Here is a 55,573-nt window from a genome sequence, read left to right as displayed (position 1 = left end):
CCGGTTCCGAGGGCGCACTGGACCATGACGCTGTCGCTCCAGCGCCCGTACTTGTAGCCCACTGCCGGCAGCAGCCCGACGCGGACGAAGCCGCAGGCCTCGTGCAGGCGCAAGGACGCCTCGTTCTGCGCGTCGATGTAGCCGATCATCTGGCGGTAGCCTCCCGCCGCGCAGGCCTCGATCAGCGCCGGCAGCAGGCGCCGGCCGATGCCGGCATGCAGGTGCTCGTGGTGGACGTAGATCGAGTGCTTCAGGGTGTAGCGGTAGGCCGGGCGCTTGCGGAAGGGCACCGCGTAGGCGTAGCCCGCCACGATCCCGTCGCGGTCGGCCACGAGGTGCGGCAGGCGCTTCTTGCGCATGGCCTTGCGCCGCTTCTTGAGATCGTCGGGGTGGAGCGGATCCTCCTCGAAATCCCCGACATCGCCGACGCCGCGCCGGATGTGGTGGGCATAGATGTCCACCATGTCCGGCACGTCGGCATCCGACGAGGGCCGGATGACGAGATCGGGATCGCTCTCGGATGAGCCCACCATCAGCGGCTCTCGCGCATGACGCGGGGCTCCCGCATGACATACGTGTAGAACCGGATCGTCCCGTCCGGATCGACATCGCGGAACACGCCCTGGATCTCGGCCTCGAAGCCCGGGAATAGGTTCGCGGAGCGCTCGAACATCTTGAAGTAGTCCAGCATGGGTTTGGCCCGCTCGTCCAATCGCTCGCCCGGAAGCACCGTGCCGATGCCCGGCGGGTAGACCAGAAGCAAGGTCGTCGCCACGCGGCCCTCGGCCTCCGCGATCGGCACGTAATCGACGTTGTTGCGGGTGAGCTGCTGCACCGCCTCCTTGGGCGTCATCACCATCTCGGGCAGGTGTCCCGGCTCGAACTGCTTGCGCTGGAGCGTGCTGGTGCCGGCCTCGCGGTGGAAGGCGTGGAAATCGGCACAGAGGTCGCGCAGGCGCACGCCCTTGTAGCGGTTGGGCCGGCGCCGCACGAATTCGGGCATGGCCTCCTCGAGCGGCACGTTCTCGTCGTGCAGGCGCTTGAAGGCAACGAGGCCGGAGATCAGCGTGCCAGCCTTGGACGACTCGACGCCCGGCGTCAGCAGGAAGAGGAGCGAGTTGAGGTCGTTCTTCTCCGGCACGATGCGGTTTTCGCGAAGGTACTGCGCCACGATGGGCGCCGGCACGCCGTGCTCGGCATACGCGCCGGTGTGCCGGTTGAAGCCCGGCGTTAGCACCGTGAGCTTGTTGGGGTCGGTCATGGCGTAGTCGGGCGCCACGTGCGTGAAGCCGTGCCAGTCGGCCCCCGGCGTTAGCTCCCAGTATTTCGGATTGCTGGCGAGTTCGTCGGTGGAGAGGCTCTCCCACGGCACCTTGCCGTCGGGTCCCTTGACCGTGTCCGGCACGAAGGGGTCGAAGAACCAGCGCCGCAGGGGATCGCCCTCCTTCTCCTCGAACTCGCGGCGGATGGCGCGGACCTTCTTGCGCCACTCGATGCCGAGGCGGATCGTGTCGTCCCACAGGACGACGCCGGAGCGGCCCTTCATCATCTGCGCGCCGACGTCGAGGGAGGCGAACAGGGGGTAGAACGGCGAGGTCGAGGCGTGGACGAGGAAGGTCTCGTTGAAGCGCCGGTGCTCGATGCGCCGGGTCTGTCCCCGGATGTGGCTGTCCTTGGTGTGGATCTGCGAGGCCTGGGAGAAGCTCGCCAGTTGCTTGTGGGTCGACTGGGTGGCGATGATGCCCGGCGAGGTCTCGTCGAGCCCCTTGAGCCCCATGGCGAAGCGGCCGGCGAAGAGCGGGTGGAACTTCATGAAGCCCGCCCAGGCCTCGTCGAAGAGGATGTAGTCGCAGAGATGCCCGATCTTATCGAGGATCATCTGGGCGTTGTAGATCGTGCCGTCGTAGGTGCACTGCTCGACCACCGCGACGCGGAACGGGCGCTCGCGCCGCCAGGCCTCCGTGTCGGTGATCAGCGGGTTGTCGCGAATCTTCTGGCGGATGACGGTCTCGTCGAGGGCCTCGTGGTACATCGGCCCGATCAGCCCGTAGGCGTTGCGGTCGGTCTCCAGGAAGACGGGGATCGCGCCGCCGAGGAACAGCGCGCCGTGATGCGCGGCCTTGTGGTTGTTGCGGTCGAACAGCACGAGGTCGCCCTCCGCCACCAGGGCCGAGAGCACGATCTTGTTGGAGGCCGAGGTGCCGTTGAGGACGAAGTAGGTCTTCTCCGCCCCGAAGATGACGGCCGCCTCCTTCTGCGCCTTGAGCGCCGGGCCCTCGTGGACGAGGAGGTCGCCGAGATCGAGCACCGAGTTGTCGAGATCGTCGCGGAACACCGCCTCGCCCAGGTGCTCGACGAAGATCCGCCCGATCGGCGAGCGGTTGTAGAAGATGCCGCCGTTGTGGCCCGGGCAGGTCCAGAGCTGGTTGCCCTGCTCGGCATAGTCGACCAGCGCGCCGAAGAACGGCGTCTTCAGGGTCTCGGCGTACTGCTTCACGCGGCTCACCAGGCCGCGGGCGATGTAGTCCGGGGTCTCCTCGGCGAGGAAGATGTAGCCGTCGATGAAGTCCAGCACCTCGACGGGAATGTCCTCGAGGCGCTTGCGGCGGACCATGATGACGATGGGCATTTCCAGCCCGCGCTTGCGCATCAGGTTGATCAGCGCCGCCGCCTTGCCGTCGAGGCCGCGCTTGCCCCAGTCCACCACCATGCAGCCGATGGCCGAATCGGTCTGGACCGCGATGGCCGCGTCCTCGACGCGCCGGGCCCGCACCACCTCGAAGCCGAGCTTCTCCACGGAGCCGATGATCTGCTGGACGCGCACGCCCTCGAGATCGTCCGGGTCGAAGTTCGGCGCGCACATCAGGACGGTGAAGCGGCGAAAGAAGTCCATGCGGAAAAGGCTCCCAGGGGCGTTTGGCGCACCGTTCGCGACGGGACGTGACGCTTCGATGACGATCTTGCGGCAGTCGCGGTGTTTTCAGGCTCCGCGCGGCCCGACGGAGAGCCGGCTTACGATCAGGCGCGCCGTTTGACGAGCCCAAGGCGGCGGATCACGCCGTAGACCGCCAGCGCCGCGGCGCCGCAGATCGCCAGGGCGAGGAGCGAGCCGTTCTCGAATTCGCCGAGGAACAGCCCCTTGGTGTTCATGCCGAACACGCCGGTCACCAGGGTCGGGGGCAGGAACAGGGCGGTGAGGATCGACAGGGTGAAGAGCTGGCGATTGGTCTCGGCCGCCGTGCGCCCGGCGATCTCGTCCTGCAGCAGGCGCGAGCGCTCGGACAGGACCAGCCCCGCTCCAGCAGGCGCCCGCGCCCCGCGGCGTCGAACACCATCGCGAAGAGCAGGCACGGGAGGGCGGTGGTGTCGGTGAGAAGGCGCTGCATGCGGGCGGCCCTGTTGCCGGCAAACCGCCGACGGTCGCGGTGCTGGATCGCAAGTCTGGGCGACAGTGTCGTGACGGTTGCGGTTAACAGGCAGGGCAGCCCGACGGAGAGACGGCCACCCCTCTCGTCGTCCCGACGAAGCGTGGCAGGGGGATGTGCGCCTGCGCGGATGAACCGCTTCGGATGTGTCGCGGTGGATGCCTCCCCTTCGCAGGCGACAAGCGTCCCGGCATCGGGCTTGCTCCACCCCGTCGAAACGGTGGGGCGGCATGGTCGAGAAACTCATTCACGCGGGCGCGAGCCTCGCCCTGCTGCTGGCCGTCGCCGTGCTGTTCTCCACCAACAGGCGGGCGATATCGCCCCGGGTGGTGCTCTCGGCCCTGGCGCTGCAGGTGGCGCTGGGGGCCCTGGTGCTGTTCATTCCGGCGGGCCGGGTGGGCCTCGCCGCGGCGGCGTCCTTCGTCCAGACCGTGCTGAACTACGGCGACCGGGGCACCGCGTTCTTGTTCGGCGGCCTCGTCGAACCGCGGATGTTCGAACTGTTCGGGGGCAGCGGCTTCATCCTCGCCCTGCGCATCCTGCCGCAGATCCTCTACGTCTCGGCGCTGATCGCGGTGCTCTATCATTTCGGCGTGATGCAGGCGGCCGCGCGCGGCATCGGCGCGGTGCTGCAGCGAGTGATCGGCACCTCGCGGATCGAGACCTTCTCGGCGGTGATCACCATCGCCATCGGCCAGAGCGAGATCGCCATCGCGCTGCGTCCGTTCCTGGGGGCGCTGACCTCGGCCGAACTCTTCGCCGTGATGTCGAGCGGGGCCGCCTCCACGGCGGGCACGATTCTGGCCGGCTACGCGGCGCTCGGCGTGCCGATGGAGTATCTGCTGGCCGCCAGCGCCATGGCGGTGCCGGGCGGGCTCCTCTTCGCCAAGATCCTGGTGCCGACGACGGAGCCGAGCCGGGTCACCTCCACGCGGGTCACCTTCGGCGAGACGCGGGCGGTCAACGTGATCGAGGCGGCGGCCGACGGCACCCAGAAGGGGCTGGCCGTGGCGGTCTCGGTGGGGGCGATGCTGATCGCGTTCACGGGGCTGATCGCCCTGCTGAACGGCTTCATGGGCTGGGCCGGAGGCCTCGCGGGCTATCCTACCTTAAGCCTCGAGGGCATCCTCGGGACGGTGTTCGCGCCCCTGGCCTGGCTGATGGGCGTGCCCTGGGAGCAGGCCGGCCTCGTCGGCGGGGCGCTCGGTCAGAAGATCGCCTTCAACGAGTTCCTGGCCTACGCGCAGCTCTCGCCGGTCCTGAAGGGCGGCAGCCTCGATCCGCGCACGACCGCGATCCTGTGCTTCGCGCTCTGCGGCTTCGCCAACCTGACCTCGGTGGCGATCCAGCTCGCGAGTCTCGCCAGCCTCGCGCCGGAGCGCAGGGCGGAGATCGCCCGGTTCGGCCTGCGCGCGATCCTGGCCGGCACCCTGTCCAACCTGACGAGCGCGACGCTCGCCGGGTTGTTCATCGGAGCCTGACGGCTGTGCCGGCCGGGACGGGGACGCGGAGGCTCATGCGGCGGCGAGCTTCGCCGCCTTGACCTTCGCGGGGCCGGCCTTGGTGGCGGCCGTGAGCGGCAGTTCGATGTCGATGTCGAGGGTCGACATGTCCTGGCCGCGGTCGAGGCGGATCTGGACCTTGTCGCTGTTGACCTCGACGTGCTTGGCGATGACCGCGAGGATCTCCTCGCGCAGCACCATCACGAGATCGGAGCCGCCGACCCCCGCCCGTTCATGGGCGAGGATGAGCTGCAGGCGGTCGCGGGCGACCGGCGCCGAACCGCGCCGGTTGAACATGTTGAGGAGGCTCATGCTGCCCTCCGGGTGAAGAGTTTGTCGAGGAAGGACTTCTTGTCGGTGGGGACCGACATCGGGACCGCGTCGCCGTTGAGGCGGCGCACGGCGTCGGTGTAGGCGCGGGCCGGGGCACAGAGCGGGTTGTTCAGGGTCACCGGGCAACCGACATTGGAGGCGCGCAGGACCTCCATGCTCTCCGGGATGATCGCGAGCAGTGGGATCGAGAGGATCTCGAGCACGTCCTCGATCTTCAGCATGTCGCCGCGATCGGCCCGGGCAGGGTCGTAGCGGGTGAGGATGAGGTGCTTCTCCATCGTCTCGCCGCGCTCGGCCTTGAGCGTCTTGGAGTCGAGGAGCCCGATGATGCGGTCGGAGTCGCGCACCGAGGAGACCTCGGGGTTGGTCACCACCACGGCGACGTCGGCGTGGCGCATGGCCAGCGTGGCGCCGCGCTCGATGCCGGCCGGCGAGTCACAGATCACCCAGTCGAACTTCTCGCGCAGCTCGTCCATGACGCGGGCGACGCCCTCGTCGGTGAGCGCATCCTTGTCGCGGGTCTGCGAGGCGGGCAGCAGGTGGAGCTTCTCCAGCCGCTTGTCGCGGATGAGGGCCTGGTTGAGCTTGGCGTCGCCGTTGACCACGTTGATGAGATCGTAGACGACCCGCCGCTCGGCGCCCATCACGAGGTCGAGGTTGCGCAGGCCGACGTCGAAGTCGACCACCGCCACGCTCTTGCCGGCCTGCGCGAGCGCCGCGCCGAGGGCCGCCGTCGTCGTCGTCTTGCCGACGCCGCCCTTGCCTGATGTCACGACCAGAATTTTGGCCATATGAGCTGTCTCCTCAATCCAAGGATGCGAATTTGATGGCGCCGCCATCGAGCCAGATTTGCACGGCCTTGCCGCGCAGGTGGTTGCCCATCTCCTCGGCCGTGCGGACGAGGCGGTCGATGCCGAGAAGCTCGGGCTCGAACTTGCGGCAGCAGATGCGGGCGCGGGGATTGCGGGCGGCGCCGGCGATGGCCCGGCCGCGCAGCGCGCCGTAGACGTGGATGGAGCCGCCGGCGAGGATCTCCGCGCCGGAGGAGACCGACCCCATGACGGTGACGTCGCCGGTGGGGTGGACGATGGATTGCCCGGACCGGACCGAGCCCTCGATGGTGAGGGAGGTCGTGGCCGGCTCGGGCGGTGCCGGCGGCACCTCGGGCTCCGGCTCCGGCTGGGCCGGGATCTCGATCGTGTCCGAGGGGCGTCCCCGAACGAGGAGCGGCGGGCGCCCCGGTCCGAGGAGCGACACGTCCGTGCCCTCGATGCCGAGGATGCGGATCCGCCGGCTGCCGAGTTCGGCGAGCAGGCTGTCGAGGTCCGGCGCGGCGGGCGCCAGCCCCGCCACGTCGAGGATCAGGGCGCGCCCGTCGAACAGGGTCGGCGAGCGCTTGAGCGCCTCGTCCAGATCGGCGAACCAATCGGGAAGCGGTGTCTCCGGGGCCAGCACCAAGGACTTGAAGGCGCGGCCGCGAAGCTGAACGGGTCTGCGGGGAGGGCTTGTGTCAGTCACGGGCTCTCGCGATTCCTTACCAGACCATTGATGCCCGGTATGGTTACCGCTTCGTTAACAACCCGTGTTCAAAGGATTAAAGGCGCGCATTTTCCTCTGATCCGGTGATCCAGGGATGCGATGGCCCCGAAAACGAATTCGGCCCCGGAGGGGACGTGCGCGGCCTCGGGCCTGTCGCACGCCCCGTCCGGGGCCGTGTCCGTTCTCGAAAGGGTCGCCTGCGCGACGCCCGCCGTCACCGCGTGGTGGGCAGGAGCCAGTTCGGCAACCACATGGCGATGCCGGGCACGAGGCAGAGGATCAGGATCGCCACCGCCATCAGGATCACGAAGGGCAGCGTGCCCCAGATGATGTCCTTGAGCGGGATGTCGGGGGCGATGTTCTTGATGACGAAGATGTTGAGGCCCACCGGCGGGTGGATCAGGCCCATCTCCATGGTGATGGTCATCACGACGCCGAACCAGACGAGGTCGAACCCGGCGGCCTTGAGCGGCGGCAGGATGATCGGCGCCGTCATCAGGATGATCGAGACCGGCGGCAGGAAGAAGCCGAGCAGGATCACGAGGCCGAGGATCGTCACCAGCAGCACCCAGGGCGAGAGCTGCATCGCCACGATCGCGGCCGCCGCCGATTGCGAGATGTGCAGGTAGCTCATCACGTAGGCGTAGAGGAGCGACATGCCGATGATCAGCATCAGCATGGTCGATTCCCGCAGGGTCGCGGTGAGGATCGGGCTGACGTCGCGGGGGCGCCAGACACCGTAGATCACCGCGATCAGGCCGAGCGCCAGCAGGCCGCCGAGGCCCGCCGTCTCCGACGGGGTGGCGTAGCCGCCGTAGAGCGCCACCATCACGCCGGTGAGCAGGATCACGAAGGGCAGCACCCGCGGCAGCGTCGAGAAGCGCTGGCGCATGCTGTAGGTGTCCTCCGTGAGGATCGCCGAAGCGGTCCCGTTCCGCTCGTAGGCGACCTTCGCGGCGGCGTACTCGGCGCGGAAGCGGTAGACCGACCAGGCGGCGAACAGGCCGACGAGGAGCAGGCCCGGCCCGATGCCGGCGAGGAACAGGCGCCCCAGGGACTGCTCGGCCGCCACCGCGTAGAGGATCATGGTGATCGAGGGCGGCAGCAGGATGCCGAGCGTCCCGCCCGCCGCGATGATGCCGGCGGCGAAGCCCGGCGAGTAACCGCGCTTGCGCATCTCCGGGATGCCGGCCGAGCCGATGGCCGAGCAGGTGGCGGGCGAGGACCCCGCCATGGCGGCGAAGAGCGCGCAGGCGAACACGTTGGCGATGCCGAGGCCGCCGGGGATGCGATGCATCCAGGCGTGCATGGCCGAATAGAGGTCCTGGCCGGCCTTGGACCGCCCGATCGCCGCGCCCTTCAGGATGAAGAGCGGGATCGACAGCAGGGTGATCGAGGCCATTTCCTCGTAGACGTTCTGCGCCACCGTATCGAGGGAGGCGCCCGGCATGAAGAAGTACATGAAGGCGAGCGCCACGAAGCCCAGGGCGAAGGCGATGGGAATGCCGGCGAGCATCGCGCTCAGCGTGGCGCCCGCATAGAGGAAGCCGATGGCCGCGACGCTCATGGATGCCTCCGGGTGACCTTCGTGTCCGGTACGGTGTTGGCGAGGGGATCGCCGAGGGGCCGGGTGCCGTCCGGCGTCAGGCCAGGGCGCCCCTGGGTGTCGCGGTTGAGATCGGCGCCGAGGCCGATCTTCGGGTTCGCCCAGCCGGCCTTCTCGGCGCCGTAGAGGACCTCCTCAGCGATCTGCAGGGCGAACTGGACGCCGAGCAGGGTCATGCCGGCGGCCATGAGGACGTAAGGAATCCAGAGTGGCGGCCCCCAGCTCGACTGCGAGACCTGGCCGTCGACCCAGGCCTCGTGGAGCAGGGTCCAGCTCTTCCAGGCGAAGAACACCACGAAGACGAAGCTGATCACGTCCGCCATCAGCAGTCGGGCGCGGTTGACCCGCGCCGACAGCAGGCCGGTCAGCGCCTCGATGGCGACGTGGCCGCGCTTGGCCTGCACGGCGGCGGCCGAGAAGAAGGTGGCGCCGACGATGAGGAACACCGCCATCTCGTCCTGCCAGTCGGTGGGCTCGTGCAGGACGTAGCGAATGACGACGCTGTAGCTGAGCACGAGGCAGGCGCAGACCAGGGCGAGGCCGCCCAGCAGCATGATGACGTGATTGACGCCCTTCAGGGAGCGGTCGATGGTGCCGAGGAGCCCCGGAACCCGGGGCTCCGTTGCGGTGTGCGTCTCGGCGGCGGCGGATGCCGCGTCGAAGGCGTGGCTCACGAGACCTGCTCCGCCAGCTTGAGAAGTTCGGCGCAGCCGGCCGACTTTCCGGCGAAGTCCTTCCACGCCGTGTCCCGCGCGATGTCGCGCCACTGGCCCAGGGTCTTCTCGTCGAGGTTCTGCACCTTGGCACCGGCCTTGGCGAAGATCTCCTCGACCTTGGTGTCGTCCGCCTTGGCGCCGGCCTGCCCGAACGGCTCGAGCTCGGCGCCGATGGTCATGATCAGGTCCTGCTGGTCCTTGGGCAGCCGATCGAAGGCGAGCTTTGACATCATGAGCGGCTCCAGCATGAACCAGTAGGAGCGCTCACGGCCCGAGGTCAGGGCCTTGCCGAGTTCCTCCAGGCGGAACGAGATCAGACTGGTGGAGGAGGTGATGACCGCGTCGCAGGCCCCCGTCTGCATGGCGGCGTAGGACTCGCTCGACGGGATCGACAGGGTGGCCGCCCCGGCCTGCTTCATCATCAGGTCCATCTCGCGCGAGCCGCCCCGGACCTTCAGGCCCTTGGCGTCCGCCGGCGCGTAGAGGGGACGCTCGCGGCTGGCGACGCCGCCCGCCTGCCAGACCCAGGAGACGAGGATGATGCCCTTCGATTCCAGGATCTCGGTGAGCTTGCGGCCGACCGGCGCCTTCTTCCAGGCGATGGCCTGCTCGTAGGAGCTCACCAGCGCCGGCATCAGGCCGATATTCAGCTCCGGCACCTCGCCGCCGGCATAGGGCGAGGGATAGAGCGACAGGTCGAGGGCGCCCTTGCGCATGGCGGCGAACTGGGCGTTCGTCTTCATCAGGGACGAGCCGGGATAGACCTGCACCTCGAGGGCGCCCTTCGAGCGCTCGGCCAGCGCCAACGCGAACTTGCGGCACATGCGGTCGCGGAAATCGCCCTCGTCGATCGTGCCGCCGGGGAACTGGTGCGACAGCTTCAGGGTGGTGGCCGCCCGGGCGCGCGAGCCCAGGGACAGGATGGCGGGGGCGGCGAGGCCACCGGCGACGAGGGCACGGCGTGTCAGCATCATGGCGTGTCTCTCCCTGGGCCGGCGCCCGGCCGCTTCGTTTTGCGGCGCAGCATTTATACTGCGCCGCGACTTATTTATACATGAAACGACGTCTTGTATATTTTGTCAACGCGATCGAATAATGATGGACGCCTGATTTTTGCGAGTCGGCGGGATTAAAACGGGCCGGGACCTCAGCGCATGAACCAGTCGGGCCGCCTCCGGCAGACCATCGAGACCGAGATCGTGGATGGGCGCCTCGCCATCGGCGCCCGGCTGGACGAGATGGAGCTCGCCGAGCGCTTCGGGGTCTCGCGCACGCCGATCCGCGAGGCGCTGCTGCAGCTGGCGGTGACCGGCCTCGTGGAGATCAAGCCGCGGCGCGGCGCCATCGTCAGCGCGCCCGATCCGCAGCTCCTCATCGCGATGTTCGAGACGATGGCGGAGATCGAGGCCTCGTGCGGACGGCTGGCGGCGCGCCGCCTCGTGCCGGACGACGAGGCGGCCCTCAAGGCGGCCCTGGCCGCCTGCGCCGCCTCGGCGGCCGCCGGAGATCCGGAGACCTATTACGCGGAGAACTACATCTTCCACACGGTGATCTACCGGGCCTGCCGGAACGGCTTCCTGGAGGAGCAGGCGCGCCAGCTGCACCGCCGGCTCGCGCCCTTCCGGCGCCTTCAGCTGCGCGCCCGCAACCGTCTCGGCCAGTCGCTGGCCGAGCACGAGGCCATCGTCGCCGCCATCGTGTCCGGCGACGAGGTCGGCGCCTCCGAACGGCTGCGCGCCCATGTCATCGTCCAGGGCGACCGCTTCTCGGACCTCGTGGCCGGCCTGCGCTCGATCAATGCCGCGGCATGACGGTCCGGAGGGCGGGCCACCAAGGTCGTCACGAGCATTAGCAGCGCAACCTTTGATTGCATGCCGCCGGCGAGAAAGTCAATCTTAAGGGAGATCGACTAATCGAGAGAGGAACCTCTTCGACACGCGGTCCTCTCCATGCGCTTCTCCCTCAAGTCGACCTTGATCGGCCTTTTCGGCTTGCTGGCCATCATCACCGCCGCACAGGGTCTGCTGTCCCTGTCGAAGATGGATGCCATTGGCGACCGCATGACGGTGCTGTCCGACAACGCCCTTCCATCGGTCGACGCCGCCCATGCCATGAATGCCCTAGTGATGCGGATCCGGCTCTGGCAGTTCCGCTACGTCGTGGCGGACACCGCCGAGGAGCGCACCAACAGCGTCGCCCAGGCGGCGACGCTGGCCAAGGAGCTCGAGGCCCGGCGCGTCGCCTACAAGGCCCTGGTGAATTCCCCTGAGGAGAGCGCCCTCTACGACGAGGTCGGCGCCAAGCTTTCCCAGATGGGCCAGGACTGGACCCGGCTCCAGGCGATCGACCCGGCCCGGCGCGACGAGGTGCTGACCCTGTTCCGCGGCTCGATGAACGCCAACTACCTCGCCACCAGCGCCACCATGCGCAAGCTCGTGACCCTCAACGGCGAGGCCGGCGAGGCCGCCAAGACGGCGGCGCGCGGCGAGCACGCCAGCGCGGTGCGGACCACTCAGGTCATGCTCGGCCTCTCCGTCCTGATGGCGCTGGCCGCCATGGCCTACACGATCCGCGGCATCACCCGGCCGCTGGGCGCGATGACGGCGGCCATGCGCCGCGTGGCGGACGGCGACGCGGAGACCGAGATCCCGAGCGTCGGGCGCCAGGACGAGATCGGCGCCATGGCCGACACCCTGGAGACCTTCCGCGCCAACCTGCTGCGCAGCCGCGCCCTGGAGGAGGAGACCCGCCTCGCCCGCGCCGGCGCGGAGGCGCAGCGCAGGGCCGCGATGCGCGAGATGGCCGACGGGTTCGAGGGCGCCGTCGGCGGCATCCTCGGCCGGGTGACCGCGGCGGCGGGCCAGCTGCGCAGCACGGCCCAGAGCATGGCGACCACCGCATCCGAGACGGCGCAGCAGTCGAGCACCGTCGCGGCGGCGGCCGACCAGGCGGCCTCCAACGTCGGCATGGTGGCGGCGGCGGCCGAGGAACTCGGCGCCTCGGTCCAGGAGATCGGCCGGCAGGTCGACGGCTCGACCCAGCTCGCCCAGCGGGCGGTGGACGAGGCCGCCCAGACCGCGTCGCAGGTCCAGGAACTCAGCAGCGCGGCCGCGCGGATCGGCGACGTCGTCGCCATGATCGCCAGCATCGCCGGCCAGACCAACCTGCTGGCGCTCAACGCCACCATCGAGGCGGCCCGGGCCGGCGAGGCCGGGCGCGGCTTCGCCGTGGTCGCCGCCGAGGTGAAGGAACTCGCCAACCAGACCGCCCGCGCCACCGAGGAGATCAGCGGCCAGATCGGGCGCATCCAGGGCTCCACCGGTCAGGCCGTTACCGCGATCGAGAGCATCAGCGGGCGCATCCGCGAGATCAGCAACGTGGCGACGTCCATCGCGGCGGCCGTCGAGGAGCAGGGCGCGGCCACCCAGGAGATCGTCCGCAACGTCAGCGAGGCGGCCACCGGCACCGGCGAGGTCACGGCCAACATCACCGGCGTCGCCGGCGCGGCCGAGGAGACCGGTGCGGCCGCCTCCCAGGTTCTGGCCTCGGCCTCCGAGCTCTCGCGTGAATCCGAGCACCTCACCCAGGAACTGGCACGGTTCCTCGGCACCGTCCGCGCCGCCTGAACCGATGTCGTCGTCACCGTCCGGAAAAGCGAAAGTCTTCGCATATCCGTTTTACCGACGATGATTTGAATTGCCAAATCTCCCTCGCGGGTCGGATCGACCGGATCTCGCGAGGGAGGCATCCATGCTGACAACCGGACAAATTCCCGGTGCGGCTCTGGCCGCGTGTCCTGTCCTGCCCACGGCCACGCGCGCCGACACGGCCGCTCCGGCGGGACGCAGGACGTTCTTCTCGAGCCTGACAGCCAAGGGCGTCGACGATCGCAGGATCACGGTCCAGTCCGCGGGGGACAAGGGCGACGTCCTCGTGCTGTCCGGGCGCTGGGCGATGACCGGCCCCGGCGAGGGTGGGGCCCGGAAGACGTTCGAGGGCAACTGGGTCAACGGGATGGAGCGCGGCCCCGAGGGCTCGCGCACCGTGCTGCACACCTGGAACTCGCTCGACCCGCTGCGCGGCGCAGGACCAGGCCTTCCTCCCGGCCCGTCCGTCAGGCCGGGCTCGGCTGGGACCGAAGGCGGCTCAGGCCGCCGAGACCGGGGCCTCGCCGGTGGCGGTGCCGAAATTCTCGGCGATCACCGGAGTCCGGGCCCGGATATGGGCGCGCATGAGCAGGGCCAGCGCCTCGCCGTCGCGGGCCCGCAGCAGGGTGATCATCCGCTCGTGCTCGGTCACCGACTGGGCCCATTGCTCCGGGGTCTGGTGCACGGCGTAGCGCGAGCGCTGGATCCGGCCCGAGAGACTGTCGTAGATGCCCCCGAGCGTCGCATTGCGGCTCGCCCGCATGATGGCCTCGTGGATCTCGCGGTTGAGGGCGAAGTAGACCCCCTCCTCGCCCGCCCGCCAGGCGGCGACCATGGCCTCGTGGTCGCGCGAGATCCGGTCGATCTCGGCCTCGGTGATGATGCGGCAGGCGAGGTCCGCGGCGGTCGCCTCGAGGCCGGCGATGACCTCGATCATCTCCTCGATCTCGGATTGCGACAGGCTGGCGACCCGGGCGCCCCGGTTCGGCAGCAATTCCAGCAGGCCCTCGGTGGCGAGGATCTTGATCGCTTCGCGCAGGGGCGTGCGGGAGATGCCGAAGCGCTCGGTCAGCTCGCTTTCGTTGATCCGCGCACGCGGTTCGAGCTCACCGGAGCGGATGAGGTCGCGCATCCGGTCGACCACTTCGTCGTGCAGATAGCGCCGGTTGATGCCGAGGCCCGTCTCGATCTTGTTCATGGGTCCGCGACGTCTGCAGCAGGAAGGAAAAATACTCCCCTTTGGTAATCCCTCGACTGGGACCTGTCGAGAGAGGCCGGAACTATACCCCGGTTCTGCGCACAGGCCTCCGGCCAGATCCGCCCGATCGCCCAGATCCGCGCGAAGTCCTCAAGACGACGGATGAGGGCTACGCTCCGGTGCCGCCCGCGCGCCGGCGACAGCGGCCTCCGCTCGGAGCCGGCGGACATTCCGTCAGCGGATCTCCTCGTGCCAGGTCCGGCCGTCGCGCTCGATCAGCGCGATGGCGGCGGTGGGCCCCCAGCTGCCGGCCGCGTAGGGACGCGGCGGCTCGGGCCGGTCGGCCCAGGCCTTGAGCAGGGAATCGGCCCAGGCCCAGGCGACCTCGACCTCGTCGCGGCGCATGAACAGGGTGGCGTTGCCGCGCACCACGTCCATGAGCAGGCGCTCGTAGGCGTCGGGGTAGCGCTGCTTGAAGGTCTCCTCGAAGGAGATGTCGAGGTTGGTCGGGCGCAGGCGCATGCCGCCGGGCCCCGGGTCCTTGGTCATGACCTCGAGCTTGATGCCCTCCTCCGGCTGGAGCCGGATGACGAGGCGGTTGGGCTCGCGCCCGAAGGATTCGGCCGGGAAGATCGAGAACGGCGAGGCGCGGAACTGCACCACGATCTCGGAGAGCTTCTGGGGCAGGCGCTTGCCGGTACGCAGGTAGAACGGCACCCCGGCCCAGCGCCAGGACTGCACTTCGAGCTTCAGGGCGACGAAGGTCTCGGTCCGGCTGTCGACGTCGCCGCCGAGGTCGGTGCGGTAGCCGTCCACCGGCTTGCCGCCGACGGCGCCGGCCGCGTACTGGCCGCGCACCGTCACGGTCTGCACGTCGTGCGGCGTGATCGGCTTCAGGGCACGCAGGACCTTCAGCTTCTCGTCGCGCACCGAGTTGGCGTCCAGCGAGAGCGGGCTCTCCATCGCCATCAGGCAGAGGAGCTGCAGCATGTGGTTCTGCACCATGTCGCGCAGGGCGCCCGAGGTGTCGTAGTAGCCCGCACGCCCCTCGACCCCGACGGTCTCGCCCACGGTGATCTGGACGTGGTCGATGACGTCGGCCGTCCAGAGCCGCTCGAAGATCGTGTTGGCGAAGCGCAGGGCGAGGAGATTCTGGACCGTCTCCTTGCCGAGATAATGGTCGATGCGGAAGATCTGCTCCTCGGGAAAGACCGTGCCGACGGCGTCGTTGATGGCCCGGGCCGATTTCAGGTCCTTGCCGATGGGCTTCTCCAGCACGACGCGGGACTTCTCGCCGATCAGGCCGTGCTTCGACAGGTTCTGGCAGATCGAGCCGTAGAGGTCGGGCGAGGTGGCGAGATAGTAGGGCCGCACCTGGTCCGGGCGCTCCGCGAGCTTGGCGGCGAGATCCTCCCAGCCCTCGTCGCCGGCCCCGTCCACCGCGACGTAGTCGAGATGGTCGAGGAAGGCGGCGAGCCTGTCCTCGCTGATGTCGCCGGCCGGCACGAAGCGCTTGATCGCGTCACGGGCGCGCTCGCGGAAGGCCTCGGCGCTCATCTCCGAGCGCGAGGCGCCGATGATCCGGCTCGTGCCCGGGATCTGTCCGTCCTTGAAGCGGTAGTACAGGGCCGGCAGCAGCTTGCGCGTCGTCAGGTCGCCGGTGGCGCCGAAGACGACGCAGTCGAAGGAGGCGACGGGGATGATGGTGGCCAAGGGCGGCTCCCGTTCGGTTTGCAAGTCGGTCTGCCCGCGGTTGCGCGGCACGGGCCGGTCGCGAAGAATCGTCCCCGCTGTGTCGGCTTCCCCGAAGCGCTATGCAAGGCGTCCGCCACCGGCTCGGCGTGCGCGACGGCACCGCTCCCGGGCGGGGATCACGACCCGGCGAACCGCTTGAACGCCTCGGCATGGTCGGGATGCCAGCGTGACAGCGCGGGGCGGTTCTCGATGATGTCGCCGGCGGCCCAGGCGATGCGCTTCTCGTCCTGGGCCCGGGTGGTCTCGTTGTCGGGACACAGGATATAGAACTCGCCCCGCGCCAGCCCGGCCATCAGGAAATCCACCGTCTCGTCCGGGGTCCAGGCGCCGGCCGGCTTCTCGGCGACGCCGCGGGCCCGCGTGAGGCCGGTATAGACGAAGCCCGGAATCAGCAGGTGGGCGCTGACGCGGGCGCTCTCGCGTCCGCGCAGGTCGTGGGCCAGGGCCTCGGTCACGACCTTCACCCCCGCCTTCGAGACGTTGTAGGGCGTGTTGCCCGGCGGCGTGGTGATGCCCTGCTTCGAGCCCGTGACCACGATGGCGCCGGGCTGAGACCCCGCGATCATCGCCGGGGCGAAGGCCTGGATGCCGTTGATGACGCCCCAGAGGTTGGTGTCGAGGATGCGGTGCCAGGTCTCGGCATCGGAGAACAGCCGGCCTCCGGCCTCGATCCCGGCATTCAGCATGACCACGGCCGGCGCGCCCTCCGCGCAGGCCGCCGCGCTCAGGGCCGCGAAGGCCTCCGGCCGCGCCACGTCCGTGGCCATCGCGTGGACGGAGTCCGGGGTCCCGCTCCGCGCGACCTCGGCCTGCGCGGCCTCCAGCGCATCCCCGGGCAGGTCGGCGAGCCAGACCCGCATCCCGGCCGCCGCGAAGCGCCGGGCGGCCGCGAGGCCGATGCCGCTGGCCGCACCGGTGACGATGGCGGTCCGTCCCGCCTGGATTGCCGGATGGTTGGTCATGGCTGCTCCTGCTCTGCCGTTTCGCGGCGGGAGTTAGGGCGCGCGCCGGCGCCCGTCACGGCGCGACAGGAGATTGGTAACCCTCTGTGCGCATGGTCGGGGCGACATGCCATTCGAAAGGTTCGCGATGCTTTCGCGCCACAGGACCGTCGCCCTCCGCCCGCACCGCCTCCGCGCGGGCCTGCCCCCCCTGGCCCTGCTCCTGGCCCTGGGCGGAGCCGCGACGGCACAGGTCTCCGGCGCGCCGGACGCGCCCGCCTCCGCGAAACCGCCCAAGGTCGAGAGCCTCACCACCACCACCGCTCCGGCGACCCCCGCCGTGCAGGCGATCGCCCCGAGCGCGGCCGATGCAGGCCCCCTCCCCGCCGCCCCGGCCAAGAAGTCGCGCGAGTTGCCGCCGCTGGTGGTGGCCCGGGTCTCCGCCGATCCGGTGCCGACCTTGAGCCCCTCGACCTTCCTCGACACCCTGCGGATGGCCGACCGCTACCAGGCCATGGTGGATGCCGGGGGCTGGGCCGCCCTGCCGGCCGATCTCGTGGTCAAGCCCGGCGCCGGCCACCCATCCATCCCGGCCCTCCGCAAGCACCTCGCCCTCGTCGGGGACCTGGCTGCCGACACGCCGATGAGCGACCAGCTCGACGCCCCCCTGGTGGCCGCGGTGAAGGCGTTCCAGGCCCGGCACGGCCTGCCCGAGACCGGACTGATCGGGCGCCAGACGGTGGCGGCGCTCAACGTGCCGGCCGCCACCCGCCAGCGTCAGCTGGCGGCCTCGGCCGCCCGCCAGATCGGCTCGAACTTCGCCTATGGCGACCGCTACGTGGTGGTGAACATCCCCTCGGCCACGGTGGAGGCGGTGGACCACGGCGTGGTGGTGCGCCGCTACGTGGCGGTGGTCGGCAAGCCCGACAAGGCGACGCCGCGGATCGAGGCGCGCATCACCGACGTGAACCTCAACCCGACCTGGACCCTGCCGGTCTCCATCATCAAGAAGGAGATCATCCCCAAGATGCGCAAGGACCCCGGCTACCTCGCCCGGGAGCGCATCCGCATCCTCGGCCCCGGCGGGGTCGAGGTCGATCCCACCGCGATCGACTGGTCGAGCGAGAAGGCCGCCAACTACACCCTGCGGCAGGATTCCGGCCTGGAGAATTCCCTGGGCCAGGTGCGCATCGACATGCCGAACAAGCAGGCCGTCTACATGCACGACACGCCGTCGAAGTCGCTGTTCGCCCGCGAGGTGCGGTTCCACTCGCATGGCTGCGTGCGCGTCGCGCAGGTGAAGGAACTGGCCGGCTGGCTGCTCGAGGGCACGCCCGGCCCCAACGGCCCCGGCTCGACCTGGGGTCCGATCGAGATCGAGACCAGCATCGCCACCAACGAGCGCCTCGACATCAAGCTGCCCAAGCAGATCCCGGTGACCTTCGTGTATCTCACCGGCTACGCCACCCCGGACGGCCGCGCCCATTTTCGTGATGACATCTACGGCATCGACAGCCCGGCGGTGCCGATGCCGGACGTGGCGGCGACGGGCGCGATCGCGCCGCCGACCGTCCCGAAATCGGCCACCGTGCCCTCGACGGCCAAGGCGTCCACCTCCGGGTCCACCCGGGCTCCCGGCGACAAGCCGTTCCCCGACAAGGCGGTTCAGGCTGCGCCGGTCCCACCCAAGCCGGTGCCGAAGGTGGCCGCGGACAAGGCGGCTTTCCTCGGCACCGCCCCGGCGCAGAGCACCAGCAGGACAGCCGCGCCCAGGCGGGCGGGGGTCGGCGCCGCGAAGGCGGTCAGCGATCCGGTCCCGCCGCGATCGATCCCCAGCCGCGCGGAGCTTCCACCCACGGATTGAGCCCGCGCCGGCCGGCACCCGGCGGTTCGGACAGGGTTTCTCTCCGAGGCGGGCGGCCGCATGCCCCCGGTCCGCCCCCCCGGTGACCCATCGGCTCCCATCCGTTCGGACCCGCTCGCGGGAGCGACTCCCAGTTGACAAACCACGGCCTCACCTAAGATTGTTACGTTATAACATATCGAAGGAGTTCCGTTGATGCCGCGTTCCGACTCGCGCCTGCCCGTCACGGTCCTGTCCGGCTTCCTCGGCGCCGGCAAGACCACGTTGCTCAACCACGTTCTGAACAACCGCGAGCAGCGGCGCGTCGCCGTGATCGTCAACGACATGAGCGAGGTGAACATCGACGCGGATCTGGTGCGGGGCGGCGAGGCCAACCTGTCGCGGACCGACGAGCGCCTGGTGGAGATGACCAACGGCTGCATCTGCTGCACCCTGCGGGACGATCTCCTGGCCGAGGTGCGGACGCTCGCCGAGGCGGGCCGGTTCGACTACCTGCTGATCGAGGGGACCGGCATCGCCGAGCCGCTGCCCATCGCCGCGACCTTCTCGTTCCGCGATGCCGAGGGACGGGCCCTCGCCGACGTGGCACGCCTCGACACCATGGTGACCGTGGTGGACGCGGCGAACCTGCTCAAGGACTTTGGCTCGGCGGATTTTCTCAGCCATCGCGGGCAGAAAACGGGCGAGGGCGATACCCGGACCCTGGTCGATCTCCTGGTGGAGCAGATGGAGTTCGCCGACGTGGTGGTGATCAACAAGGCCGCGGACGTCTCTCCGGACCAGCTCGCCCTGGTGCGCTCCGTGGTGCGGGGCCTCAACGGCGATGCGCGGATCGTCGAGGCCTCCCACGGCCGCATCCCCCTGGCGACGGTCCTGGACACCGGACTCTTCGACGCGGATAAGGCCCAGGAACATCCGCTCTGGTTCAAGGAACTCTACGGCGCCGCGGAGCACGTCCCGGAAACCGAGGAATACGGGATCGGCACGTTCGTCTACCGGGCCCGGCGTCCGTTCGACCCGACCCGGTTCAACGCCTTCGTCGGCGCGACTTGGCCCGGGCTGATCCGCGCCAAGGGCCATTTCTGGCTCGCCTCGCGACCGGACTGGGTGGGCGAGTTCTCCCTGGCCGGAGCCGTGGCACGGGTCTCCGCCATGGGCTTCTGGTGGCAGGCCGTACCGCGCCCGCGCTGGCCGGACGCCCCGGAGTTCCGCGCGCGCCTCGACGCGGTCTGGAGCGAGACCTGGGGGGACCGGCGCCAGGAACTGGTCTTCATCGGGACGGGCCTGGACGAAGCGGCCATCCGGGCCGCCCTCGACGCCTGCCTGATCGACACGGGGCCGGACCGGGGCGCCTTCGATGCCGCCCCCTATCGCGGGCTGCCCGATCCGTTCCCGGTCTGGCGGCGGGGCGCCTGAGCGACGGCCCCCCTGTCCGGCCGCCCCCGATGGGGCGACCGGACAGGTCGGTGATCAGGAATCGAGACCGCCGTCCTCGTCGATGTCGACCAGGAACACGATGTCGGCATCCTCCTCGTCCTCGTCATCCGCCTCGTCGTCGTTCGAGGCCTCGGCGTGGCGGGCATCCGGCTCGTAGGGCTCGTCCTCCTCGGAATCGTCCTCCGCGAGGGCGTCCTCGAAGATCTCGATCTCCTCTTCGGTGGCAGCCCGGACCTTGAGCGGAGAGGTGCCGTTCCACAGCACCTTGCCGTCGCTCTTCATGGTCTGGATGTCGTCCTTGAAGCCATCGCAGGTGAAGAGGTCGTTGGCGACCTCCTCGGAGCCGTTGATGACCGCGATGGCCACGCCATCGATCTCGAGTGTGAACATCGCGAATCCTTGTTGTCTGCGGCCTCGGGGCCGCCGTCCGTGTAGGGGCGAACGGAGCGCAGGCCAAGGCCCGGGACGGAGTGGGTCGGTTCGCGGGAGCTGGTCGGCCCTCAGGCTCCGCCGCTCGCCCGGGCGATCGCCCGCTTGACCACGCCCTGCACGTCGGGATTCGACAGGAACAGGTCGTGGTTGATGAGGCCGCCGCCGTAATCGGAGGCGTCGGCCACGCGCACGCCGAGGGCCTCCAGGCGCTCGCGGTCCGCGGCGCCGGCCCGCACGATGCCGCCCGCAATGGCGCCGGAGAGCTCGAGGGCGCGGTCGTTCGTCGACGAGATCACCGTGATCTTGTGCACGTCCGGCCCCATGCGCTCCACCGCGCTGGTGAAGAGGTCGATGTCGATGTCGGGCGCGGCGAGGACCACCGCGCCGATGCGCGCCATGGCGGCCTCGCCGGCCTCGGCCCGCAGCATGCGCAGGGTCTCGAGCGTCAGCAGGGTGCCCATGGAATGGGCGACGATGTTGATGCGCCCGCCCGAGGGCGAGTTCGCCAGGGCCTTCAGCAGGTCCTCGAAGCCGTCGCGCGACCACAGGGCGCTCTCGCGGTCGTAGCCGTAATCGAAGGTGGCGGCGGCCGAGGGCCAGGTGAACAGAGCCGAGGCGCCACGGAAGCGGATGCCGTCGGAGAGCTTGGCCGCGCTCAGGGCCGCCGACTGGAAGCTCTCGCGGTAGCCGTGGACGTAGATCAGCACGTCGCGTCCCAGGGCCGCCTGGGCGAAGGCGCCGGCCGCGCCCGGGCCGGTCTCGACCTGCGGCACCGCCGTCACGGCCCAGTCGCCCGTCACCACGGAGGAGACCTTGCCGATCAGCGAGCGGTCGGGCGCCGACAGGCGGACCTCGGCGAAGCTGAGGCCGCGGCCACGCTCGGAGGTGAAGTAGGGGCTCTTCGGCGGCATGCCGACGGGCTTGCGCGTGGTGGCCACGAGCAGGACCGGGCTGACGTCGAGGGCCGATTGGCGCTCCGGCGCGCCGCCGCCCACCGCGTCGGTGACGAGGCCGTCGGCGACGCAGCCGGCCAGCCCAGGCGTCAGGCCGGCCACCCCCGAGAGGGCGGCGAAGCGCAGCAGCGCGCGACGGGTGGGAGGCAGAGGTCGGGTCATGGCTCGGTTCTTGGGTCGGATCATGTCGTGCAAGGCGGCCCTGAACGTGACGGCCCCGGGACGGGCGCAGCGCGTCAGTACCCTGTCGATCAGGATCGTGACCATGGCGGGGCGGAAGCGTGACCGTGGCGATGTGGATTGCGGGCAGAGGCGCCTCTGTGGCCCCTGGCCCACAGGCCGGGGGCCCCCGGATCACGCCGGTTTGCAGGGGGGAGCGCCGCCGTGCGGGCTCGTCCCCCTCGACGAAACCCGGCCGGACCGGCAAAGAAGGCAACCATGGCCGCCTCCCCCGCTCCCGCCCTCGACATCGATGCCCTGCGCGAGCGGCTGCTCGCCGGAGACCGCGCCGCGCTGGCGCGGGCGATCACGCTGGCCGAATCGAAGCGGCCCGATCATCGGGCGGCGGCGCGGGGGCTCATCGACGCGGTGCTGCCCCACACCGGCACGGCGATCCGCGTCGGCATCACCGGCGTGCCCGGCGTCGGCAAGTCGACCACCATCGACGCGCTCGGCGCCAACCTGACGGCGGCCGGTCACAAGGTGGCGGTGCTGGCGGTCGACCCCTCCTCCACCCGCACCGGCGGCTCGATCCTCGGCGACAAGACCCGGATGGCGCGCCTCGCCCTCGACCCCAACGCCTTCATCCGCCCCTCGCCCTCCTCCGGCACCCTCGGCGGCGTCGCGGCCAAGACCCGCGAGACCATGCTGCTCTGCGAGGCGGCGGGCTTCGACGTCATCCTCGTCGAGACCGTCGGCGTCGGCCAATCCGAGACGGCGGTGGCGGACCTGACCGACTTCTTCCTCGTGCTGATGCTGCCGGGGGCCGGCGACGAGCTCCAGGGCATCAAGAAGGGCATCCTCGAACTCGCCGACATGATCGCGGTGAACAAGGCCGACGACGGCGAGGGCGAGCGCCGGGCCAGCGCGGCCGCTTCGGAATACCGCGCCGCCCTGCACATCCTCTCGGCGCCGAGTTCGACCTGGACGCCGCCGGTGGTCACGATCTCGGGCCTGAACAACAAGGGCCTCGACGGCCTGTGGGAGCGAATCGTCGATCACCGCAACAAGCTCACCGTCACGGGCGAGATCGCCACGAAGCGCCGGGCCCAGGACGTGAAGTGGATGTGGGCCCTCGTGCACGAGCGCCTGCACCAGCGCCTCGTCGGCTCGGCCGACGTGCGCCGCCAGACGGCCGAGGCCGAGGGCGCGGTCGGCCGCGGGGAATCCTCGCCCGCCGCCGGGGCGGAGGCCATCGCCACCTTGATCGGCCTCTGACCGCGTGGCGGGGCCGCTGCTGATCACCGGCTTCGGTCCGTTTCCCGGCGTGCCGCGCAATCCGAGCGCGGCCCTGGCCCGGCGCATCGGGGCCCTCGCAGGCCCGAAGCTCGGCGGCAGGCCGGTGCGGGTGCTGATCCTGCGCACCACCTACGCGGCGATTCCCGAGATGCTGGAGCCGGCCCTGGCGGAGGCGCCGGCCGCGATCCTGATGCTCGGCGTGGCGACCCGCGCCGGGCGGGTCCGGGTCGAGGTCCAGGGCCGCAACCGCACGAGCCGGCTCTTCCCCGATGCCGCCGGCCGGATCGCGTCGCGGCTGACCCTCGAGCCGGACGGGCCGCCCGCGCGCCGCACTCCCGCGGCGACCTCCGCGCTCGCGACGCTGCGCAGAGCGGGAATCACCGCGATCCCCTCGCGGGATGCCGGACGCTATCTCTGCAACGCCAGCTATTTCCGCGCCCTGCGCACCGGCTCCCCGGCTCTGTTCGTGCACATCCCGCTTCCGCCCCGAACCCGGCGGCCCGCGACGGCGCCCGCGCGACCCAAGCGCCAGACGCCCGAGGAGCACCTCGCCCGGGCCTGCACGGAGGTTGCGCGCCGGCTCGTGCTGCGCGGCCGGACCGGCGGCTGAGCCGCAGCGCGGCCCGGTCCTTTGCCGGCACCGGAAGAATTTCACCCCCGGCATGGGTCCCCTTCGCGCCGTCGGGCGTTCTGTGCAGGTCGGATGCGGGCGTCCCCGACCCCGGACGGACGACCCGCATCATCCGCGTTCAGGAGAGAGACCATGGTCGATACGGATCGCATCGTCGGCGCCGCCAAGGAATTCGGCGGCAAGGTTCAGGGCGCTGCAGGAGACCTCGCCGGCTCTTCCCGCACGTCGGCCGAGGGCCGCTACCGCGAGGCCGAGGGTCGCGCGCAGGACATCTACGGGCAGGCCAAGGACACCCTGCGCGATGTCGCCGACAATGTTTCCGATTACGCCGAGGACGCCTACGAGCGGGGCGGCAGCTACCTGCGCGACGGCGGCCGGGTGGTCGGCCACCGCGTCGAGGAGAACCCGTTCATCGCCCTCGTGATCGCCGGCGCCGTCGGCTACGGCCTCGCCCTGCTGCTGCACGGCCGCCGCTGAGTCGACCGGCTGCCCCCCGCCGCAATCGGCGCGAGGGGGCAGCCCGCGCGGGATCGCGCTACTGCGCGGTCCAGCCGCCATCCATGGCCATATTGGCGCCGGTGATCTGGCTCGCCGCGTCCGAGGCCAGGAACACCGCCAGCGCCGCCACCTGATCGATGGTGACGAATTCCTTCGTGGGCTGCGCCTTGAGCAGCACCTCGTTGATGACCTCGTCCTCGGTCATCCCCCGGGCCTTCATGGTGTCGGGGATCTGGCTCTCGACCAACGGCGTCCAGACGTAGCCCGGCGAGATGCAGTTCACCGTGATGCCGTGCGTCGCGAGTTCCAGGGCCGCGGCCTTGGACAGGCCGACGAGGCCGTGCTTGGCCGCCACGTAGGCCGACTTGAAGGGCGAGGCCACCATCGAGTGCGCCGAGGCCGTGTTGATGATGCGCCCCCAGCCGCGCCGCTTCATGCCGGGGATCGCCACCCGCATGGTGTAGAAGGCCGAGGACAGGTTCAGGCCGATGATCTGCTCCCACTTCTCCGGCGGGAAGTCCTCGATCGGCGAGACGAATTGAACGCCGGCATTGTTCACCAGCACGTCGACGGAACCGTAGGTCTCCTCCGCGAGACGGATCAGCCCCTCGATCTCGCCGGGCTTGGTCAGGTCGGCCGGCGAGTGGCTGGCCTTCACGCCGTATTCGGCTTCGATCCCGGCCCGCGTCGCCTCGATCTCCTCGGGCTTGCCGAAGCCGTTGAGGACGATGTTGGCCCCCTCCTTGGCAAAAGCGAGCGCACAGGCGAGCCCGATGCCGCTGGTGGAGCCCGTGACGACGGCGGTCTTGGATGTCAGGATCATGGAAGCCTCCTCGAGGTCTGGGCGATCAGGCCGGGATCATCGTCCAGCATGCGCCCTCGGGGCAATGGAAAGGCGTCGCCCATCGCCGACCGCCCATGATGGGCCGGGCGTTCGACCCGCCCCGATCGCCCGATCGTGCAGCACCTGTCCGAGGCCGACGCGCCCCGCCCGCGCCGCGGGCTCCCGGATACGAAGGCCGCCACCATGACCGAAGGTCAAGGTTCCCGCCATCCGCCGTCCCTGACGAAGCCCGCGCGATGTCAGGGCGGGGCGTTCGGGAGGCGGGATGGTTGACAGGCGGGTCTCCTTCGCCAACACCCCCCGCCCAGTCGCGGCTTTTTCCGCACGCCCTCCGCCGCGATCGTCCCTGACCCGGCCGCCCCGCGCGCGATGGCGACGAACAAGGATCCCTGACCCATGTCGGTGACGCGCTCCTATCTCGATTTCGAGAAGCCGGTGGCCGAGCTCGAATCCAAGCTCGAGGAGCTGAAGACCATGGCCGCCCGCGACGGCGCGGTCTCGATCAGCGAGGAGGTCGGGCGCCTGGAGGCCAAGGCCGCCGCCGCCCTGTCGGACATCTATGCCGGCCTGACGCCGTGGCAGAAGACCCAGGTCGCCCGGCATCCGCAGCGTCCGCACTTCATCGACTATTGCGCCGGCCTGATCACCGATTTCACCCCCCTGGCCGGCGACCGCGCCTTCGGCGAGGACCAGGCCATCGTCGGCGGCTTCGGGCGCTTCCGCGGCCGGCCGGTCTGCGTCCTGGGCCAGGAGAAAGGGTCCACCACGGAGACCCGCCTGCGGCACAATTTCGGGATGGCCAAGCCCGAGGGCTACCGCAAGGCCGTGCGCCTGATGAAGCTCGCCGACCGCTTCGGCCTGCCGGTGCTCGCCTTCGTCGACACCGCCGGCGCCTTCCCGGGCATCGAGGCCGAGGAGCGCGGGCAGGCCGAGGCCATCGCCCGCTCGACGGAGGCCTGCCTCGCCCTCGGCGTGCCGAACGTCGCCGTGGTCATCGGCGAGGGCGGCTCGGGCGGCGCCATCGCGCTCGCCACCGCCAACCGGGTCCTGATGCTGGAGCACGCCATCTACGGCGTGATCTCGCCGGAGGGCGCGGCCTCGATCCTCTGGCGCGACCAGGGCCGGGCCGCGGACGCGGCGACCGCCATGAAGATCACCGCCCAGGACCTGCTGCGCCTCGGCATCATCGACGGCATCGTGCCCGAAGCCACCGGTGGCGCCCATCGCGGGCGCGAGGCCGCCATCGCGGCGACGGGCGCCGCGATCGAGGCGGCCCTGATCGAGTTCCAGGGCCTGGGACCCGACGAGATTCGGGACCGGCGCGCCGCGAAGTTCCTGGACATCGGCCGCAAGCTCTGAAACCGCGACACTCCGTCGCGGATAGCCGCTGGAACCAACGGGCATCAGGCCCGTCGGCTCCTGCCAAGGTTTCGCCACACCTCGCCCGAAGGCGTCGCGGGTGAAAGACCTGCCAAATCAATCCTCTCCCCACCGGCGCATCGGACGCGGCACCGATTGCGGCGAGATCGGGTCGGCGGTCCGCCGATCTCCGCAATCCACACCCCGCCCGGGCCGCCGGCTCCGTCGCCTTGCGGTAACAACCGGGTAAGTTTAACGACGCTAAGGGGTTGGGGAGTGGCATTCCAGGGCGCGAGCCCGGGATTGCATGACTGAGGATAGGTTTCCCCATGGCTATGCGCCCGCTCGTGGCCGCCGGTTTCGCTCTGCTCGCCCTGTCGCTCGGCGCCTGCCAGGACGGTTCGACGGGCGGTGGCGTCCCCCTGCGCGCCCTGGCCCCGGTGCCCCCGAAGACCCTGGCGCTGATGGCCCAGAAGGGCATGTCGCAGAGCGACCCCATCCTGATCCGCGCCTACAAGCGGGAAGCCGAGATGGAGGTGTGGAAGCGCGGCACCAACGGCCAGTACGCCCTCCTGAAGACCTTCCCGATCTGCCGCTGGTCGGGCCAGCTCGGTCCGAAGACCAAGCAGGGCGACCGCCAGGCGCCGGAGGGCTTCTACACCGTCACGCCGGGTCAGATGAACCCGAACTCGTCCTACTACCTCTCCTTCGACACTGGGTATCCGAACGCCTACGACCGGGCGAACGGGCGCACCGGCAACTACATCATGGTGCACGGCACCTGCTCGTCGTCGGGCTGCTTTGCCATGACGGACGAGTCGATGGGCGAGATCTACGCCCTGGCGCGCGATTCCTTCGCGGGCGGCCAGCGCGCGTTCCAGTTCCAGTCCTATCCGTTCCGGATGACGGCGGCCAACGTCGCCAAGTTCCGCAACGACCCGAACGCCCCGTTCTGGAAGAACCTCAAGGAGGGTTCGGATTATTTCGAGGCCCTGCGCGAGGAGCCGCGCGTCGGCCTGTGCGGAACGAAGTACGTCTTCGGCGGCGCCGACGCGGCGGCGGGTTCCTGCACGCCGAAGGTCGAGCCCCTGGTGGCGGAGAAGCGCGAGCGCGACAACCGCGAGATCGCCGAGCTGATCGCCAAGGGCACGCCGGCGACCCGCCTCGTCTACGACGACGGCAGCCAGAACCCGGTGTTCCGCGGCCAGCAGCCGCCCGCCAGCACCCTGACCTTCGCGAGCCTCGGCAAGACCGCGCCCGAGCCGGAGCTGCCCTTCGATCCGAAGGATTACGCCCAGCACCGGCTCGGCGACGTCAGCCGCCCCGAGAGCCTGGCCGCCGGCGAGCGCGAGATCGAGGTCGATGCCAAGGGCCGCCCGGTGATGATGGCCGCCGCCGCTCCGATCCCCACCAAGGCCGCCGCCGCGAACCTCGCCCGCAAGGGCGCCGGCCCGGCGCCCAAACCCGAACCGGTGGTGGCCGAGCCGGCGGTCCAGCCGGCCAAGCCCGCCCGCGTCATGGTGGCCGACGCCGAGGGCGATCCGGCCGCCTACAAGAAGGTGCTCGGCAACCTGTTCAGCAACGGCGCCCCCGCGACCCCGGCCACCGACGCCGCCACGGTCCCGGTCGTGGCAGCGGTCGCGGCCGAGCCGGAGCCCGTCGCGGCCAAACCCACCATCTCGGCCAAGCCCGCCGCGAAGCATGTCCTGGCCAAGACGCTCCATGCGGCCGCGGCGCCGGCCAAGACCGGTAAGGCCGACGAGGAGAAGGCCGGCCGGCCGGTCCAGAAGGCGGCCGCGGCCGCCTCGCCGAAGACCACCGGCTCCACCACACCCAAGAACTGACGGCCGGGTCCGGCTCAGCGCGTGCCGAGCAGCATCACGCCGAAGCCGAGGAAGATCCCGCCGGTGATCCGGTCGAAGGCGCGCCGGAGCGCCGGGCGGGTCAGGGAAGCGGCGAGCCGACGGCCGCCGAGGGCGTAGACCGCGTACCAGAACAGTTCCGCCCCCGCGAAGGTGACGACCAGGATCGCGAATTGCGGGGTCTGCGGCCGCGTCGGCTCGACGAATTGCGGCAGGAAGGCGCTGGCGAACAGGAGGAGCTTCGGGTTGCTCAGGCCGATCAGCAGCCCGTCGCGATAGAGCCGCGCCAGTCCGAGGGGTGCCGGCGCCCCCTCCGCGCCGGGCATGCCCAGCGCCCCGTCCTGCCCGCGCCAGGCCCGGATGCCGAGGACGACGAGGTAGGCGACACCGGCATAGCGCAGCCCGTCGAACAGGATGGGCGAAGCCAGGAGGACGGCGCTCAGGCCGGCCGCGGAGGCAACCAGCACCAGGATCACCGCGCTCAGGCAGCCGGCCATGGCCGCGAGGCTGCGACGCCAACCGACACGGACGCTGCGCGCCAGGATGTGCAGCATGTTGGGGCCGGGCGTGCCGGACAGGAGGAAGACGGCGCTGAGGAACAGCCACCAGGTCTGGAAGGTCACGGGGCAGGCACTCCTGGCGCGTCGCGCGCGACGGCACAGATCCCCTTAGCAGAGGGTCGCCGCTGGCAGCGCCCGGCCCGGACGCGGGCCAGCCCGGCGCCCAACGAAAAAGGGCCCCGCGAGGGACCCTTCTCCAGACCGGTCAGATCGGGCGACCGATCACATCCGGTGCATCATCCGGCGATCCATACGACGGTGCATCATGCGGCGCTCCATGTGACGGCGCATCATCCGGCGCTCCATGCGACGGTGCATCATGCGACGCTCCATCCGGCGCTCCATGCGCATCTGCACGGTGGACACGGTCTCAGGGGCGGTCACGCCCATGGGAGCGCCCGGAGCGGCCGAGGCGGAGGTGGCGAGGCTGGCACCGCCGAGCGAGGCGAGCACGGCGAAGGCTAGGGTCAGTTTCCTCACGTGAAGACTCCCATTCTCTTAAATCCGAGCGCGGCACCCGGTTGGTTCTCTCGCACCGGCGGCCGAGAAACGCGTGTCGCGCACCGGAGTGAGCGGCGAGCCCCGTTCCGGCCCGCCGCAGATAACACCCGAGTCAGAGATTCGTTTCCTCGAAAGCCCGCACCCACTCAGCACAAATTCCCGAGCGGACGATGTCGTCGAGGGTAAATTCCACCACCGGGATCGGCATCATCCGGCTCTTGATCAGGTGGATCACGGTGCGCAGGCCCGAGGTCTCGCGCAGGTCGGTCTGGGAGACGTCGCCGTTGATGATCACCTGGCAATCGTCGCCGATGCGGGTGAGGAACATCTTGATCTCGGCGGTGGTGGTGTTCTGCGCCTCGTCGAGGATCACGAGGCAGTTCTTGAAGGTGCGCCCGCGCATCACCTCGAAGGGCACGACCTCGATGTCGCCGGTCTTCACCGCGATCTCGAAGGCGGCCTCGCCCATGCGCTCCTTCATGGTCTCGGTCAGCGGCGCGACCCAGGGGGCGATCTTCTCTTCGAGCGTTCCGGGGAAGAAGCCGAGGGAGCGGCCCGAGGGCACGTTCGGCCGGGTGATGATCACCTTGGCGATGCGGCGCTGGCGGAGCTGGTCGGCGGCGCGGGTGCCCGCGATGAAGGTCTTGCCGGTGCCGGCCGGGCCGAGCACGATGACCTGCTTGTGAAGGGCGAGGGCGTCGAGATACTGCGCCTGCCGGTCGGTGAGGGGCTGGATCGGACTTAAGTTACGTTCTTCGTCGAAGCGGGTTTTGTGCAGCCGGACCGGACGGTCCTCAACGAGTTCAAGTCGTGCGCGACGTCTCTTCATCGATCAACACTCCAACCGGACTTGCCAACCTGGATTTAATCTGAGCCTGACTTGCTGAACTGGCTTCGCATCATTCCTTGACCGTTCCCGTTTCGGCGATCCTTTCCACCTCGCCCGCTTCACAGCCAATCCGGAGACCGCCCTCAAGTTCCGGGCGGCTCCATCAAGCCTGTGGATTTCCGATGCGGCTCCCATGACCGCAGGACTTCGCGTTGCACGCACCATGCCGCGGCGGGCGCGACAGGGGCGTGACAGCAACTATTCTTGCGAATGATGTACAAAGTCTGCGCTGATGCTGCACTGCGGGAGCAAATCGGCCGCCGCGGCCGATTGCCTGGTCCTGTGTCCGAAAAGACGCAGTCCGCATCGGCGCGACGCCCTCCGCAGCCCCCGGCGTCCCGCGATCAGGCCGCCTGGATGAAGCTGTCGAGGACCATCTTCCGGCCGGCCTTGTCGAAATCAACGGTCAGCTTGTTGCCGTCCACACCCGCGACCGTTCCGGGGCCGAACTTGGTGTGGAACACCCGCATGTCGACGCTGAAGGCCGAGGGCGCGCCGGTGGACTTGGCGATGAGCTCGCCCTCGATCTGGCGCGGGCCGCCGCGGCCGGCCGCCGGGCGGTTGCCCACCCCGTAGCCGTTGGCGTTGCCCGATTGCGCCGTGTTGGCCTGGGCCCGCTGCCAGCCCGGCGTGCCGTAGGAGGAGCCGAAGGGCGTCGGATTGCGGTCGAAGCGCGAGGCTCCGGCCGAGAAGTGGGCGGGGGCGTCGAGCACGTCGACGCTGTCCTCGGGCAGCTCGTCGATGAAGCGGCTCGGCACCGTGGAGGACCACAGGCCGTGGATGCGCCGGTTGACGGCGAAGGACAGCTTGGCGCGCTTGCGGGCGCGGGTCAGGCCCACATGGGCGAGGCGGCGCTCCTCCTCCAGGCCGGCGCGGCCGCTCTCGTCCAGCGCCCGCTGGTTGGGGAACAGCCCGTCCTCCCAGCCCGGCAGGAAGACGGTGTCGAATTCCAGGCCCTTGGCGGCGTGGAGGGTCATCAGCGAGACCCGATCGGCGCCCTCCTGCTCGCTGGCCTCCATGACGAGGGAGACGTGCTCGAGGAAGGCGGCGAGATCCGGGAATTCCTCCATGGAGCGCACGAACTCCTTGAGGTTCTCCAGGCGCCCGGCGGCGTCGGCCGATTTCTCCTTCTGCCACATCTCGGTGTAGCCGGATTCCTCCAGGATGGTCTGCGCCACCTCGGAATGGGGCTGCGTGCCGACGAGGCGCGACCACCGCGAAAAGCTCTCGACCAGGGCCCGGACGCCGGAGCGGGCGCGGGGCTTCAGCTCGTCGGTCTCCACGACCAGGCGGGCGGCCTGGAGCAGGGGCACCCGCTCGGCCCTTGCATAGGCGTGCAGCGCCTGCAGGGTGGCGTCGCCGAGGCCTCGCTTGGGCGTATTGAAGATGCGCTCGAAGGCGAGGTCGTCGGAGGGGTTGGCGGTGACGCGCAGATAGGCGAGCGCGTCGCGGATCTCCGCCCGCTCGTAGAAGCGCGGGCCGCCGATGACCCGGTAGGGCAGGCCGAGCTGGACGAAGCGGTCCTCAATCTCGCGCATCTGCGCCGAGATCCGCACCAGCACGGCGATCTCGGAGAGCGGGTGCTGCTTGGCCTGCAGGCTCTCGATCGCCTCCGCGACCTGGCGCGCCTCCTCCTCCGAATCCCAGGCGCCCGACACGGTCACCTTCTCGCCGGCCACGTCCTCGGTGCGCAGGGTCTTGCCGAGGCGGCCCTCGTTCTTGGCGATGAGGCCGGAGGCGGCGGCGAGGATATGGCCGGTGGAGCGGTAGTTGCGCTCCAAGCGGACCACCACGGCGCCGGGGAAATCGTGCTCGAAGCGCAGGATGTTGTCGACCTCGGCGCCGCGCCAGCCATAGATCGACTGGTCGTCGTCGCCCACGCAGGCCACGTTGCGGTGGCCCTGCGCCAGCAGGCGCAGCCAGAGGTACTGGGCGACGTTGGTGTCCTGGTACTCGTCCACGAGGATGTAGCGGAAGCGCTGCTGGTAGTTCTCCAGCACGTCCGGGTTCTCGCGCCAGAGCTTGAGGCAGAGCAGCAGCAGGTCGCCGAAATCGGCGGCGTTCAGCGTCAGGAGCCGGGCCTGGTAGGCGGAATAGAGCGCGCCGCCCTTGCCGAAGGCGAAGGCCTGGGCTTCCCCCGGCGGCACCTGCTCGGGCGTCAGGCCGCGGTTCTTCCAGCCGTCGATGGCCGAGGACAGGGCCCGGGCCGGCCAGCGCTTCTCGTCGATGTTCTGGTCGACGATGACCTGCTTCATCAAGCGGAGTTGGTCGTCCATGCCCAGGATCGTGAAATCGGAGCGCAGGCCCACCAGCTCGGCATGCCGGCGCAGGATCTTGGTGCCGATGGAATGGAAGGTGCCGAGCCAGGGCATGCCCTCGCCGGCCGGCCCGATGAGCCCGCCGATGCGGTGCTTCATCTCGCGGGCGGCCTTGTTGGTGAAGGTCACCGAGAGGATGTCGAAGGGCCGCGCCTTGCCGGTGGCGATGAGGTGGGCGATTCGCGTCGTCAGCACCCGGGTCTTGCCGGTGCCGGCCCCGGCCAGGACGAGCACCGGCCCGTCCGTCGCCTCGACGGCGCGGCGCTGCTCGTCGTTCAGCCCCTCCAGGTAGGGACTGCCCTGCGGCCGCAGGTAGGCCATGGCACGGGCGGCGATGGAGGTCGGGGCGGCGTCGGAGGCGGATGCGCCGGCCGCGTCGAAGCGTTGGGTCATCGCGCATCCCTGGACCAAAACGCGAACGGCGTCGAGAGTCGCGCGTGTTACGAGGCAGGCCCGGCCCCCTCTCGGATGATTTCAGAGGTTTCGTTTCGGAAGCACCGCGTCTCTCGGAGGGGCTCGGATCGACGATCAAATTCATCCGAAAATCGGATGAGGAATTGCCGAGAGCCATGCCCCGGACTATAGCTCGATCGGACGGGCGAGGCGCGGCGATGGGCAAGCTCTATCAGTCGGGCAGCGTCATCCTTCGGGTCTATGCCAACGATCATCTGCCGCCGCATTTCCACATTCTGACACCGGATCACGAGGCTCTCGTGGAGATCGCCACCCTGCGACTGCTGGCCGGCTCCCTACCCGGCAAGAGCGAGCGCGAAGCCCTGGCCTGGGCCGCCGCGAACCGCGACGCCGTCGCGGCCGAATGGAATCGGACCAACGCCCGCTTCCCGATTGCCTGAGGAGGTTGCCGTGACCGATCCCCTGCCCCGCATCTCCACCGTCATCGCCACGGGTCCCACCAGCCTCGGCGTGATGTGGTGCGACGACCGTTCCGATCGCGTGGACCTCGCCGGATGGATCGCCACCGGCGGGGAGATCCTGTCGCCTCTGAGCGATTACGCCCTGTTCGCCACGGTCCGGCTAGGGGATCACGGGACCTGCGTGGAATGGGGCGGCGAGGACGGCGACCTCGCCATCGATGCCCATCATCTCAGGCTGATCGCGGATGAGCAGCGGCGGTTCGGCGGCGCAGAGGTCGCTGCCTGGCAGGCGGCCGCCGGACTGTCGAACCAGGAATCCGCGGATTTCCTCGGCCTCTCGCTGAGCACGTGGAACGCCTACAAGGCGGGCATCAGCGCGGTGCCGACTCCCGTGGCGATGGCGTGTCGGGCGGCCCTGCGCGACCCGATCCTGCTCCATGCCCACTATCGGCCGCGCAAACGGGGCCGCCCGCGCCGCGTGGGCGCCCCCAGCGCAGCGTAGGGTTGCGCGGTCCGCCAGGCAGAGACCGCGACACACTGAGACTCCGGCGGCCGAGAACGGAAGAGGACTGAAACCCGCAACCGCGCGTCGCTGCCGACGATCGATGCGGCAGTCTCACGCAGCGTCGCAGAACCTTCGGAACCGGGACCCCGCCTTCCCGCGGACGAGTCGTCTCACCAGATCAAGACATCACGGTCCACCAGACAAGGACGACGCCATGCGCAGCTCTGCAGCCCTCCTCCTCGCCGGCCTCGCGGTTCTCGCCGCCGGTCCGGCCCTCGCCCAGGTCTCCTCCCGCGGCGTCGACAGCCTCAACGACACGAACGAGCGCCTCTCCACCCGCAGCGAACTGCGCGGCATCGAGCAGCGCCAGCAGTTCGACACCAACCAGACGCGGATGCAGATCCAGCGCAGTGACCTGTTCCGGCCGAGTGCGCCCGCCGCCCCGATCGTGGTTCCGGGCCGCCGCTGAGGCCGAACGGCCGGGCCGGGCGCACCGTGCAGGCCCTGGCGCGCACCGGCCTTCCCTGTGCTATGTGCGCCGGCGGGGCAGGTCCCGGCCCGGGTGACGAGGCGGAACAGAGACGGTGCGTGACATCCTGACCGCGCTGGCGGGCGCCGTCATCCTGCTCCTCGTCGCGGCCCTCGCCGTTCCGCCCTTCGTGGCCTGGGAGGGCTATCGTGGCACGCTCGACCGCACGATCGCGCGCTCCCTCGGAATCGCGGCGCAGACCGAGGGACGCATCGGCCTCCGTCTCCTGCCCTCGCCGCGCCTGAAGCTCGACCGCCTGCGCCTGGGCCCGGGCACCGGCGCTGCGCCGGGGGCCGCCCTCGACCAGCCCCAGCTCGACCTGCAGTGGATCAAGGCCGAGATCGCCCTGGCGCCGCTCCTGAAGGGCGAGATCCGCTTCACCGAGACGCGGGTCGGCCGGGCTGAGGTCAAGCTTCCCGTCACCGACGGCGAGGCGATCCTGCTGCCCGCCCGCGGCCTCTCGGCCGCCCTGCGGCGCGACCTCGCCATCGAGGACCTGTCGATCCGGCAGTTCGTACTGACGACCCAGGTGCCGGCGACGGGTCGGACCGAGCAGTTCTACGCCGAGGCCCTGCAGATCTCGGCGCCCGCCCTCGCCGGCCCCTGGCGGGCCGAGGGGACGAGCCGGGGCGTACCCTTCCGCGTCTCCACGGGCGAGATCGACCCCGACGGCGTTAGCGTGAAGATCGCGGGCGGCGGCGACACGCAGCCCCGTTTCGAGGCCGACGCCCGCATCGGCCTCTCCCCCGCGGGCACCGGCACGGGCGGGCGGCGCCTGGTGGCGGCGGTGGCCGAGGGCAGCGCCCGGATCGTCGTCGGGCCGCCGGTCCAGGCGGCGGGCGCCTATCTCCCCTTCTCCCTCGCCGGCAAGTTCAAGGGCCGCGGCCTGACGGCCCGGTTCACCGACGTCGCCCTGGAGATCGATCCCGGCGGGCAGGCCCTGCGGCTCGGCGGCACGGGCCAGATCGACCTCAAGCAATGGCGCGGGGCCCTCGCCCTCTCCGCCCGGCGCCTCGACCTCGACGCCTTCCTGACCTCGGCGGCCGGGCAGGCGCTGATCGCCCGCGGCGTGCCGGCCACCGGCGGTCGCAACGGGCTCGGGCTGCCGATCATGGTCGACCTCGACCTCACGGTGGACAGCGTGGTCCTCGGCCTCGACGAATGGTCGGGCCTCGGCGCCAGCGGCACCCTCGACCGCACGGGCGGCGTGGTCCTGCGCCGCCTCGACGCGACCGCCCCGGGCGCCGCGGCCCTCGGCGCCAGCGGCGAGATCGACACCGAGGCGGGCGCGCGCTTCACCGGGCACCTGTCCCTGGACACGCCGGCCTCCGACGGGTTCGGCCGCTATCTGCGCCGCCTCGGGCTCGAGGGACCGGCCGTGGCGGTGATGGACGGGCGCCCGGTGCAGCTGACCACCGACCTGTCGGTGGCGGCAGGCACGGTCTCCCTGCGCAACCTGCGCCTCGGCCTGGGCGAGGCCCGCATCACCGGCAACGCCCGCTACACGGCGGCGGAGGGCACGGAGCGGGGACGCTTCGACGCGCAGCTCGCCGCACAGGGCCTCGACATCGCCGCCCTGCCGGTGCTGAGCGGCACCCTCGCCGATCTGCGGGGCCACGATGTCGGGATCACCCTCCAGGCCCGGGAGGTGCGCTACGGCCCCGCCGGAGCCCAGTCGGGCAACGGCACGATCGCCGCGAGCATCCAGTCGGACGGGCCGAGCCTCGTGGTCGACAGCCTCGACATCACCGATCTCGCCGGAGCCAATGCCAAGCTCTCGGGCCGGATCAACCCGGACGGCACGGGGCGGATCGCCGGCCAGGTCTCGGCGGCGGTCGCCGCCCCCCTGTTCGCCCTGCTCGACCGGGTCTGGGTGGCGGAGGCCCGCCGGGTCCCGGCCTTCCTCCGGGCCGGCGCCCTCGACCTCGCCGTCAGCCTGGAGCGGGATGCGGGCGCCGCCGACACGCTGCGGGTCGGCGCCCGGGGCAATGCCGCCGGCGGCACCCTCGATCTCGACCTTCTGAGCCGGGCGGGCCGCATCGACACCCTCGATCTGACCATCGCGACGGCGAACGCGGCCCCCTGGTTCGGACGCACGGACATCCCGGCCCTGCGCCGGCCCGGCCGCCTGCGCATCACGGGGGCGCCCGCCCCGGCCGACGGTCCCGGACAGTCCCCCGGCCTCGCCCTGCGCCTGAGCGGGACGATCGCCGACATCTCCGTCGCCACGGTGCAGCCGGTCGTCCTCGACGCCGCCGACCCCCTGCCCCGGGCAGGCGAGCTGCAGGTCGGCCTGCCCGACCTGGCGCCGCTCCTCACCCTGGCCGGCAGCGCCACGGCGATCCCCGGCCCCCTGCCGGCCGAGCTCGGCCTGCGTCTGTCGCGCACCGGAGCCGAGGCGCGCCTCGGCCTCGTCGGCCGAATCTCCGGCCAGCCCGTCTCGGCGGACCTGACCGCCGGACCCGATGGCGCGATCGGCGGCAGCGCGACCCTGACCCGGCTGTCCCTGCCGCTGCTCGCCGGCGCCGCGATCCTGCCGACCGAGGCCCCGCGCGGACCCGGACAGAGCCCCGCGAGCGCCCGCTTCGCGCCGGTTCCGACGGGGCGTCCGCCGGTCTCCCTCAGCCTCCGGGTCGACAGTCTCGACCTCGGACGCGGACTCACCGCCACCGGCGCGACCCTCGGTGTCGCCCTCGACGGCGAGACCCTGACCCTGCGTGACCTCGACGCGACCCTCGCCGGTGGACGCGTCGCGGGACGCGCGACCTCGACACGTCAGGGCGGCGCCGCCGCGCTCTCCGGCGAGGGCCAGATCACCGATGCGGAGATCCCCGGTCTGGTCGGGGTCGGACCGGTCGCGGGTCGGGTGACGGCCCAGCTGCGCTTCGGCAGCTCGGGCGAGAGCCTCACCGGAGTGATGAACAATCTCGGCGGCAGCGGCACGCTCACGCTCGCCGGCCTCAGCCTGCCGGGCGCCGATCCCTCCGGTCTCGACCGGGCGCTCGGACGGGCTCTGGCGGAAGACGATCCCCTGCGCGAAGGCCGGCTGCAGGCCCTCGTCGTCGAGGAACTCGGCGCAGGACCGCTGACCGTGGCGGGGCCGGTCACGGCCCCCGCCAGCCTCGTCGGCGGCAGCCTGCGCGCCGGTCCGCTGACGCTCGCCCTCGGCGCCGCGCGCTGGAGCGGCACCCTCGGCATCGACCTGCGGGACGCGCGACTCGATGCGCGCGGAACGCTCGTCGCCGGCCAGGCGCCCAAGGGCTGGAGCGGGGCGAACCCGTCGATCCAGCTCGGCTTCGCCGGTCCGATCCGCAATCCCGAGCGCAGCGTCGATGCCGGACCGGTGACCAACGGGCTGGCCGCCCTGGTGCTTCAGCGCGAACTGGAGAAGATCGAGCTGTTCGAGGCCGATCAGAGCGAACGCCTGCGCCGCCGCGCCCGCATCGAGATGGACAAGGCCCGCGTGCTCGCCATCAAGGCCGCGGCGGACAAGCTGGCGGCCGAGGAAGCGGCGCGCCAAGCACGCCTGCGGGCGCAGCAGGCGGCCGACGAAGCCGCCCGTGAGGCGCAGGCGCGCGAAACCGAGGCTGCGCGTCGCCCGCAGGCTCCGGAGGCCAATCCTCCGCAGCCCGAAGCGGCACCGCAGCCTTGATGCGGCTCCTCAGGCCTTGCCGACGGCCAGCAGGGCGAAGGCCTGGATCAGACCGACCTCCTCCAGGCGGTCGAAGCGACCGGCGGCGCCGCCGTGGCCGGCCTCCATGTTGATGCGCAGGAGGATCGGACCGCCCCCCGTCATGGTCGCCCGCAGGCGCGCGACCCACTTCGCGGGCTCCCAATAGGTGACGCGGGGGTCGGTCAGCCCGCCGAGCGCCAGGATCGCCGGGTAGGCCTTGGCCGCCACGTTGTCGTAGGGGGAGTAGGCCAGAATGGTCTCGAAGGCCGTGACGCTCTCGCCCGGGTTCCCCCATTCCGGCCATTCCGGCGGCGTCAGAGGCAGTTCGCCGTCGAGCATGGTGTTCAGCACGTCGACGAAGGGTACGTCGGCGACGATGCCCGCGAACAGCTCCGGCGCGAGGTTGGCCACCGCCCCCATCAGCATCCCGCCGGCGGAGCCGCCATGGGCCACGATCCGGCCCTGTGCCGTATAGTTCGCATCGATCAGCGCCCGGGCGCAGGCGACGAAATCCGAGAAGGTGTTGGGCTTCTTCTCGCGCTTGCCGTCGAGATACCAGCGCCAGCCCTTTTCGGTCCCGCCGCGGACATGCGCGATGGCGTAGACGAAGCCGCGATCGACCAGCGAGAGAAGGTTGGTGCGGAAGGCCGCCGGCATCAGCGTGCCGTAGGAGCCGTAGCCGTAGAGCAGCAGCGGCGCCGATCCGTCGAGGGCGCAGTCGCGCCGGTGCAGCAGCGAGATCGGTACGGTCTCGCCGTCCGGTGCCGTGGCGAACAGGCGCCGGGTGACGTAATCCTCCGGGTTGTGTCCGCTCGGGACGGTCTGGCGCTTGCGTAGCTGCCGGGCCCGGGTGACGCAGTCGTAATCGTAGGTCTCCGCGGGCGTCGTCATCGACGAGTAGGTGAAGCGGATCACCGCCGTCTCGAATTCATGTCCGGGCTGCAGGCCAAGGGAATAGGCCTCCTCGGCGAAGGCGACCACGTGCTCGTTGCCCTTGGTGTCGCGCACGACGAGACGCGGGCGGGCGTTCTCGATTTCCAGACGCACGAGATGATCGGCGATCACGTGCTGGTGGCGGATCATCACACCGGGGCGGTGGGCGATCACGTCGGTCCAGTTCTCGCGGCCGGGCGCCTCGACCCGGGCGGTGACGATCTTGAAGTCCTCGGCGCCGTCGGCATTGGTGAGGATGAAGAGGTGGTTCGCCCAGTTCTCGACCGAGTAGATCAGCAGCGGCTCACGCGGCTGCACCACGGTCAGGGCGCCCTCCCCCGTCCGACGGTCGAGGAAATGAACCTCGGACGTCTCATGATCGCTGGCGGTGACCGCCAGGAAATCGCCCGATTGGGTCTCCTCGATATGGACGAAGAAACCGGAATCGGCCTCTTCATAGACGAGGGTGTCGGCATCCTGCGCGGTGCCGATGCGATGGCGCATCACCCGCGCGGGGCGGTGGTTGTCGTCGACCGCGACGTAGAAGAACGCGCGACCGTCGGCGGTCCAGACCACCTCTCCGGTCGTCGCCTCGACGCGGTCCGGCAGATCCGCGCCGCTCTCGAGATCTCGGATCCGGATGCCGTGCAGTTCCGAACCCTTGGTATCGGCACTCCAGGCGAGCAATCGGTGATCGTCGGAATGGACTGCCGCCGCGATTTCGAAGAAAGCGAGGCCCTCGCCCTCGCGGTCGCCGTCGATGAGGATGACCTCTCCCTCTTCGGGGCCGCCATCGGCTGCGGTCTCGGCTCCCTGCCCGGGGATCACAACGACGGTGCGGGGCCGCCGGCAAACGAGCGGATGCTGTCCGCCCTCACGATGCCGGGTGTAGTAGGCGAAGGGCCCGTCCGGCTCGGGCACGCTGCTGTCGTCCTCGCGGATGCGAGCACGCATCTCGGCGACGAGGGTCTTGCGCAGCGTCGCCGTGCTCGCCAACGCGGCTTCCGAATAGGCGTTCTCGCTTGCCAGATGGTCCCGGATATCGGCGGGAAGGGTGCTCGGGTCCTTGAGGACGTCCCGCCAATTTTCGGCTTTCAGCCAAGCATAGTCGTCACGGATCACCCGGCCATGAACTTCGTAGGTGTGCGGACGCACTTCCGTGACGGGAGCGGCGGCTGAAACCGAGATGTTGGTTGACTGGGAGGCCATCGCAAAAAATCCTGGCGCGGAGTCGAGACACGGGGCGGTGTCGCTCCATGTTGTCGTGCCATGTGGCGCGGACGCGATCGGCAAGCAAGCGTTCGACGGTCGAAGGAGCGACCCGACCTTTGCCACCGGCGCCTGCGGCAATCCGTCTGGGAGATCAACGCGGAATCGTGCTCGGCCGGCTGAACGTGAAATTCCCCGAAATCGGCATGGTTGAACTATTATTCTCACCGGTTGCTTGATATTGTCGAAGTGCGCACGCACGTCTTGCGAGGTTGCGCAGAATAGAATACGAAGACAGCATAGCGGGCGAAGTTGCTGCGCATTCTATAGCGCGCACGGATCAGACGGTGACGCTGGGGAGTCGATCCGCGGAACGAGCCATCACCGACGCCAAGGCGGTCGGACTGCTGGGTACCTTATCAGTGCATCGCGTCAGGAGAGTTCTTCCGATTATGAACGATATCGAAAACTCCGCGGATTTTGTCGAGCTGACTGTCGACATCGTATCGGCTTATGTGAGCAATAACCCGGTGCCTCCCGGCGAATTGGCCCAGTTGATCACGCGCATCCATGGGGCTCTGACGCAGATCGCCAGCGGACAAATCGAATCCAAGGCGTCTGCCGCGCCGCTTCAGCCCGCGATTTCCGTCAAGAAGTCGGTGACGGCCGATCACATCGTCTGCCTGGAAGACGGGCGGACCTTCAAATCGTTGAAGCGTCATCTGCGCGCCAAGTACGACATGAGCCCCGAGCAGTACCGCGCCAAGTGGGGGCTGCCGCCGGACTACCCCATGGTCGCCCCGAACTACGCCAAGGCACGCTCCGACCTCGCGAAGGCGATCGGTCTCGGACAGACCCGCAACGGGAACTACGACGAGGCGGCCTGATCCGGCCCCGCTCCGGAGATCCTGCTTTCTCCGGAGCCAGTCTCGGCGTTCGAAGACGCCACGGTCGCATCGTGGCCGGCGTCTCTCGCACGCGACCCGCCGCCGGCGAAAAAGCCGTCAAGACTTGAACTAGGATATTTTTCCCGTACCATCTAGCAACGGTGGCCGCCGCCCTTGTCCCGAGTACTGGAACAAACCATGAACATTGATCGGACTTTTCCGTCGATCGTCGCTGTTGGCCCGGTTCGGGCGCCTCGCACCGGCGCAGCACAGGTCCCAGTCCCGCGCCTCGGCACCGGGACGATGAATCCCGAATCTCGGCGGATGCTCAATGCCCTGGCGCAGGAGGGCGCCTACGCCCTCCCCGATCCCACCGAGAGCGAAGGCTGGATCGTTCGCGAGGGAGGCGCCGGCATTTCCCTCGGGGGCGGCCGCTTCGGGCAAGGTGCGGGCGCCGAGCTTCTGGCGCAGGATCTGGCGGAGCGCGGTTCGGGACGCAGGGCCCGATTGACGATCAGCCCGGCGGGGCGGGCCAGGATCCGGCGGGAGCTCGCCGGCGCGCAGACACCCTACCTCGCCCAGCATCTCGATCTCGTCGGCACCGCAGGCGAACCGGACCGACCGGCCCGCGACGCCTCCGAGAGTCCTCTGGCCTGGATGGCACGGCGTCGGGGTCGCGACGGCACGCCCCTCATCGATACGGCCTGCTTCGAAGCGGGCGAACGCTTGCGCCGCGATCTCACCGGAGCGGCGCTCCTGCCGCGGATGGGCCAGGATTGGAGCGGTGTGAAGGTCGATGGATCGGGACCGCGCGATCCTGCCGCCGGCTCCGACGCGATGCTGGCTGCGCGCCAGCGGGTCCGTTCGGCCCTCGATGCCGTCGGCAACGACCTGTCGGGCCTGCTGATCGACCTGTGCGGCTTCCTCAAGGGCCTCGAGCGGATCGAGGCGGAGCGGCGCTGGCCGGCGCGCTCGGCCAAGGTGGTGGTGCGCATCGCCCTGGCGCGGCTGGCCGAACATTACGGGCTGGAACGCGAAGCGGTCGGACCAGACCGGAGCCGTCCGCGCCTGTGGCGGGCGGCCTCCGACCCGGCGGCGCAGCAGGGCTGATGCTGGCCGCTCAGGCGGCTGTCAGGCGGATCGCATCCCGGTGGATGCGCTCCGCCATGGCACGGACGCCGTTGGAGCGCTTCGAGGTGAGGTGGGCCCCGAGACCGATCTCCTTGAAGGTCTGGAAGACGTCGACCTTGGCGATGTCCTCCGGCGCTTTGCCCTCGTGGAGGGCCATGACGAGGGCGATCAGCCCCTTGGTGATCACCGAGTCGCTGGTTCCGCGCAGATGGAGACGGGGCGGCGTCCCGGAGCGGTCGACGTGGGATTCGACCCAGACCTGGCTCTCGCAGCCGTGGACCCGATTCTCCTCGGTCAACAATTCTTCCGGAAACGGCGGCAAGGCGCGCCCGAGTTCGATCAGGTACTCGTAGCGATCCGGCCCCTCGTCGAGGATGCTGAAATTGTCGATGATCGTCTCGATGTCTGGCAGCATGGTCGGGGAAACGGCTCCTGTGCGGCGGCACCCCTGCGCATATAGTCCATGCCTGCGCCAATGCGATCCTCAGGCCGACTGCGCCAGCACCTCGGGCAGTTGCAGTTCCAGGGGCTCGGCGGGGGTGCCGATCCCCCTCACGGCGATCTCGGCCTGAGAGGCGTAGGCGGCGATCAGGCGGGGGCCGAGATTGGGAACTTCGAGCTTGCCGGGAGCGGCGCCCTCTCCCGCTCCGGAAACGATGCTGAGGCGCACGGGCCCACCGGCCGCCGCGTCGATCTGGATCGCGATGGTGCAGGCGACCGTCTCGGCGGTGGTGTCGAGGCATTCCGACACCACCTCGGCGACGATCATCCCGAGGGCGTTGGCGGTGCGCGGCTCGACCAGGCTGGTGCCGTGTCCGCCGACGGTGACGCCGATGCGCCCGGCCCGGCGCAGCTGACCGAGACCCGAGGCGAGCCGGTGCAGATAGTCGCGCAGGTCGATGGAGGCGATGTGGGGTGCTTCGTGCAGATGCTGCTGCACCAGCGCGATGGCGCGCACCCGCTGGCCCAGCGCCTCGAAGCTGCCCCGGCAGGGCGGCGGTGCGGCGCGGCCGTAGAGCCCGATCAGGCTGACCATGACCTGGAGGTTGTTGCGCACCCGATGGTAGACCTCGGCGAGAAGCGCCTCCTTCTCGACCAGGGCGCGCTCGGAATGCTCCTCGGCATGCTTGCGGTCCGTGATGTCGAAGCAGGTGCCGAGGAATCCGACGAAATCGCCGTTCTCGCGCAAGGGCTTGGCGGTATCAAGGAGCCAGCGGTAGGCCCCGTCGTGGCGCCGCAGACGGAACTCGGAGGTGAACGGTTCCTGCGCGGCGAAGGCCTTGGCCACGATGGCGGCATGGCGCTCCAGGTCGTCGGGATGCAGGCCCCGACGCCAGCCGTGACCAAGCTCCTCCTCGACCGAACGGCCCGTGAAGGCGAGCCAGGATTCGTTGTGGTGAACGGCGGCGCCCTGGGGATCAGCCCGCCACATCATCAGGGGCACGAAATCCGCAAAACGCCGGAACTCGCCGCAACCCATAACACTCACCGATGCCGCCTCGGTCGACGGTGTGTCCGCGGCCATGATGTTTCGATCCACCCGTTCCAAGCACCGGCCCCGCCAGAGCCAGCGCCGGTCAACGTGCCGGGCATGGGCCCGTTCCGATCCTACGTTGTGATGAGGGCCTTATCCTCAGGTGTCTGGGATGTGGCGGGACGGCACGGCCGTCAGAGCATGCTCGGCAGGATCCGGTCGGGTGGGCGATGCCCGTCCATGAAGGTCTTGATGTTGATGATCACCTTCTCGCCCATGTCGACGCGGCTCTCGTGGGTGGCCGAGCCCATGTGCGGCAGGAGCACGACCTTGCCGGCGCGGGCGAGCTTGACGAGGCGGGGGCTCACCGCGGGCTCCTGCTCGAACACGTCGAGGCCGGCGCCGGAGATGTCGCCGGCCTCCAGCAGGCGGGCCAGCGCGGTCTCGTCGATGACCTCGCCGCGGGCGGTGTTCACCACCACGGCCTCGGGCTTCAGGAGCTTGAGGCGGCGGGCGGAGAGCAGGTGGTAGGTGGCCGGGGTATGCGGGCAGTTCACGGAGACGATGTCGACGCGCGCGAGCATCTGGTCGAGGGATTCCCAATAGGTCGCGTCGAGGTCGCGCTCGATCTGGGCGGGCACGCGCCGGCGGTTGTGATAATGGATCTGGAGACCGAAGGCCTTGGCCCGGCGGGCCAGGGCCTGGCCGATCCGGCCCATGCCGACGATGCCGAGGCGCTTGCCGGTGATCCGGCGGCCGAGCATCCAGGTCGGCGACCAGCCGGTGGTCCAGGCGTCGTCCGGGATGATCCGGGCGCCCTCGGTGACCCGGCGGGCGACGGCGAGGATCAGCGCCATGGTCATGTCGGCGGTGTCCTCGGTGAGGACGCCGGGGGTGTTGGTGACGGTGATGCCGCGCTCCAGGGCCGCGGCCACGTCGATGTGATCGACGCCATTGCCGAAATTGGCGATCAGCCGCAGGTTCGGGCCGGCCTGGGCGAGGAGGCCCGAATCGATCTCGTCGGTCACGGTCGGGACCAGCACGTCGGCCTCGCGCAGGGCCGCCATCAGGGCGTCGGGCGCCATCGGGGCATCGTCGGTGTTGAGCCGGATCTCGAAGAGCTCGCGCATCCGCGTCTCGACGACCTCGGGCAGACGCCGCGTGACGACCACCAGCGGCTTGCGCTTCAACGACGACATGCACCCTCCCCGCGAACGGCGTCGACCGGTCCGCATCCGACCCGGCCGGTCTCCGGCGCGATCTCCGATGCGGGGGCGGCGCCGCAGGCTTACCGTGCGTTAACCACGCACCGGTCAAGACATTCGAGACGACCGGGCCGGCGGCCGGAAGGCCGCGACCCCAGGGTCCTGTCGACCCTCAGGCCTCTCTACCAGAGAGGCCGCGGAACACAATGCACGCCGGGGCCGGCCGTCACCCTGCGGCTTGCTCCGGACAGCGTGAAGGATCACCGGACGATGCGCGCGCCTGCCCTGCTCCTCACCCTCGCGACCCTCCTGTCGGCCGGCGCCGCCGCGGCCGCCCCGGCGCCGGGGGCCGGGCCCGACGTCGCCCTGGGTCCGGTCACGAAGCTGCCGCTGCCGCGCTACGCCAGCCTGAAGACCGACCGCGTCAACCTGCGCGAGGGCCCCTCGAAGGACCACCGCACCCTCTGGGTGTTCCAGCGGGCCGGCCTGCCCGTCGAGATCGTGGCCGAGTTCGAGACCTGGCGCCGCATCCGCGATTCGGAGGGCACCGAGGGCTGGGTGCTGCACTCGCTGCTCTCGGGCCGGCGCACCTCCGTCGTCACCGCCGGCAAGGGGAGCGACAAGGGGGGCGAGAAGGCCCCGGTGCCGCTCTACGCCAAGGCCGACGAGGCCTCCGGCGAGGAGGCCCGCCTCCAGGCCGGCGTCATCGGCAGCGTCAAGGCCTGCACCGGCACCTGGTGCCGGATCATCGTGGCGATGCCCCAGCGGCGCGGCGATGTGGACGGCTACATCCGCCAGGACCGGCTCTGGGGCGTCTATCCCAACGAGAAGGTGGAGTAGGGCGCCCCGCGGCGCCCGCCGCTCTACGATTGCCGCATGAAGGTGTCGGGCGTGCCCGTGTCGTCGGCGACGAAGCGGATGTCGCGGGGCTCGCGCCGGGGCGTGTCGACGGAGAGGAACACCATCGGCTGCTCGAGGATCTCGGGGACCGAATGCACCACCCCGCGCTTGAAGAAGACCAGCTTGCCGGGGCCGACCTCCACGGGGGCCTCGTCGCCGAACGTCATCAGGCAGCGCCCGGACAGCACGTAGAGGTACTCGTCGCAGGAGGCGTGGCTGTGCGGCGGCGTCGGCCGGTAGACCCGGAACACCCGGGCGCTGGCCGCCGGATCGTCGGTGAAGCGGTGATCCGCCACCATGGTGTCGGAGGTCTCGGGCAGGCGCGCGGCCTGCTCCGCCACGTCGAAGACGCCGTGCGCCGTCAAGCTGTCTGCCCGCATCCTGTCCGTTTCCATGACCTGCATGTCCTCTTCTGCCCGTCGCCGTGAAGCCTCGATTACCTAGCCGAAAAATCACCGTCAGCGACTTGGGATTGAGGGATTGATCGCTGAAGTAGATTGCTATCCAGCGCCGCAGCCCAAGTGCTAGACGCCAGCTGTCCTACGGATCGGATACACTGTAATAAAGACAGATCATTAACTATAATATCTGTTATAGCAAGCAAGCTATCAGTGAAAGCATGAGCACAAGCACCAAAAATGGCGAGCAACGTTCAGTCACTCAGACAAATGAAATTTGAGCTCTAAGAGCAAAGCCAAGGACGTAACTCCTTCCTTGCTCTTCAGATGCGACTTACCAGCGTCCCAAATGAGACAGAAGCGAACTTTCGTGACAAGCACGCTCGCGGGAATTTTACCGCTGTCTTTTTTCTGCAATGCTCGATTGCGATTGGCGCGCCAGCTGAGACTTGCAGATGACTGAGTTCGTTTTTCCGCATTCGCTTGAGTACCCTGACAATCATGACATAACACTATCGGAAATAGCCGCAACACTAATTGCACAGGAAAAGCTATTACCGCTTGCCGCAGAAATCTTAGAGAGACTATATCCTGGATTTGAAGTTAGTAAAGTAAAGATAGATCTAGAATACGCACGTCGTGGCTCTTTGCAAGAAGCTTTTTTCGTTGCGATATTTGCTACTTATCAGAAGGACTTGGACAAGGCGGTCCCGAAGATGATTGAACAAATCTCAGGAATACAGTTCCCCGACGAATACAAGCCAGTATTGTCAATACTTTTTGTCGTTTTACTATACTTAGGCGCAAAAGCAATTACCAGTCGCCTCAGCAGGAAAAAAGAAGGCGACAAGGACACGACTCCAAATATTAATGGTGACTACAACACTATAATAAATATTGCATCAGGCTCACTTAATGTTAGTCCGAACGAACTTGAAGCTGCGGTTAAAGCAACAGCAACCCCTAAACGGCACGGCTTAATCGGAAGATCAGCTATTGACCTATTCCGACCAGCGAAGAAAGGGAGAGCTGGCCGCATTCGTGTTGGGGGAGCTCCCGAAATCAGCCGCGAGTCTGTGGCGGAATTTCCTGATGCGGTGACGTTGGCCGAACTTGAGGATGATACCGAGATCGAATCCTACTCTGACGTAATCCTCGAAGTCCGCGCAACTGACCGTGACAGAGCCGAAATAGGCTGGGCCGGCCGGCTTCATATTGGGGCGATGTCTACAAAGAGGCTTAGCTTAAAACTTTCTCCAAGCGTTGATCGGGAAGCCCTCTCGAAATTAGAGCGCGTGAAAGTCGAAGCGCTTGTCGAGAGCAGACGGATGAACGATGACACGCTTAAACCAATCCGTATACATGTCTTACGCATCCTAGATTAACCCTCAAATAGCGCTTACCGAATCAATTCATTTATTCAAACACTTAATCAGTGATAATTCTATTTGGTGCATTTACCCTGTCGGGTCACCCTCCCGGACCCAACGCAACCGTGATCAGGCTTAGGGGCTCATAACGTTACAACGTTGCAAAAAATCGAGTGCGCCCCGTTGACTTGCCGGCCGGCCACGGGAAAAGGTCCACCGGCCAAGGTTCCCGCGGGTCGTCGGCCCCGGGGGCGAAGAGGGACTTCGGGGTGCTCATCGGGGCGCTTCCGAAGCGGCCCCCGCACCTGTCGGCGGCGAGGTCCCGCCCTCCGGAGTCACCGGTGCATCGCACCGGGACGGCCGGGCGGGAGCGACGACCCGTGCGCCAGGAGGCGGCAGCCAGGATGCCTGCCTCGGGCAATGAAATGTCTCTCGGGCGGGGGTGTCCCGGCGGAGCGCTGGAACGGGCCGGGCTGCCGAGGCATCCGATCCCCGTGAGGGCACCCGCTCGGCCGTCGCTCGACAACCATGAGCGCCACCGGTGTCCCTCCGTCCGAGCCCGTCCGCCGCGAAGGCCGCGATCCCGAACCTGCCCCGCGCGGCCGAGGCGCGACGGCGGTCGGGGCGCCGGGGCTCGCGCTGCGCGCTCGCGGCGATGCTCTCGGCGGGTTCGCCGGCCCTGGAGGCGCGGGCGCAGGAGGCCGTCACCCTGGAGGAGCTGTCGGTGGAAGGGGCGGGCGGCGCCCCGGCCACGGGCGCGGCGGGCCTCGCCCCCGGGATCGGGCTGATCGGCCCGACGCCGGGTTACCGGGCCGACCGGGCGGTGAGCAGCACCAAGACCGACACGCCCCAGCGCGACGTGCCCCAGGTCGTCACCGTCGCGCCCCGCGCGGTGATCACCGACCTCGCCGCCACCCGGGTCGACCGGGTCTTCAACTACACGCCCGGCGTCGCCCAGCAGAATAATTTCGGCGGCCTGACGGTGTTCAGCTACGCCGTGCGCGGAACCACGACCTCGGAACTCTACCGCAACGGCTTCCCGATCAACCGGGGCTCGCCGCCGCCGCCCGACACCCAGAACGTCGAGCGCATCGAGGTGCTGAAGGGCCCCGGCGGCGGCCTGTTCGGGCGCAGCGACCCGGGCGGCCTCGTCAACGTCGTCACCAAGCAGCCGACGGCCGAGCGCTTCGTCGAGATGGGCGGCCTCTGGGGCTCGTTCGAGCAGTTCCGCGGCACAGTCGATGCCGGCGGCGCCCTCAACGCGGACGGCACGCTGCTCTACCGCTTCAACGTCGCGGGCGGCCGCCAGAACAGCTTTCGCGATTTCGTGGATGGCGACCGGCTCCTCGTCGCGCCCGTGGTGAGCTGGCAGGTCACGCCGGACACGAAGGTCACCGTCGAGACCGAGTTCCTGCGCAACCGGATCGTGTTCGACCGGGGCGTCATCGCGATCAACAAGCAACTGGGATTCCTGCCGATCTCCCGGTTCCTCGGCGAGCCGGGCCAGAGCACGTACCAGAGCTCGGACACGATGCAGGTTCGGGTCGAGCACCGCTTCGACGCCGATTGGCAGATGCGGCTCGCCACCCACTTCAACACCGGCTCGCTGGCCGGGGAATCGGCGGAGATCCGCGCCATCGCCGCCGACAACCGCACGGTGCTGCGCGACCGGAATGTTCGCGATTACCGCTGGGACACGGCGATCGGCCAGGCCGAGGTGGTGGGGCGCTTCGCCACCGGCGCATTCGGCCACACCGTGCTCCTCGGCTTCGAGCGCGAGAGCACCGACAGCCGCGTGGTCTACGAGCGCTCGAACTTCCGCCAGAGCCCCTACAGCCTCGACATCTACGATCCGCGCTACGGCCAACCTCTGCCGCCGATCACCATCCGGCGCAACAACCTCGAGCGGATCACCAGCACGGCCCTCTACGCCCAGGACCAGATCGCCCTCAGCCCCGAGTGGAAGGCCCTGCTCGGGGTCCGGTTCGACGTCTTCGAGCAATCCTTCCGCGAGCGCACCACGGCGACCCAGGTGGACCAGACCCGGGTGGCAGCCACGCCGCGCGCCGGCCTCGTCTACCAGCCCCTGCCGGAGCTCGCCCTCTACACCAACGTGGGCACCAGCTTCCGGCCCAATATCGGCCCCGACGCCTTCGCGGTGGCCCGCTCCGCGCCGTTCGAGCCGGAGACCGGCCTCGGCTACGAAGTCGGCGCCAAGCTCGACCTGTTCGGCGGCGCGCTCGGCCTGACGGCGGCGGCCTTCCGCATCGAGCGGCAGAACGTGCTCACGGCCGACCCCAACAACAGCGGCTTCTCCCTGGCGGCCGGCGGGGTGCGCAGCCAGGGCTTCGAGCTCACCGCCGCCGGCCAGATCACCCCCGAGATCCAGATCCTGGCGGGCTACGTCTACGCCGACGCCGTGGTCACGAAGGACACCGTGCTGCCGGTGGGCGCGCCGCTGATCAACATCCCGCGCCACTCCGGCAGCCTGCTCGCCGTGCACGAGGTGCAGGCGGGCCCCTGGAAGGGCCTCGGCCTCGGCGGCGGGGTGCGCGGGGTCGGCGAGCGGGCCGGGGACGCGGCGGGCTCCGGCTTCATGCTCCCGGCCTACATCGCGGTCGATGCCCTGGCCTATTACCGCTACGAGAACATGCGCTTCGGCCTCAACGTCGAGAACCTCTTCGACGCGACCTATTACGAGAGCTCGCTCAACGTCTTCCGGGTCTATCCCGGCGCGCCCCGGCGCTTCACCGGCACGCTCTCGGTGCGGTTCTGATGCGCCCCGCCCAGGCGTCCTCCGGCGCCGCCTCGCCCCCGGCCGCCGCCCGCCTCGCCGCGATCGACGCCCTGCGGGGCCTCGTCATGCTGCTCATGCTCGTCGACCACGTGCGGGAGTTCGTCTACCTGCACGCCCAGGTCCGCGACCCCATGGATCTCGGCCTCACCCCGCCGGACCTCGCCCTGACGCGGCTGACCTCCCACCTCTGCGCGCCGGTCTTCATCCTGCTCACCGGCCTCTCGGCCAGCCTCTACGCGCAGAAGCACGGCGACCGGGGCGCGGCCAGCGCCTTCCTGCTCAAGCGCGGCCTCCTGCTGATCCTGCTGGAGGTGACGCTGGTGAACCTCGCCTGGACCCGCAGCCTCCTGCCGCCGATCCTCTACCTGCAGGTGATCTGGGCCATCGGCCTCAGCATGGTGGCGCTCGCCGGCCTGCTCTGGCTGCCGCGCGCCGGCCTGACCCTCTTCGCCCTGGCGGTGATGCTCGGCCACAACGGGCTCGACGGGCTCCTGCTCCGGCCCGACGAGACCGGCTACGTCCTCTGGTCGATCCTGCACCAGCGCGGCGTCGTCGACCTGCCCTGGGGCGTGGCGCGGACCTCCTATCCGGTGCTGCCCTGGTTCGGCGTGATCGCGGCGGGCTACGCGCTGGGTCCGCTCTTCGCCGGCGGGGTCGCGCCGGCCAGCCGCCGCGCGGGGCTGCTGGCGCTCGGCGGCGCGGCCCTCGCCGCCTTCCTGATCCTGCGCAGCCTCGACGGCTACGGCGAGCCGGTGCCGTGGCGGCCGGGGGCGACACCGCTCCTGACCGCCCTCTCCTTCCTGAACCTGACCAAGTATCCGCCCTCGGCCGACTTCCTGCTGCTGACGCTGGGGCTCGGCCTCGTCCTCCTCGCCCTGTTCGAGGCCGTGCCGGCGCGACGCCTCGGCGGGCTGTGCGTCTTCGGCGGCGCGCCGCTGTTCTTCTACCTCGCCCATCTCTGGCTGCTGCGCCTGCTCCACGACGGCGCCCTGGCGCTCGGCCTCGGCGGCCCCTCCGGGCGGATCGAGGCGGGGGCGCCGTGGCAGATCTGGCTGGTCGCGGCGGCCCTGGCGCCGCCGCTCTGGCTCGCCTGCCGCTGGATGGTCGGCCTCAAGCGCCGCGCCGCCTGGCCCGGCCTGAGCTACCTCTAGCGCCGAGCCGTACCCCTAGAATAAAGTCCGAATATAGGATTTTATGTTTGACACCGCGACGCTCCTGAGGTATCAACAGGGCACGCTCAGGAAGTGTGAGTGGCGAGGGAGGCGGCGATGACCACGCTGGTGCCGATCGTCGCGTCGATCCGCGGGGCCGTCGAGGCGGCCATGCGCGAGACCCAGCGTCCCGTCACCGACATCGCGGCCGAGACCGGGGTGCGGGTCACCACCATCCGGACCTGGAACAAGCGCTACGGCTGGCGCCCCACGGCGGCGACGGCCTCCACGGCCTTCACCCCCGAGCGCTGGAAGCCGGCGCGGCGGGCGGCGGTGGCGCGGCTCTACCGCGAGGACTGGATCGACATCGGCGACCTCGCCGTGGCGCTGGGCGTGGCCCGGCACCGGGCCGAGGCCCTGTTCGCCCAGTGCGGCCTGGAGGGGCGCCGGCCCGGCGAGGTCGGGCGCGCCCTGGGGCCGGACGCCGACCCGCGAAGGATGCGGGCGGCGCTGCGGGCGCAGATCGCGCGCCAGATCCTGCATTTCGACGCGGCGCTGAACGGGGCGGCCGCCCAGGATTCCGACGGGGGCCGCGGCTTCGACAGCGCGCGCGTCCTGCGCGACCTCGGCGGCCTGAAGCGCCTCCTCGACGAGACCACGGAAGACGGGCGGGGAGGACGCGATGGGTCGGGTCTCGACGGGCCGGGCGGGAACGGCGACGGCCACCCGGCCGACGATCGGCCCACCGACGATCTGCCCGCCCTGCGCGCGGAGATCGCGCGCCGCGCTGAGGCGCTCGGCGGCGAGCGGGCGGATGCCAGCGCTGCTGGCGGACCTGCCGCCCTCCCAGATCCGGGCCCTGGCGACTGACTGGCTGCTGGCCGCCCGCGACGACCAGCTCCCGCCCTGCCCGGCCCTGGCGGACTGGACCACCTGGGCGGTGATCGGCGGGCGCGGCGCCGGCAAGACCCGCACGGGGGCCGAGTGGGTGCGCGCCCTGGCGCTCGGCGACCCGGCCTTCACCGCCCGGCCGGTCGGGCGCATCGCCCTCGTCGGCGAGACCTTCGCGGATGTCCGCGACGTCATGGTGGAGGGCCCTTCCGGCCTCCTCGGCCTGGCCGGGCGGCGGCCGCGCTGGTCGCCCTCGCGCCGGCGCCTGGAATGGGACAACGGCGCGGTCGGCCTCGCCTTCTCGGCCGAGGAGCCGGATTCCCTGCGCGGGCCCCAGTTCGGCGCGGCCTGGTCGGACGAGATCGCCAAGTGGCGCCACGCCGAGGCCGCCTGGGACATGATCCAGTTCGGCCTGCGCCTCGGGCACCGGCCGCGCGGGCTCGTCACCACCACGCCCCGGCCGATCCCGCTGCTGCGGCGGATCCTGGCCGATCCGCTCACCGTGGTCAGCCGGGCGCGCACCGCCGACAACGCCGCCAACCTGGCGCCGACCTTCCTGGAGGCGGTGGTGGGGCGCTATGCCGGCACCCGCCTGGGGCGCCAGGAACTCGACGGCGAGCTGATCTCGGACCGGGCCGACGGCCTCTGGACCCGGGACGGCCTGGAGGCCGCCCGCGTCCCGGCGGCGCCCGCGGAGCTGCGCCGCATCGTGGTGGCGGTGGACCCGCCGGCCTCCTCGAAGGCTGGGGCGGATGCCTGCGGGATCGTCGCCGCCGGCCTCGACGCCAGCGGCCACGCCTACGTGCTGGCCGACGCCACCTTGGCCAGGGCCGCCCCCGAGGCCTGGGCCTCGGCCGCGCTGGCGCTCTACCACCGCCTGGCCGCCGACAGCCTCGTGGTCGAGGTCAACCAGGGCGGCGAGATGGCCACCGCCGTCCTGAACCAGGTCGATGCCGCGGTGCCGGTGACGGCGGTGCGGGCCACGCGCGGAAAGTACCTGCGGGCCGAGCCGGTCTCGGTGCTCTACGCGCAAGGGCGCGTCCACCATGTCGGCGCCCTGCCGGCGCTGGAGGACGAGCTCTGCGATTTCGGGCCGGACGGCCTCTCCTCCGGCGCCTCGCCGGACCGCCTCGACGCCCTGGTCTGGGCGCTGACGCACCTCCTCCTGCGCCGCGGCCCCGAGCCGCGCATCCGGCGCCTCTGAGCGCCCCCGATCCGTTCCCCGCGAGGCCCCGATGGCGAACCTCCTCTCCCGGCTCGTGCGCCGCGCCGCGCCCGCCACCAAGGCGGCCCCCCTCGCAGGCCCCCTCGGAGGCGTCGGCGTCGCCTTCTACGGCGAGGGCCGGGCTTCCTGGACGCCGCGCGACATCGGGGCGCTCGCCCGCGAGGGCTTCCAGCGCAACGCCATCGTCCACCGGGCGGTGCGGCTGGTGGCCGAGGCCGCCGCCGCCCTGCCGCTCGGCCTGGTGGGGGCGGGCGCGGCCGGACCGCATCCCCTGGCGGCGCTGCTGGCCCGGCCGAACCCGCGCCAGGGCGGCGCGGCGCTCCTCGAATCGCTCTACGGGCACCTGATGGTCTCGGGCAACGCCTACCTCCAGGCGTCGGGCCTCGACGGCGTGCCCCGCGAGCTCCATGCGCTCCGCCCCGACCGGATGCGGGTGGTGGCCGGTCCCGACGGCTGGCCGGCGGCCTACGATTACGCGGTGGGCGGGCGCACCCTGCGCTTCGACCAGGGCGGGGACGGCGTGCCGCCGATCCTCCACCTCACCCTGTTCCACCCCACCGACGACCATTACGGCCTCTCGCCGATGGAGGCGGCGGCAATCGCCCTCGACATCCACAACGCGGCGGGCGCCTGGAACAAGGCGCTCCTCGACAACGCGGCGCGCCCCTCCGGCGCCCTGGTCTTCGCGACCCAGAGCGGCTCCACCCTGAGCGACGCGCAATTCACCCGCCTCAAGGGCGAGCTCGAGGCGAACTACCAGGGCGCCGGCAATGCCGGCCGGCCGCTGCTGCTGGAGGGCGGCCTCGACTGGAAGCCCCTGGCGCTCTCGCCCAAGGACATGGATTTCGTCGAGGCCAAGAGCGGGGCCGCCCGCGAGATCGCGCTGGCCTTCGGCGTGCCGCCCCTGCTCCTCGGCCTGCCCGGCGACAACACCCACGCCAACTACGCCGAGGCCAACCGCGCCTTCTACCGCCAGACCGTGATCCCCCTGGTGCGGCGCACGGCGGAAGCCCTGGCCCAGTGGCTGGAGCCGGCCTTCGGCCCCGCCCGCCTGGAGCCCGACCTCGACGCCATCGAGGCCCTGGCCCCGGAACGCGAGAGCCTGTGGCGCCGGGTCCAGGCGGCGGACTTCCTCACCGAGGCGGAGAAGCGCGAGGCAGTGGGCTACGGGCCGATGCCGGGCGGGTGAGCGAGATCGGTCCGCGCGAAGTCGTCGCCCTTGTAGAGGAGGGACGCGCCGTGGGCCCGCGCGCAGGCATAGGCGTGGCAATCGCCCATGTTCAGGGCGGCCGGGTGCCGGCCCTTGCCGAAGCGGTCATAGGCCGCGATGGCGAGGTCGGACTCGGCTTCCCCGAGGGGCACGAAGCGGATGGCGCCGGCCTCGAGGTAGAGGCGCACCTGCGCCCGGGCCGCCTCCACCGTGAAGGCGTAGCTGCGAACGAGGCCGGCCACCGTCTCCCAGACCGAGAGGGCGGAGCACAGGCGATCCGCGTCGGCCTCCAGCCGGTCGCTCAGGGCATCGGCCTCCGGTTCGCCGGTGATGATGGCGATCAGGGCGGAGGCGTCGACGAAGATCGTCACGCGCCGCTCAGGTCGTCGAAGAACGCCTTGTCGGCCGCCTGGCCCGTCGGCGCCGGCAGCGGATGGCGGGCGCGCAGCGCGGCGAACCGCTCGCGCAAGGGCACGACGGGGGCGATCCGGGCGAGCTCCGCCGAGACGGCCCGGTGGACCGCCTCCGATTTCGTGACCCCGGCCGTCTCGGCGAGACGCGCGACCAGCGCCGCCGTGCGGTCGTCCTTGATGTAGAGCGGCATCGGCGCCTCCGAATATCCCTTGCTGCGACGAGGATATCCCACCCCTGGCCGGCTGTCACCGGACCTTGTCAGCGGAGTCTCCCATGGACGGCCATTTCACCGGCTATGCCAGCCTGTTCGGCGTGCCCGATCTCGGGCGCGACGTGGTGGCGCCGGGCGCCTTCGCGGCGAGCCTCGCGGCGCGGGGCGTCGCGGGGGTGCGGATGCTCTGGCAGCACGATCCGGCCGAGCCCGTGGGGCGCTGGCTCTCCCTGCGCGAGGACGGCCGCGGCCTGCGGGTGGCGGGCGCGCTGAACCTCGCCGTCCAGCGCGCCCGCGAGCTCGACGCGCTCCTCGGG

The 55,573-nt window shown here is 70.1% G+C and carries 51 protein-coding genes and 1 riboswitch (1 of these 52 cut by a window edge); of the genes, 25 read left to right on the top strand and 26 right to left on the bottom strand.

The window, feature by feature from the left end:
- The 3 genes from AC3WLN_RS05260 to AC3WLN_RS05250 form a co-directional block, all read right to left on the bottom strand.
- A protein-coding gene (locus tag AC3WLN_RS05260; protein WP_492480028.1) for a GNAT family N-acetyltransferase crosses the window boundary here: on the bottom strand, nucleotides 1–533 show its 5' portion. Its footprint begins 76 nt before the window's first position; the window shows 533 of its 609 coding nt (coding positions 1–533); its start codon is at nucleotides 531–533; the stop codon falls past the left edge of the window.
- A complete protein-coding gene (locus AC3WLN_RS05255; RefSeq protein ID WP_492480027.1) occupies nucleotides 533–2,893 on the bottom strand; it encodes an Orn/Lys/Arg family decarboxylase in 2,361 nt (786 codons plus the stop codon). Before AC3WLN_RS05255 ends, AC3WLN_RS05260 begins: the two co-directional genes overlap by 1 nt.
- A gap of 125 nt (nucleotides 2,894–3,018) precedes the next feature.
- Nucleotides 3,019–3,351 (bottom strand): CorA family divalent cation transporter, encoded by a 333-nt coding sequence (locus AC3WLN_RS05250; protein ID WP_492480026.1) that lies wholly within the window; start codon nucleotides 3,349–3,351, stop codon nucleotides 3,019–3,021.
- A gap of 304 nt (nucleotides 3,352–3,655) precedes the next feature.
- Between AC3WLN_RS05250 and AC3WLN_RS05245 the strand changes: the two genes are divergently transcribed.
- Entirely contained in the window at nucleotides 3,656–4,906 is a 1,251-nt protein-coding gene (locus AC3WLN_RS05245; RefSeq protein WP_492480025.1) for a NupC/NupG family nucleoside CNT transporter, read from the top strand.
- Between the two features lie 33 nt (nucleotides 4,907–4,939).
- On the opposite strand, the gene minE is transcribed toward AC3WLN_RS05245, so the two are convergent.
- From minE to dctP, 6 genes are all read right to left on the bottom strand, one after another.
- The gene (minE, locus tag AC3WLN_RS05240) at nucleotides 4,940–5,239 is read right to left on the bottom strand and encodes a cell division topological specificity factor MinE (RefSeq protein WP_463770574.1); all 300 of its coding nucleotides are present in this window, start codon (nucleotides 5,237–5,239) and stop codon (nucleotides 4,940–4,942) included.
- The gene (minD, locus tag AC3WLN_RS05235; RefSeq protein ID WP_492480024.1) at nucleotides 5,236–6,051 is read right to left on the bottom strand and encodes a septum site-determining protein MinD; all 816 of its coding nucleotides are present in this window, start codon (nucleotides 6,049–6,051) and stop codon (nucleotides 5,236–5,238) included. Before minD ends, minE begins: the two co-directional genes overlap by 4 nt.
- A 13-nt stretch (nucleotides 6,052–6,064) precedes the next feature.
- Entirely contained in the window at nucleotides 6,065–6,778 is a 714-nt protein-coding gene (gene minC, locus AC3WLN_RS05230) for a septum site-determining protein MinC (protein WP_463770578.1), read from the bottom strand.
- Nucleotides 6,779–7,013: 235 nt separating this feature from the next.
- On the bottom strand, nucleotides 7,014–8,366 hold the full coding sequence (locus tag AC3WLN_RS05225) for a TRAP transporter large permease (protein WP_492480023.1): 1,353 nt from the start codon (nucleotides 8,364–8,366) through the stop codon (nucleotides 7,014–7,016).
- A complete protein-coding gene (locus AC3WLN_RS05220; RefSeq protein WP_492480022.1) occupies nucleotides 8,363–9,079 on the bottom strand; it encodes a TRAP transporter small permease in 717 nt (238 codons plus the stop codon). Before AC3WLN_RS05220 ends, AC3WLN_RS05225 begins: the two co-directional genes overlap by 4 nt.
- A complete protein-coding gene (gene dctP, locus AC3WLN_RS05215; protein ID WP_492480021.1) occupies nucleotides 9,076–10,095 on the bottom strand; it encodes a TRAP transporter substrate-binding protein DctP in 1,020 nt (339 codons plus the stop codon). The genes AC3WLN_RS05220 and dctP overlap by 4 nt, the downstream gene beginning before the upstream one ends.
- 180 nt (nucleotides 10,096–10,275) lie before the next feature.
- Between dctP and AC3WLN_RS05210 the strand changes: the two genes are divergently transcribed.
- On the top strand, nucleotides 10,276–10,932 hold the full coding sequence (locus tag AC3WLN_RS05210) for a GntR family transcriptional regulator (protein WP_463770586.1): 657 nt from the start codon (nucleotides 10,276–10,278) through the stop codon (nucleotides 10,930–10,932).
- Between the two features lie 138 nt (nucleotides 10,933–11,070).
- Complete coding sequence (locus AC3WLN_RS05205) at nucleotides 11,071–12,747, top strand: methyl-accepting chemotaxis protein (protein ID WP_492480020.1); 1,677 nt, start codon at nucleotides 11,071–11,073, stop codon at nucleotides 12,745–12,747.
- Between the two features lie 520 nt (nucleotides 12,748–13,267).
- Here the strand turns inward: AC3WLN_RS05205 and AC3WLN_RS05200 are convergent.
- From AC3WLN_RS05200 to AC3WLN_RS05190, 3 genes are all read right to left on the bottom strand, one after another.
- Entirely contained in the window at nucleotides 13,268–13,966 is a 699-nt protein-coding gene (locus AC3WLN_RS05200; protein WP_492480019.1) for a GntR family transcriptional regulator, read from the bottom strand.
- Between the two features lie 234 nt (nucleotides 13,967–14,200).
- On the bottom strand, nucleotides 14,201–15,679 hold the full coding sequence (gene zwf / locus AC3WLN_RS05195; RefSeq protein ID WP_492480018.1) for a glucose-6-phosphate dehydrogenase: 1,479 nt from the start codon (nucleotides 15,677–15,679) through the stop codon (nucleotides 14,201–14,203).
- Between the two features lie 158 nt (nucleotides 15,680–15,837).
- Nucleotides 15,838–16,683, bottom strand: coding sequence for an SDR family NAD(P)-dependent oxidoreductase (locus AC3WLN_RS05190; RefSeq protein ID WP_492480017.1), 846 nt, complete (start codon nucleotides 16,681–16,683; stop codon nucleotides 15,838–15,840).
- Nucleotides 16,684–16,810: 127 nt separating this feature from the next.
- Between AC3WLN_RS05190 and AC3WLN_RS05185 the strand changes: the two genes are divergently transcribed.
- Nucleotides 16,811–18,526, top strand: coding sequence for a L,D-transpeptidase family protein (locus tag AC3WLN_RS05185; RefSeq protein WP_492480016.1), 1,716 nt, complete (start codon nucleotides 16,811–16,813; stop codon nucleotides 18,524–18,526).
- A 195-nt stretch (nucleotides 18,527–18,721) separates the two neighbouring features.
- Entirely contained in the window at nucleotides 18,722–19,942 is a 1,221-nt protein-coding gene (locus tag AC3WLN_RS05180; RefSeq protein ID WP_492480015.1) for a GTP-binding protein, read from the top strand.
- Between the two features lie 54 nt (nucleotides 19,943–19,996).
- Here the strand turns inward: AC3WLN_RS05180 and AC3WLN_RS05175 are convergent, their stop codons facing one another.
- Together AC3WLN_RS05175 and AC3WLN_RS05170 are read right to left on the bottom strand one after the other, a co-directional pair.
- A complete protein-coding gene (locus AC3WLN_RS05175; protein ID WP_056212012.1) occupies nucleotides 19,997–20,353 on the bottom strand; it encodes a hypothetical protein in 357 nt (118 codons plus the stop codon).
- Between the two features lie 110 nt (nucleotides 20,354–20,463).
- On the bottom strand, nucleotides 20,464–21,510 hold the full coding sequence (locus AC3WLN_RS05170) for an alpha/beta hydrolase (protein WP_492480014.1): 1,047 nt from the start codon (nucleotides 21,508–21,510) through the stop codon (nucleotides 20,464–20,466).
- Nucleotides 21,511–21,786: 276 nt separating this feature from the next.
- Between AC3WLN_RS05170 and meaB the strand changes: the two genes are divergently transcribed.
- From meaB to AC3WLN_RS05155, 3 genes are all read left to right on the top strand, one after another.
- The gene (meaB, locus tag AC3WLN_RS05165; RefSeq protein ID WP_492480013.1) at nucleotides 21,787–22,785 is read left to right on the top strand and encodes a methylmalonyl Co-A mutase-associated GTPase MeaB; all 999 of its coding nucleotides are present in this window, start codon (nucleotides 21,787–21,789) and stop codon (nucleotides 22,783–22,785) included.
- Nucleotides 22,786–22,789: 4 nt separating this feature from the next.
- Nucleotides 22,790–23,416 carry a pyroglutamyl-peptidase I gene (locus AC3WLN_RS05160; RefSeq protein WP_492480012.1) on the top strand — a complete coding sequence of 209 codons (627 nt, stop codon included), beginning with the start codon at nucleotides 22,790–22,792 and terminating at the stop codon, nucleotides 23,414–23,416.
- A gap of 153 nt (nucleotides 23,417–23,569) precedes the next feature.
- Nucleotides 23,570–23,914 carry a CsbD family protein gene (locus AC3WLN_RS05155; protein ID WP_463770611.1) on the top strand — a complete coding sequence of 115 codons (345 nt, stop codon included), beginning with the start codon at nucleotides 23,570–23,572 and terminating at the stop codon, nucleotides 23,912–23,914.
- Between the two features lie 58 nt (nucleotides 23,915–23,972).
- On the opposite strand, the gene AC3WLN_RS05150 is transcribed toward AC3WLN_RS05155, so the two are convergent.
- Nucleotides 23,973–24,758 (bottom strand): 3-hydroxybutyrate dehydrogenase, encoded by a 786-nt coding sequence (locus AC3WLN_RS05150; RefSeq protein ID WP_492480011.1) that lies wholly within the window; start codon nucleotides 24,756–24,758, stop codon nucleotides 23,973–23,975.
- Nucleotides 24,759–25,175: 417 nt separating this feature from the next.
- Here AC3WLN_RS05150 and AC3WLN_RS05145 point away from each other — a divergent pair, with 417 nt between their 5' ends.
- Nucleotides 25,176–26,138, top strand: a complete 963-nt coding sequence (locus tag AC3WLN_RS05145) for an acetyl-CoA carboxylase carboxyltransferase subunit alpha (RefSeq protein WP_492480010.1) — start codon at nucleotides 25,176–25,178, stop codon at nucleotides 26,136–26,138.
- Nucleotides 26,139–26,467: 329 nt separating this feature from the next.
- Entirely contained in the window at nucleotides 26,468–27,982 is a 1,515-nt protein-coding gene (locus AC3WLN_RS05140; RefSeq protein WP_492480009.1) for a L,D-transpeptidase family protein, read from the top strand.
- Nucleotides 27,983–27,996: 14 nt separating this feature from the next.
- On the opposite strand, the gene AC3WLN_RS05135 is transcribed toward AC3WLN_RS05140, so the two are convergent.
- The 4 genes from AC3WLN_RS05135 to AC3WLN_RS05120 all read right to left on the bottom strand — a co-directional run bounded on the left by AC3WLN_RS05135 (nucleotide 27,997) and on the right by AC3WLN_RS05120 (nucleotide 32,661).
- Nucleotides 27,997–28,623, bottom strand: coding sequence for a LysE family translocator (locus AC3WLN_RS05135; RefSeq protein WP_492480008.1), 627 nt, complete (start codon nucleotides 28,621–28,623; stop codon nucleotides 27,997–27,999).
- Nucleotides 28,624–28,782: 159 nt separating this feature from the next.
- Entirely contained in the window at nucleotides 28,783–29,040 is a 258-nt protein-coding gene (locus tag AC3WLN_RS05130; RefSeq protein ID WP_056471436.1) for a hypothetical protein, read from the bottom strand.
- A gap of 133 nt (nucleotides 29,041–29,173) precedes the next feature.
- A complete protein-coding gene (locus tag AC3WLN_RS05125) occupies nucleotides 29,174–29,890 on the bottom strand; it encodes a PhoH family protein (protein WP_055945921.1) in 717 nt (238 codons plus the stop codon).
- Between the two features lie 404 nt (nucleotides 29,891–30,294).
- Nucleotides 30,295–32,661, bottom strand: a complete 2,367-nt coding sequence (locus AC3WLN_RS05120; RefSeq protein WP_492480007.1) for an ATP-dependent helicase — start codon at nucleotides 32,659–32,661, stop codon at nucleotides 30,295–30,297.
- Between the two features lie 218 nt (nucleotides 32,662–32,879).
- On the opposite strand from AC3WLN_RS05120, the gene AC3WLN_RS05115 reads away from it, so the two are divergent.
- The 4 genes from AC3WLN_RS05115 to AC3WLN_RS05100 all read left to right on the top strand — a co-directional run bounded on the left by AC3WLN_RS05115 (nucleotide 32,880) and on the right by AC3WLN_RS05100 (nucleotide 37,829).
- Nucleotides 32,880–33,122: a DUF4160 domain-containing protein gene (locus AC3WLN_RS05115; RefSeq protein ID WP_492480006.1), complete on the top strand. Its 243-nt coding sequence runs from the start codon at nucleotides 32,880–32,882 to the stop codon at nucleotides 33,120–33,122.
- 10 nt (nucleotides 33,123–33,132) lie between these two features.
- On the top strand, nucleotides 33,133–33,645 hold the full coding sequence (locus AC3WLN_RS05110) for a hypothetical protein (protein ID WP_492480005.1): 513 nt from the start codon (nucleotides 33,133–33,135) through the stop codon (nucleotides 33,643–33,645).
- Between the two features lie 217 nt (nucleotides 33,646–33,862).
- Nucleotides 33,863–34,117 carry a hypothetical protein gene (locus AC3WLN_RS05105; RefSeq protein WP_463770631.1) on the top strand — a complete coding sequence of 85 codons (255 nt, stop codon included), beginning with the start codon at nucleotides 33,863–33,865 and terminating at the stop codon, nucleotides 34,115–34,117.
- A gap of 115 nt (nucleotides 34,118–34,232) precedes the next feature.
- Nucleotides 34,233–37,829 carry an AsmA family protein gene (locus AC3WLN_RS05100; RefSeq protein WP_492480004.1) on the top strand — a complete coding sequence of 1,199 codons (3,597 nt, stop codon included), beginning with the start codon at nucleotides 34,233–34,235 and terminating at the stop codon, nucleotides 37,827–37,829.
- Nucleotides 37,830–37,838: 9 nt separating this feature from the next.
- Here AC3WLN_RS05100 and AC3WLN_RS05095 read toward each other — a convergent pair whose 3' ends face one another.
- Nucleotides 37,839–39,992: a S9 family peptidase gene (locus AC3WLN_RS05095; RefSeq protein WP_492480003.1), complete on the bottom strand. Its 2,154-nt coding sequence runs from the start codon at nucleotides 39,990–39,992 to the stop codon at nucleotides 37,839–37,841.
- Between the two features lie 452 nt (nucleotides 39,993–40,444).
- Between AC3WLN_RS05095 and AC3WLN_RS05090 the strand changes: the two genes are divergently transcribed.
- Both AC3WLN_RS05090 and AC3WLN_RS05085 read left to right on the top strand, forming a co-directional pair.
- Nucleotides 40,445–40,879: a Ros/MucR family transcriptional regulator gene (locus AC3WLN_RS05090; RefSeq protein ID WP_492480002.1), complete on the top strand. Its 435-nt coding sequence runs from the start codon at nucleotides 40,445–40,447 to the stop codon at nucleotides 40,877–40,879.
- Nucleotides 40,880–41,182: 303 nt separating this feature from the next.
- Complete coding sequence (locus AC3WLN_RS05085; RefSeq protein ID WP_492480001.1) at nucleotides 41,183–41,989, top strand: DUF6456 domain-containing protein; 807 nt, start codon at nucleotides 41,183–41,185, stop codon at nucleotides 41,987–41,989.
- 10 nt (nucleotides 41,990–41,999) lie between these two features.
- Here AC3WLN_RS05085 and AC3WLN_RS05080 read toward each other — a convergent pair whose 3' ends face one another.
- The 3 genes from AC3WLN_RS05080 to AC3WLN_RS05070 all read right to left on the bottom strand — a co-directional run bounded on the left by AC3WLN_RS05080 (nucleotide 42,000) and on the right by AC3WLN_RS05070 (nucleotide 44,683).
- Nucleotides 42,000–42,425 (bottom strand): SufE family protein, encoded by a 426-nt coding sequence (locus AC3WLN_RS05080; protein WP_492480000.1) that lies wholly within the window; start codon nucleotides 42,423–42,425, stop codon nucleotides 42,000–42,002.
- 69 nt (nucleotides 42,426–42,494) lie between these two features.
- Nucleotides 42,495–43,535: a sensor histidine kinase gene (locus AC3WLN_RS05075; RefSeq protein ID WP_492479999.1), complete on the bottom strand. Its 1,041-nt coding sequence runs from the start codon at nucleotides 43,533–43,535 to the stop codon at nucleotides 42,495–42,497.
- 143 nt (nucleotides 43,536–43,678) lie between these two features.
- Complete coding sequence (locus AC3WLN_RS05070; RefSeq protein ID WP_492479998.1) at nucleotides 43,679–44,683, bottom strand: 2-hydroxyacid dehydrogenase; 1,005 nt, start codon at nucleotides 44,681–44,683, stop codon at nucleotides 43,679–43,681.
- A 276-nt stretch (nucleotides 44,684–44,959) separates the two neighbouring features.
- Here AC3WLN_RS05070 and AC3WLN_RS05065 point away from each other — a divergent pair, with 276 nt between their 5' ends.
- The gene (locus AC3WLN_RS05065; protein WP_492479997.1) at nucleotides 44,960–45,529 is read left to right on the top strand and encodes an SH3 domain-containing protein; all 570 of its coding nucleotides are present in this window, start codon (nucleotides 44,960–44,962) and stop codon (nucleotides 45,527–45,529) included.
- Nucleotides 45,530–45,552: 23 nt separating this feature from the next.
- Here the strand turns inward: AC3WLN_RS05065 and AC3WLN_RS05060 are convergent, their stop codons facing one another.
- Nucleotides 45,553–45,969, bottom strand: a complete 417-nt coding sequence (locus AC3WLN_RS05060) for a cupin domain-containing protein (protein ID WP_492479996.1) — start codon at nucleotides 45,967–45,969, stop codon at nucleotides 45,553–45,555.
- A 345-nt stretch (nucleotides 45,970–46,314) separates the two neighbouring features.
- Here AC3WLN_RS05060 and AC3WLN_RS05055 point away from each other — a divergent pair, with 345 nt between their 5' ends.
- The 7 genes from AC3WLN_RS05055 to AC3WLN_RS05025 all read left to right on the top strand — a co-directional run bounded on the left by AC3WLN_RS05055 (nucleotide 46,315) and on the right by AC3WLN_RS05025 (nucleotide 54,610).
- A complete protein-coding gene (locus tag AC3WLN_RS05055) occupies nucleotides 46,315–46,446 on the top strand; it encodes a DUF6471 domain-containing protein (protein WP_492479995.1) in 132 nt (43 codons plus the stop codon).
- The gene (locus AC3WLN_RS05050; protein WP_492479994.1) at nucleotides 46,443–47,372 is read left to right on the top strand and encodes a hypothetical protein; all 930 of its coding nucleotides are present in this window, start codon (nucleotides 46,443–46,445) and stop codon (nucleotides 47,370–47,372) included. The genes AC3WLN_RS05055 and AC3WLN_RS05050 overlap by 4 nt, the downstream gene beginning before the upstream one ends.
- Before the next feature lie 191 nt (nucleotides 47,373–47,563).
- Nucleotides 47,564–47,787: riboswitch (cobalamin riboswitch) on the top strand.
- 225 nt (nucleotides 47,788–48,012) lie between these two features.
- Nucleotides 48,013–50,133, top strand: a complete 2,121-nt coding sequence (locus AC3WLN_RS05045) for a TonB-dependent siderophore receptor (RefSeq protein WP_492480058.1) — start codon at nucleotides 48,013–48,015, stop codon at nucleotides 50,131–50,133.
- The gene (locus tag AC3WLN_RS05040; protein ID WP_492479993.1) at nucleotides 50,133–51,305 is read left to right on the top strand and encodes an acetyltransferase domain-containing protein; all 1,173 of its coding nucleotides are present in this window, start codon (nucleotides 50,133–50,135) and stop codon (nucleotides 51,303–51,305) included. The genes AC3WLN_RS05045 and AC3WLN_RS05040 overlap by 1 nt, the downstream gene beginning before the upstream one ends.
- Before the next feature lie 117 nt (nucleotides 51,306–51,422).
- Nucleotides 51,423–52,175, top strand: a complete 753-nt coding sequence (locus AC3WLN_RS05035; RefSeq protein WP_492479992.1) for a hypothetical protein — start codon at nucleotides 51,423–51,425, stop codon at nucleotides 52,173–52,175.
- Nucleotides 52,120–53,400, top strand: coding sequence for a DNA-packaging protein (locus tag AC3WLN_RS05030; RefSeq protein ID WP_492479991.1), 1,281 nt, complete (start codon nucleotides 52,120–52,122; stop codon nucleotides 53,398–53,400). Before AC3WLN_RS05035 ends, AC3WLN_RS05030 begins: the two co-directional genes overlap by 56 nt.
- Nucleotides 53,401–53,431: 31 nt before the next feature.
- Nucleotides 53,432–54,610: a phage portal protein gene (locus tag AC3WLN_RS05025; RefSeq protein WP_492479990.1), complete on the top strand. Its 1,179-nt coding sequence runs from the start codon at nucleotides 53,432–53,434 to the stop codon at nucleotides 54,608–54,610.
- Here the strand turns inward: AC3WLN_RS05025 and AC3WLN_RS05020 are convergent.
- Nucleotides 54,586–54,996: a type II toxin-antitoxin system VapC family toxin gene (locus tag AC3WLN_RS05020; protein ID WP_492480057.1), complete on the bottom strand. Its 411-nt coding sequence runs from the start codon at nucleotides 54,994–54,996 to the stop codon at nucleotides 54,586–54,588. The two genes, AC3WLN_RS05025 and AC3WLN_RS05020, sit on opposite strands and share 25 nt — an antisense overlap.
- 2 nt (nucleotides 54,997–54,998) lie before the next feature.
- Nucleotides 54,999–55,235, bottom strand: coding sequence for a type II toxin-antitoxin system VapB family antitoxin (locus tag AC3WLN_RS05015; RefSeq protein ID WP_492479989.1), 237 nt, complete (start codon nucleotides 55,233–55,235; stop codon nucleotides 54,999–55,001).
- 83 nt (nucleotides 55,236–55,318) lie between these two features.
- Here AC3WLN_RS05015 and AC3WLN_RS05010 point away from each other — a divergent pair.
- The coding region (locus AC3WLN_RS05010) for an HK97 family phage prohead protease (protein WP_492479988.1) at nucleotides 55,319–55,573 on the top strand (255 nt) is incomplete at its 3' end.

The sequence above is a fragment of the Methylobacterium sp. FW306-05-D genome, from assembly GCF_058782155.1.
This window is presented reverse-complemented; position numbering and strand designations above follow the sequence as displayed.

What these genes read in the sequence shown, in the direction of transcription:
- AC3WLN_RS05255 (WP_492480027.1), bottom strand. Translation starts at nt 2,893, where the DNA reads ATGGACTTCTTTCGCCGCTTCACCGTCCTGATGTGCGCGCCGAACTTC.
- AC3WLN_RS05245 (WP_492480025.1), top strand. Translation starts at nt 3,656, where the DNA reads ATGGTCGAGAAACTCATTCACGCGGGCGCGAGCCTCGCCCTGCTGCTG.
- minE (WP_463770574.1), bottom strand. Translation starts at nt 5,239, where the DNA reads ATGAGCCTCCTCAACATGTTCAACCGGCGCGGTTCGGCGCCGGTCGCC.
- minD (WP_492480024.1), bottom strand. Translation starts at nt 6,051, where the DNA reads ATGGCCAAAATTCTGGTCGTGACATCAGGCAAGGGCGGCGTCGGCAAG.
- AC3WLN_RS05225 (WP_492480023.1), bottom strand. Translation starts at nt 8,366, where the DNA reads ATGAGCGTCGCGGCCATCGGCTTCCTCTATGCGGGCGCCACGCTGAGC.
- dctP (WP_492480021.1), bottom strand. Translation starts at nt 10,095, where the DNA reads ATGATGCTGACACGCCGTGCCCTCGTCGCCGGTGGCCTCGCCGCCCCC.
- AC3WLN_RS05210 (WP_463770586.1), top strand. Translation starts at nt 10,276, where the DNA reads ATGAACCAGTCGGGCCGCCTCCGGCAGACCATCGAGACCGAGATCGTG.
- AC3WLN_RS05205 (WP_492480020.1), top strand. Translation starts at nt 11,071, where the DNA reads ATGCGCTTCTCCCTCAAGTCGACCTTGATCGGCCTTTTCGGCTTGCTG.
- AC3WLN_RS05200 (WP_492480019.1), bottom strand. Translation starts at nt 13,966, where the DNA reads ATGAACAAGATCGAGACGGGCCTCGGCATCAACCGGCGCTATCTGCAC.
- AC3WLN_RS05190 (WP_492480017.1), bottom strand. Translation starts at nt 16,683, where the DNA reads ATGACCAACCATCCGGCAATCCAGGCGGGACGGACCGCCATCGTCACC.
- AC3WLN_RS05185 (WP_492480016.1), top strand. Translation starts at nt 16,811, where the DNA reads ATGCTTTCGCGCCACAGGACCGTCGCCCTCCGCCCGCACCGCCTCCGC.
- AC3WLN_RS05180 (WP_492480015.1), top strand. Translation starts at nt 18,722, where the DNA reads ATGCCGCGTTCCGACTCGCGCCTGCCCGTCACGGTCCTGTCCGGCTTC.
- AC3WLN_RS05175 (WP_056212012.1), bottom strand. Translation starts at nt 20,353, where the DNA reads ATGTTCACACTCGAGATCGATGGCGTGGCCATCGCGGTCATCAACGGC.
- AC3WLN_RS05170 (WP_492480014.1), bottom strand. Translation starts at nt 21,510, where the DNA reads ATGACCCGACCTCTGCCTCCCACCCGTCGCGCGCTGCTGCGCTTCGCC.
- meaB (WP_492480013.1), top strand. Translation starts at nt 21,787, where the DNA reads ATGGCCGCCTCCCCCGCTCCCGCCCTCGACATCGATGCCCTGCGCGAG.
- AC3WLN_RS05155 (WP_463770611.1), top strand. Translation starts at nt 23,570, where the DNA reads ATGGTCGATACGGATCGCATCGTCGGCGCCGCCAAGGAATTCGGCGGC.
- AC3WLN_RS05150 (WP_492480011.1), bottom strand. Translation starts at nt 24,758, where the DNA reads ATGATCCTGACATCCAAGACCGCCGTCGTCACGGGCTCCACCAGCGGC.
- AC3WLN_RS05145 (WP_492480010.1), top strand. Translation starts at nt 25,176, where the DNA reads ATGTCGGTGACGCGCTCCTATCTCGATTTCGAGAAGCCGGTGGCCGAG.
- AC3WLN_RS05140 (WP_492480009.1), top strand. Translation starts at nt 26,468, where the DNA reads ATGGCTATGCGCCCGCTCGTGGCCGCCGGTTTCGCTCTGCTCGCCCTG.
- AC3WLN_RS05125 (WP_055945921.1), bottom strand. Translation starts at nt 29,890, where the DNA reads ATGAAGAGACGTCGCGCACGACTTGAACTCGTTGAGGACCGTCCGGTC.
- AC3WLN_RS05120 (WP_492480007.1), bottom strand. Translation starts at nt 32,661, where the DNA reads ATGACCCAACGCTTCGACGCGGCCGGCGCATCCGCCTCCGACGCCGCC.
- AC3WLN_RS05115 (WP_492480006.1), top strand. Translation starts at nt 32,880, where the DNA reads ATGGGCAAGCTCTATCAGTCGGGCAGCGTCATCCTTCGGGTCTATGCC.
- AC3WLN_RS05105 (WP_463770631.1), top strand. Translation starts at nt 33,863, where the DNA reads ATGCGCAGCTCTGCAGCCCTCCTCCTCGCCGGCCTCGCGGTTCTCGCC.
- AC3WLN_RS05095 (WP_492480003.1), bottom strand. Translation starts at nt 39,992, where the DNA reads ATGGCCTCCCAGTCAACCAACATCTCGGTTTCAGCCGCCGCTCCCGTC.
- AC3WLN_RS05090 (WP_492480002.1), top strand. Translation starts at nt 40,445, where the DNA reads ATGAACGATATCGAAAACTCCGCGGATTTTGTCGAGCTGACTGTCGAC.
- AC3WLN_RS05085 (WP_492480001.1), top strand. Translation starts at nt 41,183, where the DNA reads ATGAATCCCGAATCTCGGCGGATGCTCAATGCCCTGGCGCAGGAGGGC.
- AC3WLN_RS05080 (WP_492480000.1), bottom strand. Translation starts at nt 42,425, where the DNA reads ATGCTGCCAGACATCGAGACGATCATCGACAATTTCAGCATCCTCGAC.
- AC3WLN_RS05075 (WP_492479999.1), bottom strand. Translation starts at nt 43,535, where the DNA reads ATGGCCGCGGACACACCGTCGACCGAGGCGGCATCGGTGAGTGTTATG.
- AC3WLN_RS05070 (WP_492479998.1), bottom strand. Translation starts at nt 44,683, where the DNA reads ATGTCGTCGTTGAAGCGCAAGCCGCTGGTGGTCGTCACGCGGCGTCTG.
- AC3WLN_RS05065 (WP_492479997.1), top strand. Translation starts at nt 44,960, where the DNA reads ATGCGCGCGCCTGCCCTGCTCCTCACCCTCGCGACCCTCCTGTCGGCC.
- AC3WLN_RS05060 (WP_492479996.1), bottom strand. Translation starts at nt 45,969, where the DNA reads ATGCGGGCAGACAGCTTGACGGCGCACGGCGTCTTCGACGTGGCGGAG.
- AC3WLN_RS05055 (WP_492479995.1), top strand. Translation starts at nt 46,315, where the DNA reads ATGCGACTTACCAGCGTCCCAAATGAGACAGAAGCGAACTTTCGTGAC.
- AC3WLN_RS05050 (WP_492479994.1), top strand. Translation starts at nt 46,443, where the DNA reads ATGACTGAGTTCGTTTTTCCGCATTCGCTTGAGTACCCTGACAATCAT.
- AC3WLN_RS05045 (WP_492480058.1), top strand. Translation starts at nt 48,013, where the DNA reads ATGCTCTCGGCGGGTTCGCCGGCCCTGGAGGCGCGGGCGCAGGAGGCC.
- AC3WLN_RS05040 (WP_492479993.1), top strand. Translation starts at nt 50,133, where the DNA reads ATGCGCCCCGCCCAGGCGTCCTCCGGCGCCGCCTCGCCCCCGGCCGCC.
- AC3WLN_RS05035 (WP_492479992.1), top strand. Translation starts at nt 51,423, where the DNA reads ATGACCACGCTGGTGCCGATCGTCGCGTCGATCCGCGGGGCCGTCGAG.
- AC3WLN_RS05030 (WP_492479991.1), top strand. Translation starts at nt 52,120, where the DNA reads ATGCCAGCGCTGCTGGCGGACCTGCCGCCCTCCCAGATCCGGGCCCTG.
- AC3WLN_RS05025 (WP_492479990.1), top strand. Translation starts at nt 53,432, where the DNA reads ATGGCGAACCTCCTCTCCCGGCTCGTGCGCCGCGCCGCGCCCGCCACC.
- AC3WLN_RS05015 (WP_492479989.1), bottom strand. Translation starts at nt 55,235, where the DNA reads ATGCCGCTCTACATCAAGGACGACCGCACGGCGGCGCTGGTCGCGCGT.